Origin of the sequence: Hymenobacter aranciens (assembly GCF_030580865.1) — a bacterium.
In the GTDB taxonomy this organism is placed as follows: domain Bacteria; phylum Bacteroidota; class Bacteroidia; order Cytophagales; family Hymenobacteraceae; genus Hymenobacter; species Hymenobacter aranciens.
Genome location: NZ_JAUQSY010000001.1, coordinates 1 through 57,671 on the forward strand (window position 1 = coordinate 1; position 57,671 = coordinate 57,671).

At 61.1% G+C, this 57,671-nt stretch carries 38 protein-coding genes and 1 pseudogene (1 of these 39 running past the window's edge); 29 read left to right on the top strand and 10 right to left on the bottom strand.

Going from position 1 to position 57,671, the window contains the following annotated elements:
- The 4 genes from Q5H93_RS00005 to Q5H93_RS00020 form a co-directional block, all read right to left on the bottom strand.
- A partial coding sequence (locus Q5H93_RS00005; protein WP_305004411.1) for a helix-turn-helix domain-containing protein occupies positions 1 to 238 on the bottom strand: 238 nt, incomplete at its 3' end.
- Positions 239 to 348: 110 nt separating this feature from the next.
- Positions 349 to 2,103 carry an ABC-three component system protein gene (locus Q5H93_RS00010; protein WP_305004412.1) on the bottom strand — a complete coding sequence of 585 codons (1,755 nt, stop codon included), beginning with the start codon at positions 2,101 to 2,103 and terminating at the stop codon, positions 349 to 351.
- Positions 2,100 to 2,336 carry an ABC-three component system middle component 6 gene (locus Q5H93_RS00015; protein ID WP_305004413.1) on the bottom strand — a complete coding sequence of 79 codons (237 nt, stop codon included), beginning with the start codon at positions 2,334 to 2,336 and terminating at the stop codon, positions 2,100 to 2,102. Before Q5H93_RS00015 ends, Q5H93_RS00010 begins: the two co-directional genes overlap by 4 nt.
- A gap of 2 nt (positions 2,337 to 2,338) precedes the next feature.
- On the bottom strand, positions 2,339 to 3,241 hold the full coding sequence (locus Q5H93_RS00020; protein ID WP_305004414.1) for an ABC-three component system protein: 903 nt from the start codon (positions 3,239 to 3,241) through the stop codon (positions 2,339 to 2,341).
- 344 nt (positions 3,242 to 3,585) lie between these two features.
- On the opposite strand from Q5H93_RS00020, the gene Q5H93_RS00025 reads away from it, so the two are divergent.
- Together Q5H93_RS00025 and Q5H93_RS00030 are read left to right on the top strand one after the other, a co-directional pair.
- A complete protein-coding gene (locus tag Q5H93_RS00025; protein ID WP_305004415.1) occupies positions 3,586 to 6,108 on the top strand; it encodes a hypothetical protein in 2,523 nt (840 codons plus the stop codon).
- 97 nt (positions 6,109 to 6,205) lie between these two features.
- Positions 6,206 to 7,069 carry a 1-aminocyclopropane-1-carboxylate deaminase/D-cysteine desulfhydrase gene (locus tag Q5H93_RS00030; RefSeq protein WP_305004416.1) on the top strand — a complete coding sequence of 288 codons (864 nt, stop codon included), beginning with the start codon at positions 6,206 to 6,208 and terminating at the stop codon, positions 7,067 to 7,069.
- Positions 7,070 to 7,186: 117 nt separating this feature from the next.
- Here Q5H93_RS00030 and Q5H93_RS00035 read toward each other — a convergent pair whose 3' ends face one another.
- From Q5H93_RS00035 to Q5H93_RS00045, 3 genes are all read right to left on the bottom strand, one after another.
- Positions 7,187 to 8,971, bottom strand: a complete 1,785-nt coding sequence (locus tag Q5H93_RS00035) for a T9SS type A sorting domain-containing protein (RefSeq protein ID WP_305004417.1) — start codon at positions 8,969 to 8,971, stop codon at positions 7,187 to 7,189.
- Positions 8,972 to 9,048: 77 nt separating this feature from the next.
- Positions 9,049 to 11,001, bottom strand: coding sequence for a carboxypeptidase-like regulatory domain-containing protein (locus Q5H93_RS00040; RefSeq protein WP_305004418.1), 1,953 nt, complete (start codon positions 10,999 to 11,001; stop codon positions 9,049 to 9,051).
- 60 nt (positions 11,002 to 11,061) lie between these two features.
- On the bottom strand, positions 11,062 to 12,054 hold the full coding sequence (locus tag Q5H93_RS00045) for an aspartate-semialdehyde dehydrogenase (RefSeq protein ID WP_305004419.1): 993 nt from the start codon (positions 12,052 to 12,054) through the stop codon (positions 11,062 to 11,064).
- 254 nt (positions 12,055 to 12,308) lie between these two features.
- Between Q5H93_RS00045 and Q5H93_RS00050 the strand changes: the two genes are divergently transcribed.
- From Q5H93_RS00050 to Q5H93_RS00095, 10 genes and pseudogenes are all read left to right on the top strand, one after another.
- Complete coding sequence (locus Q5H93_RS00050; protein WP_305004420.1) at positions 12,309 to 15,728, top strand: lamin tail domain-containing protein; 3,420 nt, start codon at positions 12,309 to 12,311, stop codon at positions 15,726 to 15,728.
- A 212-nt stretch (positions 15,729 to 15,940) separates the two neighbouring features.
- Positions 15,941 to 17,365 (top strand): DUF1800 domain-containing protein, encoded by a 1,425-nt coding sequence (locus Q5H93_RS00055; RefSeq protein ID WP_305004421.1) that lies wholly within the window; start codon positions 15,941 to 15,943, stop codon positions 17,363 to 17,365.
- A 392-nt stretch (positions 17,366 to 17,757) separates the two neighbouring features.
- Complete coding sequence (locus tag Q5H93_RS00060; protein WP_305004422.1) at positions 17,758 to 18,972, top strand: DUF1501 domain-containing protein; 1,215 nt, start codon at positions 17,758 to 17,760, stop codon at positions 18,970 to 18,972.
- 253 nt (positions 18,973 to 19,225) lie between these two features.
- A pseudogene (locus tag Q5H93_RS24095) lies at positions 19,226 to 19,453 on the top strand (energy transducer TonB); the annotation flags it as partial.
- Between the two features lie 317 nt (positions 19,454 to 19,770).
- Positions 19,771 to 20,160, top strand: coding sequence for a hypothetical protein (locus tag Q5H93_RS00070; RefSeq protein WP_305004424.1), 390 nt, complete (start codon positions 19,771 to 19,773; stop codon positions 20,158 to 20,160).
- A gap of 1,505 nt (positions 20,161 to 21,665) precedes the next feature.
- Complete coding sequence (locus tag Q5H93_RS00075) at positions 21,666 to 23,885, top strand: T9SS type A sorting domain-containing protein (RefSeq protein ID WP_305004425.1); 2,220 nt, start codon at positions 21,666 to 21,668, stop codon at positions 23,883 to 23,885.
- A 112-nt stretch (positions 23,886 to 23,997) separates the two neighbouring features.
- Entirely contained in the window at positions 23,998 to 24,165 is a 168-nt protein-coding gene (locus Q5H93_RS00080; protein ID WP_305004426.1) for a hypothetical protein, read from the top strand.
- A gap of 15 nt (positions 24,166 to 24,180) precedes the next feature.
- Positions 24,181 to 24,477 carry a hypothetical protein gene (locus tag Q5H93_RS00085; protein WP_305004427.1) on the top strand — a complete coding sequence of 99 codons (297 nt, stop codon included), beginning with the start codon at positions 24,181 to 24,183 and terminating at the stop codon, positions 24,475 to 24,477.
- A 314-nt stretch (positions 24,478 to 24,791) separates the two neighbouring features.
- Positions 24,792 to 27,467, top strand: coding sequence for an alanine racemase (gene alr, locus Q5H93_RS00090; protein WP_305004428.1), 2,676 nt, complete (start codon positions 24,792 to 24,794; stop codon positions 27,465 to 27,467).
- A 135-nt stretch (positions 27,468 to 27,602) separates the two neighbouring features.
- Positions 27,603 to 29,027: an alpha/beta hydrolase family protein gene (locus Q5H93_RS00095; protein WP_305004429.1), complete on the top strand. Its 1,425-nt coding sequence runs from the start codon at positions 27,603 to 27,605 to the stop codon at positions 29,025 to 29,027.
- A gap of 165 nt (positions 29,028 to 29,192) precedes the next feature.
- On the opposite strand, the gene Q5H93_RS00100 is transcribed toward Q5H93_RS00095, so the two are convergent.
- The gene (locus tag Q5H93_RS00100; RefSeq protein WP_305004430.1) at positions 29,193 to 29,894 is read right to left on the bottom strand and encodes a ComF family protein; all 702 of its coding nucleotides are present in this window, start codon (positions 29,892 to 29,894) and stop codon (positions 29,193 to 29,195) included.
- A gap of 155 nt (positions 29,895 to 30,049) precedes the next feature.
- Here Q5H93_RS00100 and Q5H93_RS00105 point away from each other — a divergent pair, with 155 nt between their 5' ends.
- From Q5H93_RS00105 to Q5H93_RS00150, 10 genes are all read left to right on the top strand, one after another.
- Positions 30,050 to 30,400, top strand: a complete 351-nt coding sequence (locus Q5H93_RS00105; RefSeq protein ID WP_305004431.1) for a carboxymuconolactone decarboxylase family protein — start codon at positions 30,050 to 30,052, stop codon at positions 30,398 to 30,400.
- The gene (locus tag Q5H93_RS00110; protein ID WP_305004432.1) at positions 30,397 to 30,777 is read left to right on the top strand and encodes a hypothetical protein; all 381 of its coding nucleotides are present in this window, start codon (positions 30,397 to 30,399) and stop codon (positions 30,775 to 30,777) included. Before Q5H93_RS00105 ends, Q5H93_RS00110 begins: the two co-directional genes overlap by 4 nt.
- The gene (locus Q5H93_RS00115; RefSeq protein WP_305004433.1) at positions 30,774 to 31,538 is read left to right on the top strand and encodes an exodeoxyribonuclease III; all 765 of its coding nucleotides are present in this window, start codon (positions 30,774 to 30,776) and stop codon (positions 31,536 to 31,538) included. Before Q5H93_RS00110 ends, Q5H93_RS00115 begins: the two co-directional genes overlap by 4 nt.
- Before the next feature lie 118 nt (positions 31,539 to 31,656).
- Positions 31,657 to 35,181 carry a DUF4175 family protein gene (locus tag Q5H93_RS00120; RefSeq protein ID WP_305004434.1) on the top strand — a complete coding sequence of 1,175 codons (3,525 nt, stop codon included), beginning with the start codon at positions 31,657 to 31,659 and terminating at the stop codon, positions 35,179 to 35,181.
- 134 nt (positions 35,182 to 35,315) lie between these two features.
- The gene (locus tag Q5H93_RS00125) at positions 35,316 to 35,762 is read left to right on the top strand and encodes an ATP-binding protein (protein WP_305004435.1); all 447 of its coding nucleotides are present in this window, start codon (positions 35,316 to 35,318) and stop codon (positions 35,760 to 35,762) included.
- 4 nt (positions 35,763 to 35,766) lie between these two features.
- Positions 35,767 to 36,249, top strand: coding sequence for an rRNA maturation RNase YbeY (gene ybeY, locus Q5H93_RS00130; RefSeq protein ID WP_305004436.1), 483 nt, complete (start codon positions 35,767 to 35,769; stop codon positions 36,247 to 36,249).
- Between the two features lie 117 nt (positions 36,250 to 36,366).
- Positions 36,367 to 36,825, top strand: a complete 459-nt coding sequence (locus tag Q5H93_RS00135) for a GNAT family N-acetyltransferase (RefSeq protein ID WP_305004437.1) — start codon at positions 36,367 to 36,369, stop codon at positions 36,823 to 36,825.
- 9 nt (positions 36,826 to 36,834) lie between these two features.
- Positions 36,835 to 37,554 (top strand): GNAT family N-acetyltransferase, encoded by a 720-nt coding sequence (locus Q5H93_RS00140; RefSeq protein WP_305004438.1) that lies wholly within the window; start codon positions 36,835 to 36,837, stop codon positions 37,552 to 37,554.
- Between the two features lie 191 nt (positions 37,555 to 37,745).
- The gene (gene mnmG / locus Q5H93_RS00145) at positions 37,746 to 39,614 is read left to right on the top strand and encodes a tRNA uridine-5-carboxymethylaminomethyl(34) synthesis enzyme MnmG (protein ID WP_305004439.1); all 1,869 of its coding nucleotides are present in this window, start codon (positions 37,746 to 37,748) and stop codon (positions 39,612 to 39,614) included.
- A 95-nt stretch (positions 39,615 to 39,709) separates the two neighbouring features.
- Positions 39,710 to 40,624 (top strand): class I SAM-dependent methyltransferase, encoded by a 915-nt coding sequence (locus Q5H93_RS00150; RefSeq protein ID WP_305004440.1) that lies wholly within the window; start codon positions 39,710 to 39,712, stop codon positions 40,622 to 40,624.
- Here Q5H93_RS00150 and Q5H93_RS00155 read toward each other — a convergent pair.
- Positions 40,608 to 40,862 (bottom strand): hypothetical protein, encoded by a 255-nt coding sequence (locus Q5H93_RS00155; protein ID WP_305004441.1) that lies wholly within the window; start codon positions 40,860 to 40,862, stop codon positions 40,608 to 40,610. The two genes, Q5H93_RS00150 and Q5H93_RS00155, sit on opposite strands and share 17 nt — an antisense overlap.
- Positions 40,863 to 40,909: 47 nt before the next feature.
- Between Q5H93_RS00155 and Q5H93_RS00160 the strand changes: the two genes are divergently transcribed.
- From Q5H93_RS00160 to Q5H93_RS00170, 3 genes are all read left to right on the top strand, one after another.
- Positions 40,910 to 42,547, top strand: a complete 1,638-nt coding sequence (locus tag Q5H93_RS00160; protein ID WP_305004442.1) for an Ig-like domain-containing domain — start codon at positions 40,910 to 40,912, stop codon at positions 42,545 to 42,547.
- A gap of 1,035 nt (positions 42,548 to 43,582) precedes the next feature.
- Entirely contained in the window at positions 43,583 to 44,077 is a 495-nt protein-coding gene (locus Q5H93_RS00165; protein WP_305004443.1) for a DUF4385 domain-containing protein, read from the top strand.
- Positions 44,078 to 44,230: 153 nt separating this feature from the next.
- Complete coding sequence (locus tag Q5H93_RS00170; RefSeq protein WP_305004444.1) at positions 44,231 to 44,716, top strand: hypothetical protein; 486 nt, start codon at positions 44,231 to 44,233, stop codon at positions 44,714 to 44,716.
- A gap of 174 nt (positions 44,717 to 44,890) precedes the next feature.
- Here Q5H93_RS00170 and Q5H93_RS00175 read toward each other — a convergent pair whose 3' ends face one another.
- Entirely contained in the window at positions 44,891 to 46,294 is a 1,404-nt protein-coding gene (locus Q5H93_RS00175) for an inorganic phosphate transporter (protein ID WP_305004445.1), read from the bottom strand.
- A 228-nt stretch (positions 46,295 to 46,522) separates the two neighbouring features.
- On the opposite strand from Q5H93_RS00175, the gene Q5H93_RS00180 reads away from it, so the two are divergent.
- From Q5H93_RS00180 to Q5H93_RS00195, 4 genes are all read left to right on the top strand, one after another.
- Positions 46,523 to 48,025: a glycine--tRNA ligase gene (locus tag Q5H93_RS00180; RefSeq protein WP_305004446.1), complete on the top strand. Its 1,503-nt coding sequence runs from the start codon at positions 46,523 to 46,525 to the stop codon at positions 48,023 to 48,025.
- A 154-nt stretch (positions 48,026 to 48,179) separates the two neighbouring features.
- Positions 48,180 to 52,160 (top strand): DUF7948 domain-containing protein, encoded by a 3,981-nt coding sequence (locus tag Q5H93_RS00185; protein ID WP_305004447.1) that lies wholly within the window; start codon positions 48,180 to 48,182, stop codon positions 52,158 to 52,160.
- Positions 52,161 to 52,524: 364 nt separating this feature from the next.
- Complete coding sequence (locus tag Q5H93_RS00190) at positions 52,525 to 55,983, top strand: DUF7948 domain-containing protein (RefSeq protein WP_305004448.1); 3,459 nt, start codon at positions 52,525 to 52,527, stop codon at positions 55,981 to 55,983.
- A gap of 161 nt (positions 55,984 to 56,144) precedes the next feature.
- Positions 56,145 to 57,671: the 5' portion of an efflux RND transporter permease subunit gene (locus Q5H93_RS00195; RefSeq protein ID WP_305004449.1), read on the top strand. The gene runs 912 nt beyond the window's last position; the window shows 1,527 of its 2,439 coding nt (coding positions 1-1,527); its start codon is at positions 56,145 to 56,147; its stop codon lies off the right edge, out of view.

Genomic DNA, 57,671 nt, shown 5'->3' on the forward strand with positions numbered 1-57,671 from the left:
GCGCGGCGCTGGCCAGCCGTAGCGCGGGGCCGGCGGCCGGGCCGGGCGCGGGCAGTTGCCGCAGCAGCGGAGCCAGGACCTCGGCGGTGGCGGGGCTGAGGCCGCGCCGCCCGGTTTCGAGGTGGCCGGCGCTGGCTTCGCTCAGGCCCAGCCAGGCGGCCAGCTCCTGCTGGCTCAGGCCGAAGTGCTGGCGCACGGCGGCAGCGGCGGTGTCGGAAGGGAGGGCCGGGCGGGGCATGGGTGTAGGGTATTTGGCGCAAGATACAGCAATAGCCTACAGATGGTGTAGTTTATCACTCCCTTTTGCACCAAATACCCTACAACGTTTTCTGCAGAAAGTTGAGTTTATCAATAGAAGTCAAACCCAAACAGACCGCCGCCGTCATCGTCCGTTAGTTTTGGCTCAACAATGTATTGCTCCAATGGTAGTTCAGTTGAGCGGTTTTGAGGAACTGGTATTTGGTCGGAATTCAGGGTAATAATGTATTGAAAACCGATTTTTTTAGCAAGCCCAGCCCCATAGGCCCATGCTTTCTCATTCTGTCGCTCATCAACCGGGTCAAATAGGTGACTGTCGTGTACCAAAAAGCCTGGAGTCATTCCACGCTTCCCGGCCACGCGCATCAGCATCATATCGAAGCAGAACACCTGCATGCTATTTACGCCGCGGCTGTTTTGTCCCTGAATGGTAATGTCGAACTTCGGCCCAGATTCTGTCGCATAAATGGATAGATTACCGAAATCATTGTATAGGGCCTCCGACGCCTCTTCAAAAGCTAGTACGGCTTCTGCGATTACTGATTGATTTTCCCTTAAATCCCTTTGCAGACGTAAAAACAACTGTCCCTGCTTGATTTTGAGTTCAGCTACCTGCTGGGCCGCATTTTCAAGCAGTTTCTGGTTTTGTTTCAGGCTTTCTACGACGGCGACAGCCTTCCCTAACTGAATTTGGAGTTGAGTGTGATGCTCCAAAGCACCGTGAGTATGCAGCAGTTGCATAATCTGGCTCCGCTGACCATCAAGCGTGCTAATTTCCTGTTTGTTCTTTTCAACCTTAGTTTCCGCCTCCGATAGCTCATCCTCCAGGTAGAGCCGGCGGTTACGCACAATGGATTCATGAAAGCGCCGTACTTCGTCGTAACGCGTTCTGACGATGGTGGGCAATACTAACCCTACTTCTGCATACAGGCGTTCAAGGTCCGAAACTTCCGGTGGGGTCTCGGACTGTAGCGACTGCCGCAACTCATCGGCATAGTAACGGCTTTGGGCGGCCTCGTCGGCGAGTTCATTGATACGGCGAGTTAGGTTGTTGGCTTCCCGCTCCCGCTCTGCGTAATCCTGCAGAACGCGAAACTCCGCAATGGCCTTACTTAGCCGGTCTACTTCTTTTTGGGCAAGCGTGAGTTGGGTAAAAATCTGCTTGGGGTCGCCGACCACGTTTTTCAAGCCTCCATCCCGGGCTACCTTTTGTAGTTTCTGAGCTGCCGCTATTTCCTGCCGCAGTTGCTCGCGCTCCTGACTTATTTTCCAGTCCAGTCCCAACAAGTAGGAAAGTCCTACCCGCACGTCGGCTGGCTGCTGTTGGTAAGCCTGCTTGGTAGGCTCGGCTAATCCTCCGTTCTCAGCCCGCCGCACAAAATAGCTAAACAGTTGGCCGAATGTTGGTCCATAAACTCCCAGATTTTCCTCAAGCCCAAACATTGCCAGACCAAGTATGCCGCGCCATTTATCATGGGCCAGCTTAGCAGTGCCTTTGCCTTGTAGCGGGTCGATTGGCCAAGCAGCCGTTGAGCCAGTTAGCAACTCAATATCCAGCCACCGGAAGGATGCACCACTTCTGCTTACGCGCAATAAGGCTCCTTTAAGGTCGAACTCTATCGAAAAGGTATAAGCTTCTAGTGCTGGTTTGCGAAAAAGAGAGTTTGTTTCACCTTCTTTGCCAAAGAGAAAATGAATGAGCTGAAGCAGGCTGGACTTGCCGGACTTGTTGCGAGTTTGCCCATCATTGGATTGGGCCAGCTTATCAGAGACAATAATATTCAGCCCCGGCCGTAGTTCGACTGGTTTAAAGGTGGGCAGGTCGCTGGTAATGCGGTGAATCACGAGGCTTTTCTGACAATCCGATTGCCATCTAAGGTTATGGTTCCGATACTGGCCAGCAGGTCGAGGGACAGTACAAACCAATCGAATGAAACGGGAGAGGTGTTGGTAGGGCGGGCCCTGAACTCTTCCCACAACACGGAAATCGTTTTGGGCCGCGCCAGCAAGCCGAGCAGTTGGCCACCGATGGTAAGCAACGCCCGGTCTTCTGGTAGATGTTTGGAGGGAAGAATCATGGCTACTCGTTGAACGTGTGGGCTGCCTCGAAGATGTCACAAGTTTGAAAGAAGTGCGCTAGTACGGCGATAGACACGTCGGGCGAATGCTTGCGGTGGGCTGATACGAACTCCAATAATGCAGCAAAAATTTCGTCCGGGTCCATCCGCGAAGCTTTCAGCCAGAGGTATTCCGCCCGTAAAGTTGCGGCTACTTTCTGGCCAAGCTCCGGGTCAAAAGCATAGTTTGCCAAGAACCTTGCAATTCGTTCGGTCGCGCTATAGCCCCATAGAATAAGCCGGCGGTTGCCCTTGCTTAGGCCATTTGCGTCGAGCTTTCCATAGTCTACTTCGCTAATCGGCTCAGTTACCTCTGGTAAGATGCGTGCTACCTGCTCTAATGTAACTCGAATTTCGTCAATATTAATCTGAGAAGGCGCGGGTGCCACAAAGGCTGGCCCTAGCACTAGCGCAATGTCCTCGTCACGCAACGAGAAGACAATTTCTCGCAAATCGTACGGCGTGAACTGGACAAGTTGCTTTCCAGCATGACTTTGTTCCAACTCTAGGAATACATCTAACACATGAGGTGGAACCCCTTTCCAAGCGTTATGCACAAACGTCCATTTGGTAAAGTGCTCGTTCCAATGGTGAACAGCCCCCGCAAAATCTTCTCTGATTTTACGGACAGTTTCTGCAGCCTGCATCTCTGCAGGAGCATATACTTGGAATAATTCTTTAGTCGAGATGATGTAACCGTCATTCTTTCGGTCACCTGTTCTTCCCCACGGCCGCACCCGCACGAAATCACCACCGTGCGCCAACTGCATAATATCCGAGAAAAAGTCCTGGAATTCATCACCTCGTTTTTCGTGAATCAGATTCCTAAACATTAGCTCATAATAGGCACGGGTAGAAGAGTGCATAACAGATAGAGAGTAGTGATGAGGGCTTTCAGGCTTGAGTAGCTAGGTTGGGCTAATTAGCTCAAAAGTACAGACATTTGGCAGATGCTACTGGCACTTTCGTACCAATGATGAGTTTTGAATCTATGCGGCAGGCTGAATCCTTATTAAAGGCGACGCCTGTGTAGGCTATTCTGAGAGTTTATAAAAAATACCCTACATCCTGTGTAGGGTATTTTCATTTTATCTTGTTCAAACCCTACCCCCCACCCCGTCCCGCCCACTCCCCCGCGCGCGTCATTCCCGCCCTCCCCGCTCCCTGCCGTAACTTCGGGGCCGTTTTGACTTTCTCCTAACTCCGCCCGATGGCTGCTGTTACCTCTGCTTCTCTCTCCAAGCCTGCGCCGCTGTGGCAGCGGGCCCTGCCGCACGTGCTGGCGGTGCTGTTTTTCGTGGTGCTGGCCTGCGCCTACTTCGCGCCCATCGTGTGGGAAGGCAAGAGCCTGGCTCAGCACGACATCAGCCAGTTTCAGGGCGGCGCCCACGAGGCCCAGGAATACGCCAAGGCCACCGGCAAGGAGGCGCTGTGGAACAACTCCATGTTCAGCGGCATGCCGGCCTACCTCATCAGCCTGCACTTCTCGGGCGACCTCACGCCCTACCTCCAGAAAATCATGACGGTGGGTTTGCCACCAGTAGTGGCCAATCTGTTTTTGGCCTTACTGTGCGGCTACGTGCTGCTGGTGGCGCTGGGCGTGCGCCCGCTGGTGGCCACGGTGGGCGCGGTGGCGCTGGGCTTTTCCAGCTACAACCTCGCCATTCTGCTGGCCGGGCACAACACCAAGAGCTACGCCCTGGCCTACGCCCCGCTGGTGCTGGGCGGCCTGCTGGTCACGTTCCGCCGCAATAAGTGGCTGGGCGCCGCGCTGTTCACCTTCGGCCTAGCCATGAACCTGCGGGCCAACCACATCCAAATTACCTACTACCTCCTGCTGCTGGTGGCCATTTTTGGCGTAGTAGAACTGGTAGCCGCCGTGCGCGCCGGTCAGCTGCCGGCCTTTGCCCAGCGCGTAGCGCTGCTGGCCGTGGGCGGCGCCCTGGCCCTGGGCGTGAGCTTCGGCCGCCTCTACACCACCTACGAATACAGCAAGTACAGCAACCGCTCGCCCTCGGAACTGAAGGCCCTGCCCGCCGCCCCCGGCCAGGCCGCCGCGCCCAGCCAGGCCCAGCAGGACCGCGACTACGCCTTTGCCTACAGCTACGGCATCGGCGAAAGCATGACCTTGCTGGTGCCCAACTTCTACGGCGGTAGCAGCTCGATGCCGCTGGGCACCGATTCGAACCTCGCCAAGGCCGGCCTGCCCACCGAATACCTCGCCCAGATGCCCACCTACTGGGGCGACCAAAGCTACGTGGCCGGCCCGGTGTACCTGGGGGTGGTCATGGGCTTTCTGTTCATCCTGGGCTTGTTCGTGGTGGATAAGCGCACGCGCTACTGGCTGCTGGCCGGCACCATTTTGTCGCTGCTGCTGGCCTGGGGCAAGAACTTCGAAACCTTCAACAACTTGATTTTCGATTACCTGCCCGGCTACCGCAGCTTCCGCGCCGTGAGCATGGGCCTGGTGATTGCGCAGCTGGCCGTGCCGCTGCTGGGCGCCCTGGCTTTGAGCAAGGTGCTGCAAGGCGGAGTTAAAAGTGAAAAGTTAAAAGTACCTGGTTTGCCGGGCAGCACTACAGAAGAAACTTTTAACTCTCAACTTTTAACTAACAAAGTGCTCTACGCCGGGGCGGTAACGACCGGTATTCTCATTCTGGCCTGGGTGCTGAGCTTCGGCTTCGACTTCGCCTCGCCCGTCGATGCCTCGCTGACCAAGAGCGGCTTCACGCCGCAGCTGCTGGGGGCTCTGCGCGCCGACCGCGCCGACTTGCTGCGCAACGACATCTGGCGCGGGCTGTTCTTCGTGGGCGCCGCGCTGGGCGTGCTCTATTTCCACCGCAAGGGCAAGCTGGGCGCCGCCCCGGCCGCTGCCGTCATGGTGGCGCTGGTGCTCATCGACCTCTGGGGCGCCGACAAGCGCTACCTCAACGCCGACAGCTTCCAGCGCGGCACTATCGCCGAGAGCTTCGAGCCCACGCCCGCCGACCAGCAGATTTTGCAGGACAAGGACCTGAGCTACCGCGTGCTCAATACCGGCAACCCCTTCAACGAAGCCCAGACCTCGTACTTCCACAAGAGCATCGGCGGCTACCACGGCGCCAAGCTGCGCCGTTACCAGGACCTTATTGAGCGCCAGATTGCGCAGAACAACCAGCAGGTGCTCAACATGCTCAACACCCGCTACATCGTGTTTGCCAGCCAGCAGCAGGGCCAGCCCGCCCAGGTGCAGCGCAACCCCGAGGCCCTGGGCAACGCCTGGTTTGTGAGCGAAGTGAAAACCGTGCAGAACCCCGACGAGGAAATGGCGGCGCTCGATAAGTTCACCCCCGCCATCACGGCCGTGGTGGATGCCAGCAAGTTCCCCGAGGTGAAGCCCGCCACCTACGACCCGCAGGGCTCCACCATCGCCCTCACCAACTACTCGCCCGACGCCCTCACCTACCGCTGCAACGCGCTGCGCCCCGGCTTCGTGGTGTTCTCCGAAGTGTATTACGCCGCCGGCTGGCAGGCCTTCCTCGACGGTAAGCCGGTGCCCCACGTGCGGGCCAACTTCGTGCTGCGGGCCATGCCCATGCCGGCCGGCGCCCACACGGTGGAGTTTAAGTTTGAGCCCAAGGCATACACCATTGGCAATGGCGTGTCGCTGGCTTCCAGCATCGGGCTGCTGCTGGTAGTGGCGGGCGCAGTGGTATATGGGGTGAGGCGGAAGGAGGCGCTAGCCACCGCTTAAAACCCCGGTCAGTTAAAAGTTAAAAGTGAAGAGTTAGAAGGCAGGACGACCTTTTAAACTCTTCACTTTTAACTTTTAACTTATTTCAGTCGCTGCCGTGTCCCAGTTCCAGGAAATCCTAACCCCTTACCCCAGCCGCCTGCTGCTCTGGCACGACGACAACAAGGCGCGCAAGCTGAAATACAATCTTCAGGCGGCCAGACAGCAGCGCCACGATACGCTACTCACCTTCGGCGGCGCCTACTCCAACCACATTGCCGCCGTGGCCGCCGCCGGCCGCCAGCACGGCCTGCGCACCATCGGCCTCATTCGGGGCGAGGCAACCCAGCCCCTCAACCCCACCCTGGCCCAGGCCGTGGCCGACGGCATGCAGCTGCATTACCTTGACCGCGCCAGCTACCGCCGCCGCGCCGAACCGGATTTTCAAGCCGAATTACTTCAGCAACACGGCCCCGCCTACCTGCTGCCCGAAGGCGGCACCAACGCCCTGGCCCTCCCCGGCTGCGCCGAGCTGGTAGCCGACATCCGCCAGCAAATTCCTGATTTCGATGTGCTGGCGGTGCCCGCAGGCACCGGCGGCACCCTGGCCGGCCTGCTCTGTGGCCTGGGCGAGCAGCAGCAGGCCCTGGGCGTAGCCGCGCTGAAAAATGGCGGCTTCCTGCGCGGTGAAGTGGATGCGCTGACGCAGCAGGCCGTGGGGCAGAAGTTGGAGAATTACACCATCGAAACCGGCTACCACTTCGGCGGCTACGCCCGCCACTCGGCCGATTTGCTGGCGTTTATCCGCGAGTTTCAGGCGCAGCACAGCGTGCTGCTTGACCCGGTTTATACCAGCAAAATGCTGTTTGGGGTGCTGGATTTAATTCGGCAAGGGCGCTGGGCGGCGGGTAGCACGGTGGTGGCCATTCACACCGGCGGCCTGCAGGGCTGGGCAGGCTGGCGCGAGCGGTTTGACCAGTAACGCGAAACTCCGTTTCCGCGACGAGCGCAGCGAGTTCAATCGTCTTCTGACGTCTGATACTCGCTGCGCTCGTCGCGGAAACGGAGTTTCGCGTTACTCACAGCACTGGTGCAGCACCTACAGCACGGTGAGGCGCTTGGTGAGCACCTGCGCCCCGGCCTGCACCTGCACGGTATAGATGCCGGCTGACAGCTGCGCCAGCGACAGCGTAGTCTGGCGCGCCTGCGGGGCCACCGCGCCCCGGCGCACTTCCTGGCCCAGCCCGTTCAGCAGCACGACTTCGGCCCCGTGGGCGGCCAGCGCGGCGGGGAGCGTGAGCGTCGCCGTTTGCTGGGCCGGGTTGGGGTATAGCTCCAGGGCGGCGCTGGCGGTGGTGGAGCGCACGGCCGTGGGCAAGCTGCGGCCGTTGGTGCCTAATATCCCGGCAAAGCCAAAGGTACGGGTAGCGGTACTAGCAATGGGGCTGGTAAGGACGAAAGGACCAAAGCGAGCCGAGTTGCCTTGAAAGCCCGCAAACAAACCGCCGACATACAATGTGGAGTCATGTCGGGCCATGGTATATACGCCATCACCACCACTGCCACCTCCTTGTTGAGTCCAGACAAATGCTGCACCGCTACCCGTGTCGGTCAGGCGAGAAATGAATACATCGCTCCGGCCCGCGCTGGTATAAGTTTGGCTGCCAAAAGACACCGTGTTATTAAAGTCCCCAGACAGGTAAAGTGTCGACCCATCTACTAAGAGTTCACCCGAAGAGTCCTGGCCGCTACCGCCAATGGGCAGGACCCAGGTAACGGCGGCACTACCACCCGTGTCCGTTAATTTTGTCAGGAAAATATCCTGCTGCTGGCTGGGTACTGCTCCCGGCGTGTTGGTCAGCGTCAACCCACCCACCCCGATGGTGCTGTTTGTAAAGGCGCCCGCCGTATACACGGCATTGCCGGCGGTGCACACGCTCCGTAGGTAGGTATTCCCGTTGCTGCCGCCCGCACCCTGCCCCCAGACCCATTGGCTGCTTGTACCTTGGTCTACTAGCTTGGCCACGAAGCCATAAGAGTCATCCGGCCCACCTGGCTTAGTAAGTGTCTGAGTTCCGAAGACGAGCGATGTACTCGTTGTGCTACCGGCCACGTAGAGGATTCCACCCGGTGCCGCCGCCATCGAGTAGATAGACGCCGACCGGTTGCCACTCACTTGCTGCAGCCATACCACCCGGGCACTGGAGCCCTCGTCCACCAGTTTGATGATGGCAGTGCCATAAAAGGAATTGTTAAAGAAAATGTTGAGGGGATTGAAATAAACATGGCCGTTAGATGAGAAGCCGGCCACGTACACGGCATCGGCCGTAGCAATAATACTGTAACCGTAGTCGCCGCTGCCGGAGCCGGCACGGTAGGCCCAAGCGAAACTGCTGCTGGTGCCCGCATCCACCAGTTTAATGACAATGATGTCAGACTGCGAGCAGTTCACCACGGGCAGGGTGCCTACTTGCACTCCAAACCCATTGGCGGTACCCGTCAGATACACGTTGGGGCCGCGAACGGCGATGGCCGATACCTCATCCTGATTGGCACCTCCCCAGCGTTGGGCCCACACAAACGTATTGGTTGAAGGAGACCATTTCACGATGAAGCCGTCGCTATTGCCTGAAGTATTCAGCGTTAGAGAGCCAAATCGGGCGGTACCCGAAAAATACCCTGCCAAATACATGTTGCCTACACTATCCGTTGCTACAGCTGTGACATACGAGTTCGGAGAGCTACCAATAGCAAAGGCCGCCTGCCAGGGCGGCGGGGCCTGCTGCTGGGCCATGGCGCGCCCCGCCAGCAGCGGCAGCAGGAGCAGCAGGAAAAAACCCAGCCAGTTCGACTGCCGGGAGGGGGTAGAGCGTTGCTTCGACACGGTAAGGAGGTTAGTTAGAACTAATAACCCCGAAGATACGAAAAACCCCGCGAACGAGCTGTTTCGTTGCCTATTAGCTACCGCAGCCGGTACAGCAGGCCCACCGTGAGCAGCGGCCGCCCCAGCCGCCAGGGCACGCCGGCCGCTTCGCCGTTCACGCGCACGGTGGCACCGGCGGCAGCCAGCGGTACGTCGGCATCGTCGCGGGAAAGGAAGAAGCCGCTTTTCTCGTCCAGGTGCAGCTCCTCGCGGGTGCTTTGGGCGAATAGCCAGCCCAGGTCGGCCACGGCCTCGATGCGGTGCGACAGCTCGACGCCCAGGCCCAGGCGGGGCATCCAAGCGTCGGTGCGCTGCTGCAAGCCCAGGCGCAGGTTGTCGGCGTCCAGTTTCGTGCCATCCAAGCGCAGGCCGCGGTCGGGGTTGTCGAAGTTGCCGAGCTCGTAGCGCAGGCGCTGGCGGGTGTAGTCGAGGCCCGCGCGCAGCAGGATGGGACGGTGCCGGGGGCGCAGGTTCACCTCGTAGGTAGCGCCGGCGCTCCAGCCGTTGCCCCGGAAGTTCCAGGAGGCGATGCGGTTGTCGTAGTGCACAGTGAGGCCCTTTACCACATCCAGCTGATAGGAGATGCCACGCCAGAAGACCACCCGCTGCTGCGGCGCCCGCACCTGCCCCAGCGCCCGAAACGCCGAGCCGGCTGGCGCCACCTCCACCCGCAGGTCGGCGCCCGGCGAGTCGACCCACAGCAGGCCGCCGATATAGCCGAGGCGCAGGCGGTCGAGCACGTTAAACAATGCTTTTTTCGAGCTGGAAGCCTGCTCCGCAGGTTTGGGCGTAAACAGCTGTTCGGCGGCCAATTGCCGCTCCCGGTCGCGCAGGGTCAGGCGCAGCTGCTCGGGTGGCAGCAGCGTGGGGTGGTTTTGCCAGAAGGCCGAGTCGTAGCGCACTTGGTTGTCCAGAAACACATCCATGAACTGCGCCCGGGCGGTGTAGCCCGGCTGGGTGGCCTGCGCGGTATCGATGGCCGTGGTCAGGTACTCGGCCAGGTGGCGCATGGGCTTGCCGGTCACTGATTTGGCGAGGGTATTGTACCACACGCTTTTCACATGCCAACGCCCGGCGTAGGACTGGTATTCGACGCGGTAAGCGCGCTCCTCGGCATCCAGGCCACCCAGTTCGTTGCGGATGCCAGCCGGGGTGCGTTTCCACTCGGCCGCCAGAAACACGTAGCTCTGCTGGTCGATATACATTTTCCCCTCGAAGTTGGCCCGTTTGTTCCCCGCCTTCGGCCCGAAGTGGATGACATACACTGGCCGGTCAAGGTAAGTCGTCAAGTCCGTCAGCCTGTAGTCGTAGTCCTTGAAGTCGCGCTCATTAATGAAATCCAGCCGGTTGTGTACGAAGTCCATCCGGTGCGGAATGAACGGCCCGGCATACCACTTGTAGCGGATAAAGTTGGTCGGTTCCTCCAAATCGACCTTGCGCGACTGCCGGATAACGATGTCGCCGTTGTCCTTCGGCTCGGTATAGGGCGCCTTGAGCACCGTCAGCACCGCCTCGGCCAGGTAGCGATACTTGTTGTCCTGCTGGTCGTTGTCCGACTCCCGAAAAAAGCCCTCCAGCCGCGTGGGCCGCACCGGGTAGTTCTGCGGAATGCGCACCACGGCCTCGCGCACAATGCCCAGCACCGAGCCGCTCACCTGCACCTCCCCCAGCTTGGATGGTTTCAATTTCAGCAAAATGCGCAGCTCCGGGCCGGGCAGCGCCGGCAGCAGCTGGCGGTAAGGCTCGTAGCCCAGCAGGGCCACTTCCAAAGTCTCCTGCCGGTAAGCAGCCGGGATGGGCAGCGCAAAGCGGCCGTCGAGGTTGGTACTGGTGCCGATGCGGTTGCGGGCCACGCCCACCTGGGCGTTGGGAATGGGCTGCCGGGTTTCGGCATCGAGCACGAGGCCGCGCAGGGTGGGGGTCTGGGCCTGGGAGGCTGGAGTTAGCAGGCTTAGAAGCAACAGGCTGGCAAGCAGGCGGAGCAGTAGCATTGGGGGTAGCGAAGGCGTTTCGCAAATAACGAAACTGGCCGCCGTTTAGCGCCCTTTTACCTACACCAAGCCCATTGCCACCAGATACTCGGCAATCTGCACGGCATTGGTGGCCGCGCCTTTGCGCAGGTTGTCTGCCACTACCCACATATTGAGGGTGCGGGGCTGGGTGGCATCGCGGCGCACCCGGCCCACCAGCACGGCGTCGCGGCCGCGGCTGTCTTTGGGCATGGGGTAGCGGTTCTGGGCTACGTCGTCCACCAGCTCCACGCCGGGGGTGCGGCGCAGGATTTCCAGCACCTCGGCCTCGTCAAATTCTTCGGCAAACTCCACGTTGATAGCCTCCGAGTGGCCACCCATCACGGGGATGCGCACGCAGGTGGCGGTGACGCGGATGCTGTCGTCGCCCATGATTTTGCGGGTTTCGTTCACCATCTTCATTTCCTCCTTGGTGTAGCCGTTGGGCTCGAACACGTCGATGTGCGGCAGCACGTTGAGGTCGATAGGGTGCGGGTAGGCGGGGGCGCTGGCCGGCTGGCCGGCGCGCTCCTGCATGAGCTGGTCGACGGCTTTTTTGCCGGTGCCGGTCACGCTCTGGTAGGTGCTCACCACGATGCGGCGCACTTTGTAGCGCTGGTGGAGCTCGTTGAGGGCCACCACCATCTGAATGGTCGAGCAGTTGGGGTTGGCAATGATTTTATCCTGGGCCGTTAGTTCCTGGGCGTTGAGCTCGGGCACCACCAGCTTCTTGCTGGGGTCCATGCGCCAAGCCGAGGAATTATCAATAACCGTGGTGCCTATGGCGGCAAACTGCGGGGCAAACTCCTTACTCACCGAGCCCCCAGCGGAGAAAATGGCAATGTCGGGCGCGGCGGCCAAAGCATCTTCCATGCTCACCACCGGAAACTGGCGCCCCTGGTACTCCACCAGCTGGCCCACCGACCGGGCCGAGGCCACGGGCAGCAGCTCATCCAGCTGGAAGTGACGCTCAGCCAGCACTTTCAACATCTCAGTGCCTACCAGCCCGGTGGCGCCCACTACAGCAAGTTTCATATCAAACGAAGCAAGGATAGAAAAGAAATGCAGCCTCTGCGGCGCACGTAGCTGCAAATGTCGCTAGAAATGGGTTACTTGGAGGCTGGAAAAGCTCCTTGTGGTTTAGCAAACAACCAAAAGAACGTCATGCTAAACGCAGTGAAGCATCCACTCACGCCTCAACGACGCAGTAACTCAATCGTTCCGGTGCGAAAGGATACTTCACTGCGTTCAGCATGATAGACTTTTACCACCAGCCCCTATCTTGCTGTATGAAACACCTTTTACTGCTTCTTTTACTTCTACCCTTCTTCAGCCAGGCCCAGCTGCGCGACGACTTCACCGACGGCAACTTCACCGCCAACCCTACCTGGACCGGCGACGCTGCCAGCTTCCAGGTAACTAGCCAGCAGCTGCAAAGCAACGGCCCGGCCACTACCGGCACCTACCTGCAGCTGGTAGCGCCCTGCCAGGCCAGTATCGGCACCACCTGGGAGTTCTGGGCCAACCTGCGCCTGGCCACCAGCTCCGGCAACCTGGCCGACGTGTGGCTCATGGCTTCGCAAACCGACCTGCGCAACACCACTACCAAGGGCTACTTCGTGCGCCTCGGCGGCACCGCCGACGAGGTCAGCCTGTTCCGCAAAGACTCGGCCCGCTCGGCCACTATCATCATTGACGGCCAGGACGGCACCCTGGCCAGCGCCACCAATAACCTGGTGCGGGTGCGCGTAACCCGCTCACCGCAAAACGTGTGGACCCTGGAGCGCGACCTCACCGGCGGCCGCAGCTTCGTGGCCGAGGCCAGCACGCCCACCGATGCCACCCACCAGCGTAGCGTGGCCGCCGGCGTGCTGCTGCTCTACTCCTCGGCCAACAACCGCAGCTTCTACTTCGATGATTTTGTGGTGACGGATGCCGAAGAGCCCACGCTGGTCAGCACGGCGGCCCTCTCGGCCCGGCAGGTCGATGTGGTGTTCAACGAAGCCGTGGCCCCGGCCAGCGCCGCCCTGCCGACGAACTACCGCCTGCAAAGCGGGGCCGTGCCCACTGCCGCCCAGGTGCTGCCCCAGAATCCGGCCGTGGTGCGCCTTACCTTCGGGGCCGATTTTGCGGCCACCAACACCCTGGAAGTGCTCACCGTGGCCGACCTTTTTGGCAACGTGGCAGTGGGGCCGCAGCTGAGCAGCTTTGGCGGGCCGGCCAGCACGCCGCAGGCGGGAGAGCTGGTTATCAGCGAGATTTTTGCCGATGAGACGCCGCAAGTAGGGCTGCCGCTGTCAGAATATATCGAGCTATTCAACCGCTCGACCAAGGCACTGAGCTTGCGCGGGGTGCGGCTGGGCAAAACCGGCAGCACCACCAGCGCCGTGTTTGCCGATACCGCCAAATTGCTGCCGGGCCAGTATGCCATCGTGTGCGGTAGCACGCGGGTGGCGCAGTTCGCGGCGTTCAATGCCAAGACCTATGGCGTCAGCAACTTCCCCACGCTCAACAACGCCGGCGACCAGCTGGTGCTGCGCGGGCGCGACGGCCACGTGCTTTTCGAGGTGCATTACTTCGACACCTGGTACCGCGACGCGGTGAAGAAGAACGGCGGCTGGAGCCTGGAAATGATTGACGCTGATAATATTTGCGCCGGGGCCGACAACTGGACCGCCAGCACCGATGCCAGCGGTGGCACCCCCGGCCGCCAGAACTCCGTGCGCGCCAACAACCCCGACCAGGCCCCACCCACCCTGCTCCGCGCCGAGCTGCCCGACCCGTTCACGCTGCGCCTCACGTTCTCGGAGAAGCTGGACAGCACGGCGGCCGCTAACCCCAGCCGCTACACCCTGGCGGCCCCGGCCCCGGGCATCGTGCGCGTGGCCCCGGTGGGGCCTGCTTTCCGGCAGCTTGATTTAATATTGGACGCCCCGCTGAGCAGCAGCCAGCGCACCGTGGTGCAGGTGCAAACCGCCACCGACTGCGCCGGCAACGCCAGCGGGCCCTTGCAAACGGTGAGCTTCGTGGAGCCAGCCTCGGCGCCGCTGGCGGGCGAGCTGGTTATCACTGAGATTTTCCCGGATGAGTCACCGGTAGTGGGCTTGCCGGAGTCGGAATACCTGGAAATCTACAACCGCTCGACTACCAAGGTGCTCGACCTGGGGGGCGTGCGGCTGGGCAAAACTTCCACCACCAGTCAGGCCGTATTTCCGGACACGGCGCGGCTGCGGCCGGGGCAGTACGCGGTGGTGTGCGGCAGCACCCGCGGCGGGCTGTTTGCGGGGCTTAATGTGAAGATATTTGCCCTCACCAGCTTCCCCTCGCTCACCAACGGCGGCGACCAGCTGGTGCTGCGCAACCGCGACGGCCGCACGCTCTTCGAAGTGACGTACTCCGACGGCTGGTACGCCGACCCGCGCAAGCAGGACGGCGGCTGGAGCCTGGAAATGAAGGACTCCGACAACCTCTGCGCCGGGGCCGACAACTGGGCCGCCAGCACCGATGCCAGCGGCGGCACCCCCGGCCGCCAGAACTCCGTGCGCGCCAACAACCCCGACCAGGCCCCGCCCACCCTGCTCCGTGCCGTGGCGGTGGATGGCAGCCTGCTACGCCTCTACTTCTCCGAAAAGCTGGACAGCGCCCGGGCCGCCAACCCCACCCGCTACGCGCTGAGCGTCGGCGGCCCCACGGTGATAAGCGCCCAGCCGCTGGCCCCCGATTTCCGGCAGGTGGAGCTGACTTTGTCGGCCGCGCTGCCCGCCAGCCAGTCGTTTACCCTGAGCGTGCAAACGGCCACCGACTGCGCCGGCAACGCCAGCGGGGCCCTGCAGTCGGCTAGCTTCGCGCTGCCGGAGGCGGCCCAGGCCGGCGACGTGGTGGTGAACGAAATCCTCTTCAACCCCCGCACCAACGCGGTGGATTTTGCCGAAATCATCAACCGCTCTACGAAGTACATCAGCCTGCAGAACTGGCAGCTGGGCAACGAGCGCGCCGACGGCTCGGTGGATGCCGTGCCCCTGAGCCCCGGCCCGATGGTGCTGGCCCCGGGCGAAATCCTGGCCTTCACCACCGACGTAGCCATCATTCAAACCGAGTACCCGACCAGCCACGACGTGGCGCAGCTGCTGGAATTGAGCGACTTTCCCACTTTCGCCGACGATGCGGGCACGGTGCTGCTCTTCACCGGGCAGGGCCTGGAAATCGACCGCTTCGCCTATAATAAGGACATGCACCTGAGCTTGCTTTCGACCCAGGACGGGGTGTCGCTGGAGCGCATCCGCACCAATGGGCCGAGCCTGGGCAGCAACTTCCACTCGGCCGCCGGCGCGGTGGGCTACGCCACCCCCGGCCGCCCCAACTCCCAAGCCCAGGATGCCATCGGCGGCAACCAGGAGCTGAGCATCACCCCCGAAGTCTTCACCCCCGACGACGACGGTCAGCAGGATTTCACCACCCTCAACTACCACCTCGACCAGCCCGGCTACGCCGCCTCCGTGACGGTGTACGACGCCCTGGGCCGCCTCACCCGCCACCTCGTGCGCAACCAGACCCTGCCCGTGGATGGCTTCGTGCAGTGGGATGGGCTGGATGAGCGCGGCCGCAAGGCGGCCGTGGGGTACTATGTGCTGCACATCGAGCTGTTTCGGCCGAGTGGTGGGGAGAAACGGGAGTATAAGAAGACGGTGGTGCTGGGAGCGCGGTTTTAGGGTCGGGCGAGGGGATAAAAGAACGTCATCCTGAGGGGAGCGCAGCGAGGCGAAAGGACCTCGCCCGCTTCTTTGTGGTAGTAATTCCGACTATTCAAGCAGGGGAAATTACTGCTGCAGCCGGCGCGGGCGAGGTCCTTTCGCCTCCCTCCGGTCGGCTCAGGATGACGTTCTGATTAAACCATCGCCCCATTCCTGCCGTCCAACCCGCCATGAAAACCAACTTGCCGCTCCAGCACCTCTACTGGCGCGCCGGTTTCGGCCCGCGCCCGCAGGATGTGGCGGCCGGCCGCAGCCCCCGCCAGGCGCTGCGCCAGCTGCTGAAAGACGCGGCGAAGTACGAGCCGCTTACCATCCTGGCCCCGCTCGCCGAGGAAGGCACCCCGATGGTGACCGCCGACGGCCCCACCGCCGCCCGCCGCGCCGAGCTGACGCCCGAGCAGCGCAAGGCCCGCAACCTCGCCGAACGCACTGCCTACCAGCAGATGACTTCGCGCTGGCTGGCCCGCATGGCCAGCTCCCCGGCCCAGCTGCGCGAGAAGATGACTTTGTTCTGGCACGGGCACTTTGCCTGCCGCGTGCGCCGCCCCGAGGCCGCCCTGCGCCTGCACAACACCACCCGCCGCCTGGCCCTGGGCAAGTTCCCCGACCTGCTGCTGGCCGTGAGCCGCGAGCCGGCCATGCTGCAGTTTCTCAACAACCAGCAGAACAAGAAGCAGCACCCCAACGAGAACTTCGCCCGCGAGGTGATGGAGCTTTTCACCCTGGGCCGGGGCAACTACTCGGAGCAGGACGTGAAGGAAGCCGCCCGCGCCTTCACCGGCTGGGGCGCCGATGCGGCGGGCAACTTTCAGTTTCGCCCCAAACAGCACGACGATGGCCCGAAAACCTTTCTCGGCCGCACCGGCAACTTCACCGGCGAGGACGTGCTGCGCATCATCTTGGAGCAGCCGGCGGCGGCTACCTTTCTCACCACTAAGCTGTATTGTTTTTTCGTGAACGAGGTGCCCAATCCGGCCCACATTGCACCGCTGGCCACCAGCTTCCGCCGAAGCGGCTACGACATCACCGCCCTGCTCGAAGCCCTGTTCGGCGCCGACTGGTTTTATGACCCCGCCAACGTGGGCGCGCACCTCAAGAGCCCGGTGGAGCTGGTGGCCGGCCTACGCCGTACCCTCAACCTGCAGCTCGACGACGACCGCGCCCTGCTGGGCATCCAGAAGGCGCTGGGTCAAACCCTGTTCATGCCGCCCAACGTGGCCGGCTGGCCCGGCGGCCGCAGCTGGATTGACTCTTCTTCCCTACTGCTGCGCCTGCAGTTACCCTCCGTGCTCTTCAAAGACGCCGAGTTTGCCGTGACGCTGAAGCAGGATGAGGACGACCTGGTGCCCAACCTCACCCGTGCCGAGCGCAAGCTCTCCCTCAACCCCCGGGCCCACCTGCCGCTGGCCCCGCTGCAAAAGCTGCTGGGCGCCACGCCCGCCGCCGGGCAGCTGGCCGGCTTCCTGCTGCAGGTGCCGGTGCGGGCCGAGAGCCTGGCGCTGGTGCAGCAGGCCGCCGCGCAAGCCGCCCCGGCCGAGCGGCTGAAGGTGACGCTGGTGGGTCTGCTGAGTCTGCCGGAGTATCAGTTGGCGTGAGAACGGGGATGGTTGAACCGGTGGGATAGAACGACAAGCTCCCCTCCCTGGAAAGGAGGGGATGTGAGCGGCGCTGAGCAGCGAACGGGGGTGGTTGAGCCGGTCGCGCCGGTAGGGCGGAACCTCACCCCCGGCCCCCTTTCCAAAAGAGAGGGGAGCCTGACGATTAAGTTAAAAGTTAAGAATTAAACACCACTACCCTCATCTTTCAATTCTTCGTTTTCTTAACCCGCGCAAGACCGGTGCCCCCTCTTTTTTGGAGAGGGGGTCAGGGGGTGAGGTTCCGCCCCTGACGGCGCGACCGTTTCAACCACCCCCGTTCGCTGCTTAGCGCAGCTCACATCCCCTCCTTTCCAGGGAGGGGAGTTTATCGTTCTACTTTTCCACTTCTTATGCAACGCCGCACCTTTCTCCGTTCCTCCGCCCTGGCCAGCAGCTTGCTGCTCGTTCCCACGCTCCTCCACGCCCTCGATGCCGGGCCCGGCCTGGCCCGGCTGCGCGATGCCCGGGGGCGCCGCCTCATCGTGGTGCAGCTGGGCGGGGGCAATGATGGGCTGAACACTATCATTCCGTATAAGAACGAGCTGTATTACCAGGCCCGGCCTACGCTGGGCATCAAGGAAAGCGCCGGGATTCTGGCCTTGGATAAGGATTTGGGCTTTAACCCGGCCATGCGGGGGCTGAAAGGGCTGTACGACCAGGGCCAGGTGGCGGTGCTGAACAGCGTGGGCTACCCCAACCCCGACCGCTCGCACTTCCGTTCGATGGACATCTGGCAGACGGGCTCGGCGGCCGAGCAGACCTGGAGCACGGGCTGGCTGGGCCGCTACCTCGACTCGGCCTGCGCCGACTGCCCGCACCCCTACAATGCCTTGGAACTGGACGATACCCTCAGCCTGGCCCTCAAAGGGCAAACCCGCAAGGGCCTGGCCCTGAAAGACCCCGCCAAGCTGCACCGCCTGACCCAAAGCCGAGCCGGAGCCGCCGCCCACCTCGCCGACCACGCCCACGAGCACCACGCCGCCCAGGTTGATTACCTCTACCAAACGCTGGCCGAGACCACGTCCTCGGCCCAGTACCTGTATGATAAAACGCGCATCTACCAGTCGGCCACGGCGTACCCGGCCGGCGAGTTTGGCAAGAGTTTGAAGACCACCGCCGAGCTGATAAACTCCGGCGTCGAGTCGCGGGTGTACTACCTGGCCCTGGCGGGCTTCGACACCCACGTGCGGCAGCAGGAGCAGCAGGGCCGCCTGCTGGGCCAGCTTTCCGACGGCCTCGCCGCCCTGGCCGCCGACTTGGCGCAGAGCGGCGAATGGGCCAACACCCTCGTGCTGGTATTCTCGGAGTTTGGCCGCCGGGTGGGGCAGAATGCCAGCCACGGCACCGACCATGGCACCGCCAACAACGTGCTGCTGCTCGGCGGCAGCCTGCGGCGGCAAGGCATCCTCAACGCCGCCCCCGACCTGGCCAACCTCGACCAGGGCGACCTGCGCCATCAGGTCGATTTCCGGGGCATCTACGCCACCATCCTGCAGGACTGGCTGGGGGCTGATGATGCTGGTATTCTGGGCACGGGCTTCGAGCGGGTGCGGGGGCTGGTGTAGCACCCCACCCCCGGCCCCCTCCCCTTCGGGAGAGGGAGAGCCGGTCTTGCGCGATGGTGTTTTTGTCAGAAATCCGTCAGGCTCCCCCCTCTCCCGAAGGGGAGGGGGCCGGGGGGTGGGGTGAGGGCGCGAGGCACTATCTTGCGGCCCTATGCCCCTGCCCTTTCGCCTCGCCCTCACCAGCTTTCTGACGCTGCTGCTACCCCTCGCCACCCGCGCCCAATCGGAAATCACCTACGACTACGTGGAGCAGATGCCCGACTTCCGCGGCGCCGGGCTCGACTCGCTGCCCTACTACCTGCAGCGCAGCCTGCGCTACCCGGCCGAGGCCCTGCACCAGCGCCTGAGCGGGCGGGTGTTCGTGCGCTTCGTGCTCACGCCGCAGGGGCGGGTGACGGAGGCCCAGGTGCTCAAGCGCCTGCATCCCAGCCTCGACGCCGAGGCCCTGCGGGTGGTGACGGCCCTGCCCGCCTGGGAGCAGCCGGGGCGCCAGCAGGGGCGCCCGGTGCGGGTGGCCCTCACGGTGCCGGTGGTGTTTCCGTTGCAGGGCACGGTGCCGGGCGGGCAGCCCTACGAGGGCCCGTTCTTCCCCTTCGGCCCCGACTCGCTGCGGCGCTACCTGGCCTGGGGCACCCGCCACACCGACTACCCCCAACTGCACGGCCGCTTTCTGGTGCGCCTCGGCCTGCACCCCGCCACCGGCCAGCCCCTCTGGGAAACTGCCCCCCCCTACTCTCGCCCCCGGACCTCAAGGCCAACCCCGACGCCGTCAACGCCCTGCACCAAGTGCTGCGCGCCATGCCCCGCTGGCGCCCGGCCCTGGCCCCCGGCGGCCCCCGCAGCGTGGTGCTGCCAGTGTATTTCGGCAGTGTGGCCACCTCCCCGGCCCTGGCCTATGCCGACTTTATGCCGGTGTTTGGGGCCGGGCCGGGCACGGCGGCGGCGCTCAGCCAGCGCCTTACCGATAAGCTGCGCCTGCAGCAGCCCGCCCTGCGGGGCAGCGCCGCAGCCTACGTGGAGCTGGACGAAACCGGCCGCCCCGCCCAGGCCCAGCTGCTGCTGGCCTCGCGCCCGGCCCTGGGCGCGGCCCTGCTGCAAGCGGTGCAGCAGCTGCCCCAGGCCCTGGCTCCGGCGCAGTTTGAGGGGCGGGCGGCGCGGGTGTTTTATGTGGTGGAGGTAGAGCTGTAGAACATCATTCGGGAAGCCCAAGCACGCATATAGTTGTTTTGTTTTTATGCACAATTAATTAAATTTATATTTTTTGGTTATATTATTAATAAAACATGTAAGTTTACTACACGCCTAAACCGGATGTCATAAAATCAACGGTTTTTGGAAAAGCATGAACGACGCCCAAAAATCCTCTTGCAGCCAGTTTATGAGGAGCTTTTGCCAAATACGATGTTAGATAAGCAGGGCGTTTTTTATAATTTATTATAGAATCATCATCCTTTTAACCCGACCATATTAGAAAAGGCAACTGTCTCATTTAGCACAATAGTTTCCTTTTTTGAGTGCATGTATGGCAAGCATCTTTGTGCTATTCAACCCAAGTACTGTGTTGAGTAGGCAAGGTGCCAGATACTGCTTTCACTCCTGAACAACTACTGTATGACCTAAAAAAAACAGGCTTCTCATCTTTCATAAACCTAACCCTATTACCGCAGGTCTAAAATCGTAGGACCATACTTGCTATTCTACTCAGCTTAGGATTGCTAACTGCGATATCCATTACCACTTGCATCATTTATTCTCATCAAATGACCCGATTTTCCTCATCATTACTAGCAGTGCTTCTGCTGCTCACCCTGATGGCAAGAGGCCAAGCGCCTGATGCCGTACGCACACAACTCAACACCGTATTTGCCAACGTTGATAAAACACAGGTGCCTACTAGCTACCTAGAGGAATATGGTGAGCAACTGCTAGGGCTGCGTCATTACAACGGAGTGCTAACCGATAGCAACCGCACCGACTTAGATGTGTTTAGATACCTTAGAGCCACCATTTTTTCGGCCCGTGTGACGGGTACTGACACCCTACCCCTACTGCCCGAGCTTAACCGCCGTCTCAATGCGCTGCGCCAAGGTCCGGCTGGCGCGCCCAATCCCATTACGGTGCAGTACATGACATATAACCGTGTCAGAGTCGATGCCTTGGAAAAAAATCTACTCCGAATGCAGAATAACCAGCTGTTTGACGTAGCTGGGCGTACTCAAAGCCCCTATCAAAGCGCTACGCTGTTTGCTGCTGCCCCACTCTATTCGGTGTCGCGTACGGGAACTGCTTCGTTTATATTCCGACGCAACCTTTACCTTACTAATAGTGGCACAGCTGTATCAGCTCTCTACCTAGACTTTGACGATGGCAGGGGCTATGTACCGGCCGCTTGGAACCAGCCAGTGGGTACTTCTTACACCAGCACTGGCCACAAGCATATTCGCGTGAAGGTGGTATATGGTAATGGAGGGTCAGGATTGCGTCAAGCAGTTCCTAATGGAGCGGCCGCCCCAACGGCAGCACCGCCCGCCGTTGGCTTTAGCCTCGAAAGCCATTTTGACCTGGAAGTACTACAGGTGAACGTAGCAGCCCGCTATGGTCCCCTCGACGATATTACCCTACCTATTAATTCTGCCACTGGGGCGCATGATGGGGTGGTCGTATCGGTCCGTTACGGCCGAGGACACACGGCTATGACTAAACCGTTTATTATTGTTGAGCAGTACAACGTGTTTACCATTCTCAACGAGGATGCCCCTTCCCTGGTAGCTTGCGACAACGGTAATAATACCATCGACAGTTTTCTAGGCCGGGTGAGTAACCAGCCGGTGCCTTACGATTTTAATGATGCGCTGCACAACCTCGGCCAGTACGACCTAGTCTACATTGATTTTAAGCACAACACCGACGACATTCGTCGCAATGCGGTGGCCTTTCAGGAAGTAGTGCGCTGGGTGAATGCTCGTAAGGCCTTAGCCGGCAGCACAGAACAAAATGTGGTGATGGGGCAATCGATGGGCGGGCTGGTTTCGCGCTACGGACTGGCACAGATGGTGCGCAACAACGAAAACCCGCAGGTGCGACTGCTGGTGTTGCACGACAGCCCGCAACGCGGTGCTTATAGCCCGGTAGGTACGCAGTCACTGTCGCGGGCACTTGATGTGCCGGGCATCTTCGGACAGGCCCTCACCGATTTCAGTGGCACTGCCAAGGCCGCTGTGCGAATTTTGAATGAGCCGGCATCACAGCAGCTTTCTATCCTGAACGCCTATAATCCCCGGGGCGACATTCGGCCCGACCCCTTCCTGAATGGCCAATACCGGCAGATAATTGACTTTGCCTCTACTGACCCCCTCCGGCCAGCTTATGAAATCGTGGCTACCAGCGACGGGTCGCAGTGTGGCCAGCCACAGAACACGCCGGTCGGCGTGACCCTGACAACAACCCGGGCCGAGTTTTTCATGCGCCCCCTGTCGGTATTGCCACCTCCGCTTAATATCCTGGCCAATTTTAACGTGTTTGCGAATGGGGCAGCTTACGGCCTGCCCGCCTACGGCTCACGGGCAATAGTTAGCCGGCTACAGGTGTATCTGCGTTACGACCTGTGCTTTGGGCGCGGCATTTTCAAGGTGTGTATCCCTCTTTATGCAGACCTTATTAATGAGTCGGCCTTGTCGCCAGCTAACACCTTGCCTTACGAGACCCTGCCCGGCGGTACCACCAATCCGGCAGAACTGGCACCCTGTACCCAAAACATTAATTTAGGGCTGTCAAGTATTTACAAAGTCTTCTTCAACACGAACCTGTATAATGGCGATGTGTGCTTTGTGCCCAGCTATAGTGCCCTTGACGTGGCCGTCGTTAGCCCCGCAACGGCCTACGCCAACTACATCAATAGCGCGACTAATAATCCGAGCCCCCCGCGTGTGGCCCGCTATATCGCGCAGGAGAGAGTGAGCAGCACCAGCAACCGCTACAACCTGCTTCATCTACAATTCTCGGCCCGCAACAGCCAATGGATTTTCAACGAAATGCAGCGGCCTTTTAATGGCAATACCAATCCACAGGCTTGTGGTCAGACGGAGTGTACGCCCTATACCGGGTATACTGTTATTGGCCCACGCGCTATTTGCGTGAACGGTGGCATCGGCACCTTCACCCTCACGGGCGCTCCGCCCACGGCGGTTGTCGACTGGACGGTTACAGCCGCGTCGGGCGTCATCACTACGGCCTCCATTGTTGGGGGTACGCGCACCTTTTCGCTAACGGCAGGCTCGGTCGCAGGAAGTTATGTACTGACGGCCTCGCTGCATACTCCCTGTGGCCTGGTTCCATTCTCAATCGGGAACCGGCCAGGCTCGCAACTGGAGGTCAGCGCTCGCTCGACCGTTGCAATCACCAGTGTGACAGGCGCTGTTGCTAGCCTGCAAACCACTGTGCTGGCGTCGCAAACCGGCCCAGTCAGCGACTACACCTGGCTGCTCAATGGCGTAGTGCAGCTGGAAACTACCAACCGCTTCAAGTTTAATAACCCGGCGGCGCCAGGCTGCAACGATGTAGTGATGAACGTAGAAGTGCGAGTCAATAACTCCTGCGAAGGTGATGGTATGTATGCCTCGGCCACCCGGCAGGTAATTATTCCACATCAAGGCACCGGCTGCCGCACAGCGGGCGGAGCTTACCCTAATCCCAGCACTGGCACACTCACCGTGGAACGCCCCACCGTTGCCAACCGCAGCAGCGCTCTCACAGTGCGTCTCTTCGATGCCACTAGCCGCGAGCGGACCGGTGGCAAGCTCACGACCCAGGCGCTACAGCTCGACACGAGCACGTTGCCAATCGGCATCTATTACCTCCATATCATGGATGGCACGAAAGTGCTGAGCCGCGAGCAAATCGAGGTGAAGCGCTAAGCTGCACGAGAAAATTGGGGGCGCGGGGCCCGCAGATCAAACCAACAGTCGGCGTAGCCAAAGCCCCCGATTTTTTTCTTTTTTCCCACTCCCAATTCCCACCTCATTACCAATGAAAAACGGTAACCGTATTTCCGAAGAATTCTCCGACGAGGACCTGCAGGCTGTGCTGGCGGCCATCACCCTTATCGAAAGCAAGATGCCCTGGCTGCTCACCCTCACGCCCGAGGAAAGCCGGGGCCTGCGCAACCTGGGCTTCGATGGGCTGCCCTTTGCCTAAGCCGCCCTGGATGCCGTGCGGGCCGATATCAACTTCACCCGCCGGGGCTTCGACCTGGCGGAGTTTGAAAAGGACGTCGTTTTGTATGGCCAGCTGAGCCAGGTGCGGGCCCGCCTGGCCCCGCTGGCGCAGAAGGTGACCCAGACGGCCCAGATAGCCGGCTCCGACATGATGGTGACGGCCGATGACGTGTACGAGGACATCAACCGCGACAACGGCGAAACGGCCGCCGTGCAGGCTGCCCGCCAGCAAATGAAAAAGCGCTACCCCCAACGCAAAACCGCCGAGAAGAAAGCCAAACCCAGCGCCTAACGGCTGCGGATAGGTCCCCGACCGGTCGGGACCGATGCCGGACCTATTTGGACCGGTTCGGGACCGGTCGGGACCGGTCGGGACCGGTCCCGGACCTATTTGGACCGGTCTGGGACCGGTCCCGACCGATGCCGGACCTATCCGGACCGGTCCCCGACCGGTCCCGACCGATATAAAACCGGTTCGGACCGATGGCAGACCGGTCCGGTGTGATTTCGCATCGGTTCGACCCGCTGGCCTGCTGCTCCTCTTTCGCGCCCGCCCGGCCCTGCGCCGGGCGGGCGCTTGCGCATCCGCCCCCGACCTTTGCCCCCATGTTCCGCTTTCCCGACCTCCCCGCCCTGCTGGGCGGCACCCTGCTGCAAGCCCCTGCCGACCCTGCTGCCGAAGTGCGCCACCTGCTGCTCGACAGCCGCCGGGTGGGCGCCCCGGCCGGCGCGGCCTTTGTGGCCCTGCGCGGCCCCCGGCACGACGGCCACCGCTACCTGCCGGCCGCCTACGCCCAGGGCTTGCGGCTGTTTATTATAGAAGCCGGCGTGGAGCTGCCCGGCGGGCTGGCCGCCTACCCGGGGGCCGGGGTGCTGGCAGTGGCCAGCCCATTGGCGGCGCTGCAGGGGCTGGCGGCGGCCCGGCGGGCGCAGTTTGGGGGGCCGGTGCTGGCCATCACGGGCTCCAATGGCAAGACCATTGTGAAGGAGTGGCTGGCCCAGCTGCTGGCCCCCGACGAGGCCATCTGCCGCTCGCCGCGCTCCTACAACTCGCAGGTGGGCGTGCCCCTGAGCGTATGGGAGCTCACGCCAGGCCGGCACACGCTGGGCATCTTCGAGGCCGGCATTTCGGAAGTGGGCGAGATGGCGCGGCTGGCGGCCGTCATTCAGCCCACCGAGGGGCTGTTCACGAACATCGGCCCGGCCCACGACGCCGGCTTTGCCTCCGAAGACGAGAAGCTGCACGAGAAGCTGCGGCTGTTTCAGGGCCCGGGCTTCGAGCGGCTGTTCTACTGCCACGACCAGCTGGCCGTGCGCCACGCCGTGGCCAGGCTGGCCCTGCCCGGCTTTAGCTGGACGCGCCTGCAGCACCCCGAGGCCGACGTGCAGTTTGAGCTGCTCGATACCGCGCCCGGCGTGGCCAACAGCATCGGGGCCAGCTACGACGGGCGCCGCTACACCTTCAGCGTGCTGCTGCCCGACGCCCCCACCCGCCAGAACGTGCTGCACTGCCTGGCCGTGCTGCTGCAGCGCCGGGTAGAGCCCGCCGAAATCCAGCGCCGCCTGAGCCGCCTGCACCCGGTGGCCATGCGCCTCGAAATGAAGCAGGGCCGCCACAGCAGCTACCTGCTCGACGATGCCTACAACAACGACCTCGCCGGGTTGGCCCTGGCGCTGGCCGCCCTGGCCCGGCAGGCAAGGCCGGGTGGCCACACCGTGATTCTGAGCGACGTGCTGGAATCGGGCCTGCCCCCGGCGGTGCTGTATGGGCAGGTGCTGGCCCTGTTGCAGCAGCACGGCGTGACGCGGCTGGTGGGCATCGGGCCGGAGCTGGTTAAGTTGAATAAGTTAAAAGTTAAAAGTGAAGAATTAAAAGAAGCGGTGGAAGCCAGCCAGCAAGCTTTGGCAGCTGACACGGAGCCTATCGCTCCGTCTTCCATTGAACCATCGGAAGCAGCCCTTTTAACTTTTAACTTAAAACTTTTAACTGAAACCTACCCCGGTACCGAGGCCTTTCTGGCGCAGCTCGACCCGCTTGATTTCGCCAATCAAACCATTCTCATCAAGGGCGCCCGCGCCTTCGGCTTCGAGCGCATCGTGGCGGCCCTGCAGGCCCAGCAGCACGGCACGGTGCTGGAAGTGAACCTCGATGCCCTGGCCCACAACTTCCACTACTACCGCCAGGGCCTGCGCCCGGGCACCAAAATCATGGTGATGGTGAAAGCCTTCGCCTACGGCAGCGGCTCCTACGAGGTAGCCAGCCTGCTGGAGTTTCAGCGCGCCGACTACCTCGCCGTGGCCTATCCCGACGAAGGCGTGGCCCTGCGCGAGGCCGGCATCAGCCTGCCCATCATGGTGATGAACCCGGCGCCCGACTCCTTCGAGCTGCTCCACCGCTACCGCCTGGAGCCCGAAATCTACTCCTTCGAGCGCCTGCAGGACTACCTGGCCACCTTCACCCCCACACCCAATACCCAATACCCAATACCCAACCCCGAAAACCCCACCCTCCCACCCTCCCACCCTCCCACCCTCCCACCCTTACACTTAAAGCTCGACACTGGCATGCGCCGCCTGGGCTTCGAGGAAGCCGATATTCCCGCCCTGGCCGCGTTGGTGCAAGAGCACCAGCTCCCCGTGGCCAGCCTGATGACCCACCTGGCCGCCGCCGACGACCCCGCCCACGATGACTTCACCCGCCAGCAGCTGGCCGCCTTCGCGCGCATGGCTGCCCCGTTACAGGCTGCCCTCGGCCGCCCCGTGCTACGCCACGCCCTCAACTCGGCCGGCATTCTGCGCTTCCCCGAGGCCCAGCTCGACATGGTGCGCCTCGGCATCGGCCTCTACGGCGTAGATGCCAGCGACACCGCCGCCCCCGACGCCCTGCGCCCCGTGAGCGAGCTGCGCACCACCATCTCCCAAATCAAAACCCTGCCTGCCGGCCACACCGTGGGCTACGGCCGCCGCGGCCTCGCCACCGCCCACGACCGCCGCATCGCCACCCTGGCCATCGGCTACGCCGATGGCTACGACCGCCGCTTCAGCAGCGGGGCGGGCACGGTGCTGGTGCGCGGCCAGCGGGCGCCCATCGTGGGCTCCGTGGCGATGGACATGTGCATGGTGGACGTGACGGCCATCCCCGAAGCCCGCGCCGGGGATATAGCCGTGCTCTTCGGCGCCGGATTGGACTTAAAGGAGCTGGCTGGCCGCATCGGCACCATTCCCTACGAGTTGCTCACGAACGTGAGCGAGCGGGTGAAGCGGATTTTTGTGACCGAATAGCGCTGGCTGCGGGGATTTTTTACTTTTTGGGGCGCCAGTCGCAATGTTGGCAAGGTATTTATTTTGCTACTTTACGAATTACGCCGCTGGCTGCTCCCCTAGCTTTGCAGTATCTTTCGGCGTATTACGTTCGCTATGACTACTACTGCTTTCCGCAACTTCGGCCTCTTGGGCTGCTTATTGTTTTGCTTAACCCTGGCGGCCCCGGCCAACGCGGCCACGCCCCCCCCCACTAAAACCCAGGCCCCGGCTGAGTTGCCGCCCCTCGATGGCCTCTGGAAAGGCCAGCTGAAAGTGCCCGGCGGCCAGCTCGAAGTGATTTTCCGCTTCGTGAAGCTCACCGGCGGCGAATACTTTGCCACCCTCGACGTGCCGCTCCAGAAAGTGAGCCGCATGGCCGTGAAGGTGAACATCAAAGCCGACACCGTCAACCTCATTGCCGAGGAAGCCAACAGCCGCTTCACCGGCAAAGTAGCCGCCGATGGCAAGCAGATGGTGGGCGTGTGGCAGCAGCCCGGCTACAAAGTGCCGCTCACGCTGGTCTTTGCCCCCCTGCCGGCCATGACGGCCAAAAACGTGCGCCTCACCCCGCCCTACCGCGAGGAAGAAGTGACCTTCAGCAACATGGTGGCTAATGTGCGCCTCGGCGGGCAGCTCACCATCCCGGCCGGCGCCGGCCCCTTCCCGGCCGTGGTACTAATCAGTGACGCCGGCTCACAGGACCGCGACGGCACCGTGGGCGACTTCGCCCCGATGGGCCAGCTGGCCGACTACCTCACCCGCCGCGGCATCGCTGTGCTGCGCTTCGACGACCGCGGCGTGGGCAAATCGACCGGCACCGCCGCCAACACTAACCTGGAGCTGGTGAGCGACGCCCAGGCCGGCCTCAACTTCCTGCGCACCCGCCCCGAAATCGACCTCGCTCACCTCGGCCTCATCGGCCACGGCGAGGGCGGCAACGTGGCCCTGCTCACCGCCACCCAGCCCCTGCCCCCCGCCTTTGTGGTGACGCTGGCCGCCTACGGCCTCACCGGGCAGGACCTGGCTATTCAGCAGCAGGCCACCGCTCTCAAGGCCGTGGGCACCGCCGCCGCCCAGGTGGAGGCCGCTACCAAGCGCCAGCAGGCCATGTTTGAAATCATCCGCCAGACGCCGGATAATTCCCAGGCCCAGGCCATCGTGGCCAACATGCTGAAGCAGAACAACGCCTCCATGGACAATGCCTCGGCCCAGACCAGCGCCGCCGAAATGACCTCGGCCCGCTACCGCTACTACCTGGCCTTCAACCCTGCCGAGAAGCTCACTGCCGTGCGCTGCCCCGTGCTGCTGCTCAACGGCACCGCCGACCTCAGCGTGGCCGCCGAGCCCAACCTCGACGCCCTGGAGCGCGGCCTCAAGCTCAACAAAGCCGTGACGGTAAAGAAAATGCCCGGCGTCAACCATCTCTTCCAGCCCGACCCTACCAAGTGGCCCATCGTCAACGGCCAGCCCCAGGCCAACTTCTCGCCGGAGACGGAAGAAGCCATCCGCGAGTGGGTGATGGCGCAGTCGAAGAAGTAGCAAGTGCTAAAGTATAAGGGGGAGAGGTGCAGGATTCAGCGCCTCTCCCCCGTGCTTTTTAACGAGCATTCCAAAGCACTCTAAGGCTCCGCCAATGCCCGGCAGGCGGTGATAGAAGAGTTTATCTACCAGCTGGCCTAGCCGTTCGCCATCCGCTGTTCCTGGCTACCTATCGGCGCAGGCAATGGTGGCAAAGCTGATTTCGGCCGCGCCGCCGGCCAGCAGCACCGCGCCGCAGGCTTCGAGGGTGGCGCCGGTGGTGAGCACGTCATCGACCACCAGAATGCGGCGGCCGGCTATTTCCTGCGGCTGGTGCACTTCGAAAACTTCGGCCACGTTCAGCCAGCGCTGCAGGCGGTTTTTCTTGGTCTGGGTGGCGGTGTTGGCCACGCGGCGCAGGGCGGTGACATTCCAGGGAACCTGCAGGCCCAGCGACAGGCCTTCGGCAAACACGGCAGCCTGATTATAGCCGCGCTTGGCCAGCTTATAGCGGTGCAACGGCACGGGGATGATAAGGTCGAAATCGGCCGCCAGTCCGGCGGCGTACAGCTCGGCGCCGTAGAGCTGGCCCAGGGCGGTGCCCACCTCGCGCTGGCCCTGGTACTTAAGCTGGTGCAGCAGGTGCTGCACCCGGCCGTGGCGCAGAAAGCGCAGGTAGCTCAGGGCGTGCTTGATGGGCAGCTTGCCCCAGAAGCGGCGGCCCAACGGGCTTTCGGCGGACGGCAGCAGGTGGTAGTCGGTGTAGGGCAGCTCGACCCGGCAGCTGGTGCAAAGGTGCTGCTCGCCCCGCGCCAGCGGCTCACGGCAGGCCAAGCACATGCTGGGAAATAGCAAACCCCAGAAATCGGTAAGTAGAGAGCGAAGCATGGGCAGACGGAGGCAGCAGTGAAACGGTAGGAGAGGAGCAGGCCGAAACTTTTGCCCCGGCAAACCTGCTTTCTTTGCAAGAGCCAGCCACTGGCAGTGGCTAAGGCGTCAGTTTAGTCAACTTTTATTCGGCAAGCTAAGGCTTGTCGCTGATAATGTCGCAAGTAACAGAATTTAATGATTACCGGCAACGCATGAATGAGAAAATCATGGCGGCCGACAATAAGGTTATCAAGCGGTTTTTCAACCTCGATACCAACGCCTACCAGGAGGGCGCGGTGGACGTGAAAACCAAGGAAATGCTGGGCCTCGCCTGCTCGCTGGTACTGCGCTGCGACGACTGCGTGAAGTATCACCTGGGCAAGTGTTTCGAGGAAAAGCTCACGGATGAGGAAGTGTACGAGGTATTTGCCATTGCCAATCTCATCGGTGGCAGCATCGTCATTCCGCACTTTCGTCGGGCGGTGGAATACTGGGAAATCCTTAAAACGGAGGCCGCCGCATGAGCGAAAATCACTTCCCGGACAGTGCTGAAGAGCACACCGAAGTAGAATTTGAGGCCCGCTGGTGGCAGTTCATGAACGAGATGAAGGCCCGCTTCGGCAAAAAGCCCGACATGAACGCGCTGCTGCTGCTCATCGGCGTGCAGGAATTGGGGCAGGGCGTGGCTGACTTTACCAAAGAGCAGAAGCAGGATTTGATGCATATTGCTACCTGCAAGCTATTTAGCCTTAGCGGCTACTACGAGCTGGAGCATACCGACGAAGACGGCTGGCCGCACTACAAACTGCTGAAGCCGGTGCCCTTCGCGGGCATCAAGGAGCAGGAACGAATGCTGAAGTGGCAGATTCTGGAATATTTCGCGCAGGACGAATGGCAATGAAAATCATCTCTTACAACCTCAACGGCCTGCGCTCGGCCGTGAGTAAAGGCCTGCTCGACTGGCTGGCCGTGGAGCAGCCGGACGTGCTGTGCGTGCAGGAAATCAAGGCCGGCAACACGCCGCTCGACGTGTCGGGCTTCGAGGCGCTGGGCTACCGCGCCTACCTCTACCCGGCCCAAAAGCCGGGTTACAGCGGCGTAGCTACATTTACCAAGATTGAGCCCACCAACGTGGCCTACGGCTGCGGCGAAAGCTGCTACGACGACGAAGGCCGCGTGCTACGGCTGGATTTTAACGACGTATCGGTGCTGAATACCTACATGCCTTCCGGCACCAGCAGCCCCGAGCGGCAGGCTTTCAAGCTAAAGTGGCTGCAATTTTTCCGCAAGTACGTGGCGGAGTTGCGGCAGCAGGGCCACCAGTTGCTCATCGGTGGCGATTTCAACTGCTGCCCGACGGCCATCGACCTGCACAATCCCAAGGCTAACCAGAACACGCCCGGCTTCACGCCCGAGGAGCGACAATGGTTTGCCGATATCATGACCGATGGCTTTCTGGACACCTTCCGCCACCAGCACGGCGACGCGCCGGGACATTACTCGTGGTGGAGCTACCGCGCTGGTTCGCGTGGCCGCAACGTGGGCTGGCGCCTCGACCACTGGCTGGCGGATAAGGCATTGCAACCTCTTTTGACGGGGGCGGGTCTTTTGCCCGATGCAGTGCATTCGGACCACTGCCCGGCCTGGGTGGAAATGCAGTAGCGCGGACTTTGTAGTCCGCGAGTCTGAACGACCTCCTGACTCGCGGACTACAAAGTCCGCGCTACTGCCGAACCAAGCCCGCCGGGCTGATGTATCTTGCTTGATTAAGACTCAACTTATGGCTGTTGTGATGGAGCGGATGGCTCCGGCAAGCGAGTATCCGGCCCTGAGCCGGGTGCGGACGGAGCTGGAAGCCTTCAAGCGTAAATTTTACCTGAACCTGCTCGTGCGGGGTGGGCTGGTGGCGGGTGGGTTGCTGCTCAGCCTGTTCCTGGTTTTTAACCTGCTCGAATATTTCCTGTACCTGCCCACGGCGGTGCGGGCCGTACTGCTGTTCGGCTTCCTGGGCGTGCTGGCGTACAGCTTCGTGCGCTGGATTTGGCAGCCGCTGGCGGCGCTGACGAATCTACGCCGGCTGCTGGACGACGAGCAGGCCGCCCGCCGGGTAGGGGAGCTGTTTCCGGAAGTGCAGGACCGGCTGCTGAATGCCCTGCAGCTGCAAGGGCAGGCGCGGGATAATGCGCTCATCGCGGCTAGTCTGGAGCAGCGGGCAGCGCAGCTGGGCAAGTTTTCGTTTGCCGAGGGCATTGATATTCAACAGCAGAGCAAGCCGCTGTGGAAATATGCCGCCGTGCCGCTGGTGCTGCTGCTGGGACTGCTGGCCATTTTCCCGAGTTTTTTGCGGCAGGGCACCGAGCGCATCTGGCACTACCAGCGCACCTACTCGCCACCCGCGCCGTTCCAGTTTTTGATTAAAAATCCGAAGCTGACGGCGTTTCGCGGCGAGGATTTTACCTTGGATGTGGGCGTGGCGGGTAATGCGCTGCCAGCCGAGATGAGCATTGCCTTCGATGGCGGCACGCGGCGGCTGAGCAAGGTAGCCGGGCGCGGCGATGAGTTTCGCTACGTGTTCGAGCAGCCGCAGGGGGATGTGAAATTTCAGCTGCAAGGCGCGGGCTTTAGCTCGCCCGAATACCGCCTTACGGTGCTGGAACGGCCTAATCTGCGCGACTTTAAGGTGCAGATTACCTATCCGAATTACACCGGTAAGCCTACCGAAACCATCGAAAACGGCGGCAACCTGACCGTGCCGGAAGGCAGCACGGTGCGCTGGGAATTTGCCACCGCCGCCACCGACGAGCTGGCGCTGGTATTCCAAAACCCCGACGAAACGCTGGCTGCTACTGGCGATGATGATGCTTTCGTGGCCGAGCGCCGGGTGCTGCGCTCGCAGCCTTATCTGCTGCGTCTGAAAAACCCGGCTAGCCTTAACCGCGACCCGATTACTTACCAGTTGACTGCCGTGCCCGATTTGGCCCCGGCGCTGACGCTGGAAACCTTCTCCGACACGGCTAGCCTGCGGTATCTGGGCCTCGGCGGCACCGTGCGTGATGATTATGGACTAACGCGACTGGCGCTACGCTACACCGTGAAGCGCGGCCGCAACCAGCAGGTTGGAGCCAGTGGCCAGCGGGCACTGGCACTGCCCACCGGCTCGGATGGCACTTATTCTTACACTTGGAACCTCGCTGCGCTGAACTTGCGGCCCGGCGACCGCGTGGAATACTACGTGGAGGCCTGGGACAACGACGGCATTCACGGGCCGAAGAGCAGCCGCACGCGCCCGGCCGAGTTCCGCTTGCCTAGTCGCAATGAGCTACGGCAGGAAATGAATGCGCAGGCGCAGTCGGTAGCCAGCCAGATGAGCCAGGCCGCTAAGCAAAGCGAGAAGCTGGAGCGTGAGCTGGCCAAGGCGCAGGAGAAGATGAAGACCAAGCGGGAAATGAGCTTTCAGGACCGCAAGCAGCTGGAAAACATGCTGGAACAAAAGGCGCAGCTTGACCAGCAGGTGCAGCAGATGCAAAAGATGTTTGAGCAGCTGCAGGACAAGCAGAACCAGCTCGACCCCAAAAGCGAGGAGTTGGCGAAGAAGGCCGAGGAGCTGAAAAAGCTCATGAACGACATTCTGGACCCCGAAACCAAGAAGCTCTACGAGAAGCTGAAAAAGCTGATGGAAGAGCAGAAGCAGCCCGACGCCGAGATGCAGAAGCTGCTGCAACAGCTCGAAAACAAGGAGAATACCTTGCAAAAGGAGTTGGACCGGGCCCTCGAAATGTTCAAGCAGATGCAGCTGGAGCAAAAGGCCGAAGCCACCGCCAACAAGCTCGATGAGCTAGCCCAGAAGGAAGAAAAGCTGGCCGAGCAAACCGAGAAGAACGATAAGGACAATCCCGACAACAAAGCCTCGAACCAGGACCAGAAGGCCAAGAATGAGGAGCTCAAAAAAGAGCAGGCCGAGCTGCAAAAGGAATTCGAGGACCTGAAAAAGGAGCTGGCCGACCTCAAGCAGATGGATAAGGAACTCGACAACCAGAACGGCATGGACGAGCAGAAGCCCGAGCAGGAGCAGACCGACCAGGACATGCAGGAAAGCCAGCAGAGCTTAAGCAAAAACCAGAACAAAAAGGCCGGCAGCAAGCAGCAAAGCGCCGCCTCGCGCATGAAAAAGATGGCGCAGAAAATGCGCGACCAGATGAGCGACCAGGAAAGCGACCAGGCTCAGCAGAACATCGACGACCTGCGCGACATCCTGGACAACCTCCTGACGCTAAGCTTCGACCAGGAGAAGCTGATGAAGGACTTCCGCCAGGTAGACCAGGCCGACCCGCGCTTCGTGCAATTGGGCCAAACGCAGCGCAAGCTGCGCGACGACGCCCAGATTATCCAGGACTCCTTATACGCGCTGGCTAAGCGGGAGCCGAAAATTCAGAGCTTCGTGACCCGCGAGGTAGGCGAGATGAACGGCCGCATGGAGCAATCCATGACCGACATCAAGCAGCGCGACGTGCCCCGCGCCACCGCCTCGCAGCAGCAGGCCATGACCAGTATCAACAACCTGGCGCTGATGCTGCAAAGCTCCTTGCAGCAGATGCAGCAGGACGCTCAGGAAGGCAAGGGCCAGCCAAAGGACGGCAACGGCAAGCCCGGCAAGAAAAAGGGCAAAGGCAAGGGCAAAGGCCCCGGCAACAGCCCCGGCCCCGGCAACATGAGCCAGCTGCAAAAGCAGCTCAACGACCAGATTCAGCAGCTCTCCAAGAGCGGCAAAACGGGCCGGGCGATGTCGCAGGAGCTAGCTAAGATGGCCGCCCAGCAGCAGATGCTGCGCCAGGCCATGCAGCAGATGGACAAGATGCAGCCGGGCGGCAGCAAGCCCGGCGGCGGTAAGCCCGGTGGCGAGGGCCAGAGCAGCGGCGGCCGCAACGGCAACGAGGGCAAGGAAGGCCAGCCGGGCAACAAAGACGGTAAGGGCGAGCAGGGTGGTGGCGGCACCGGCGAGCTTAAAAAATTGATGGAACAAACCGAAACCGACCTCGTAAACAAGCGGCTGACGGAGGAAACCATCCTGCGCCAGCAGCAGATTCTGACGCGCATGCTGGAAGTTGAGAAATCGGCCCGCGAGCGCGACCAGGATACCAAGCGCGAGGCGCAGGCGGCCCAGAATAAGCCGCCGGTTTTTCCGCCCGCATTCGATAAATACAAGGCCTCGAAAGAACGCCAGACCGAACTGTTGCGTACCACTCCTCCGACGCTCACGCCCTACTACCAGCGCGAGGTCGGCGAATACTTTCAGAAGATGAAATAGCGTTGTAGTGGCGAGCGAAGTATGAAATCCGGGGCCGTTTCTCTCAGCCGATTTTCATGTTTCGCCCACATTGCCCCGCAAATTCCTACTTTTGCCGCCCGAACTGTAGCTGCCCTTCCTCACCCAAACACCTTATGAAGCAGGTAAAAATTCAGATTCCGTCGCTCGTTGAGAATATCCGCGTCGTCGAAAGCTTTATCGACAACTCCAAGGATACCTTTCAGATTGAGGACGATATCTACGGCAACATCATGGTGGCCGTGACCGAAGCGGTGAACAACGCCATTCGCCACGGCAACAAGTTCGACAAGGACAAGAACGTGTATCTGTCGCTCTACGTGGAGCCCCAAGTGCTCAAATTTGAGATTGAAGACGAGGGCGCAGGCTTCAACTTTGATAACCTGGACGACCCCACGGCTCCCGAAAACCTCGAAAATCCCGGTGGCCGCGGCATTTTTCTCATTCGCCATCTGGCCGATGAGGTAGAATTCAGCAAGGAAGGCCGCAAGGTGGAGCTGACGTTCCAGCTCGCGCCCGCCCCGGCCGACGAAGAAACCACCACCGACCAGCTTGCCGCTTAAGTCAATGAGCAACCCTCCCCACCACGACGCTTTTCCGCCCGAGGGCCTGCACCACGAGGCCCCCGGCATCGAGTTCATGGTGGAGGACGTGCCCGAGTTTGCCCTCGGCGACGCCGAAGACCTCATTGCCTGGATTGAGCGCATCGCGGCCGTCCACGAGCATAAGATTGTGCAGCTCACGTACATCTTCTGCTCCGATGAATACCTGCACAAGCTCAACGTGGAGTACCTCGACCACGACACGCTCACCGACGTCATCACCTTCGACAACGCCGACGACTCGGACATTCTCGAAGGCGACATCTTCATCAGCGTGGAGCGCGTCGCCGAGAATGCCAAGGAGTTAGGCCATTCGTTCCGCGATGAGCTGCACCGCGTGATGATTCACGGCGTGCTGCACCTGTTGGGCTACCACGACAAAGATTTGCTGGCCCAGACGGCCATGCGCAAGAAGGAGGATTACTGCCTCTCGCTTAGAACTTTCTAAGCTATTTCTCTACTGAAAGCCGCCGCCGGACGCATGTTCGGCGGCGGCTTTTATTTTTGCACCGGGCGGTGCTGAAGGAATTGAAGCGACGGCCGATTTTGTAAAACGTTCTGCCTTATGCTCCAACTCCTTCGTACTTCCTCCGAAAACGTTGATTTTCGCGCCTTGGTCGTCTTGCTCGACCAGTACCTACGGGTGCTCGATGGCGATGACCACGCCTTTTACGCTCAGTTCAATCAGATTACCAACATCAAACACGCCGTAGTGGCCTACGCAGACGGTCAGCCCGTGGGCTGCGGCGCCTTCAAGGAATACGAGCCGGGCACGGTGGAAATCAAGCGCATGTTCGTGCGGCCGGAGCGGCGCGGGCAGGGCATCGCTCAAGCCGTATTGCGGGAACTGGAGCAGTGGGCGCAGCAGGAGGGCTACAACAGCTGCGTGCTCGAAACGGGTAAGCGTCAGCCGGAAGCCATTCGGCTGTATGAGAAAAGCGGCTACGCTCACATCTCTAACTTCGGGCAATACGCGGGCGACGACAACAGTGTATGCCTGCAGAAATCCATTGCCGTGAGCTGATTTTGTAGCATGGCCGCTGTTCCGAATCCCGCTTTCATCGGCGGCGAAATGCTGGATTTTTACCTGGGGCGGGGTTACTACCGCATGCAGCAGGATTTATTTACCTGCCAGTTTCTGCCCATCGAAGGGCGGCTGCACACGGTGCATTGGCTGCGCCTGCGTCTGGCCGAGGTGCAGTACGGTCCCGAGCAGCGCCGGCTGTTGCGCTCGGTGCAGCGGTTTCAACTGATTTACCGCACGTTTCAACTCACGGAGGAATACGAGGCGCTTTACGCCGACTACCGCCGTAGCATGGATTTCGACGCGCCGCCTACTGTGGCGGCGTTCCTGCTGGAAGTTGATAGCACGCATAATGTATTTGACACCAAAGTTATTGAAGTACGCGATGCGGGCAAGCTAATTGCCGTGGGCATTTTTGACTGCGGGGCGCGCACGCTGGCCGGCATCATGAATTTTTACGACCCGGCTTACCGCAAGTACAGTCTGGGCAAGTGTTTGATGCTGCTGAAAATCGACTATGCACGGCAGCAGGAGCTGGCGTTTTATTATCCCGGTTATCTGGTGCAGGGCGTGCCGAAGTTTGACTATAAGCTGTTTGCCTGCCCGGTGGCCACGGAGATGTTTGACTGCGTGCGCCAGTATTGGCTGCCGTTTTCGTGGAAGGCGGTGGCGGAGCAGTCGGCGGAGCTGCTGCGGGATTATGCGCCGCCGGGGTTTCGGGTGGAGTAGGGGCGGGGCTCGCCCCCGCCCGGCTATCAGAACGCTTGGTAATAAGCAGATAATCGACACAGCCCCGGCGGGCGGAGGCAAGCCCCACTCCTACACGTTGTATCGGCTCGGGCTTTCGTATTTTTGTGAATTATACTCAGTTGCTTGACGGGCCAGCGAACTTTTTACGGCCTGCCACAGCTTACCACACTATGTTTCAACAGGAAGAATACGACGTTATTGTAGTAGGAGCGGGGCACGCGGGCTGCGAAGCCGCCGCCGCCGCCGCCAACCTGGGCTCGAAGGTGCTGCTGGTGACGATGAACATGAACACCATCGCCCAGATGTCGTGCAACCCCGCCATGGGCGGCGTGGCTAAAGGCCAGATTGTGCGCGAGATTGACGCGTTGGGCGGGCAGTCGGGCCTCATCACCGACCGCACCATGATTCAATTTCGGATGCTGAACCGCTCGAAGGGCCCCGCCATGTGGAGCCCGCGCGCCCAAAGCGACCGCATGCGCTTCGCCGAAGACTGGCGGCTGACCCTAGAAGGCATTGCCAACGTAGACTTCTGGCAGGAAGCCGTGACCGGTCTGCTGGTGGAAAACGGTGTTTGTGTGGGCGTGAAAACGCAGCTCGGCATCGAGTTTCGGGGCAAATCGGTGGTGCTGACGAATGGTACTTTCCTCAATGGTTTGATTCACATCGGCGAGAAGAACTTTGGCGGTGGCCGGGCGGCCGAGAAGGGCAGCACCGGCCTCACGGAGCAGCTGAAAGAGTTGGGCTTCGAAGCCGGGCGCATGAAAACCGGCACCCCGCCCCGCGTGGACGGCCGCAGCCTCGATTATTCCAAAATGGAGGAGCAGAGCGGCGACGCCGAGCCGAGCAAATTCTCGTACCTCGACACGCCGCGGCTGGTGCAACAGCGGCCGTGCTACATCACCTACACCAACGAGCGGGTGCACGATATCCTGCGCGAGGGCTTCGAGAAGTCGCCCATGTTCCAGGGCCGCATCAAGGGGCTGGGGCCGCGCTACTGCCCGAGCGTGGAGGACAAAATCAACCGCTTCGCTGATAAGGACCGGCACCAGATTTTCGTGGAGCCGGAGGGCTGGAGCACGGTGGAAGTGTACGTGAACGGCTTTTCGAGCTCGCTGCCCGAGGACGTGCAGTACCGCGCCCTGCGCGAAATCGCGGGCTTCGAGCGGGCCAAGATGTTCCGGCCCGGCTATGCCATCGAGTACGACTTTTTCCCGCCCACGCAGCTGGCCCTGACGCTGGAAACCAAGCCGGTGCAGAACCTCTACTTTGCCGGGCAGATAAATGGCACGACCGGCTACGAAGAGGCCGCCTGCCAGGGCCTCATGGCCGGCATCAACGCCCACAACAAGGTGCACGGCAAGGAGCCCTTCGTGCTGAAACGCAGCGAGGCCTACATCGGCGTGCTCATTGATGACCTAGTAAACAAAGGGACCGACGAGCCCTACCGCATGTTCACGAGCCGGGCCGAGCACCGCCTGCTGCTGCGCCAGGACAACGCCGACCTGCGCCTGACGCCCTTGGCCCATGCCCTGGGCCTGGCCTCCGACGAGCGGCTGGCCCGCGTGCAAGAGAAGGAACAGCAAGCCGCCGCCGCCACCGAGCTGCTGAAGAATTTCCCCGTCGAAATCGCCGACATCAACCCGCTGCTGACGGAGCTGGGCTCGGCCGAAATCCACGAGAAAACCCGCGCCGTGAACCTGCTGCGCCGCCCCAACGTGGAGCTGGCCGACCTGCGCCGCGCCCTACCCGCACTGGCCGAGGCCCTGGCCGACTTCCACCCCGAGGCGCTGGAGCAGGCCGTCATCAACATCAAATACGAAACCTACCTGGTGAAGGAGCAGCAGCAGGCCGCCCGCATGCAGGAACTGGAAGGATTCACCATCCGCGGCCGGCTCGACTATGGCGCAATGCCGGCGCTCAGCCACGAGGCGCGGGAGAAATTGCTCAAAATTCAGCCCGAAACGCTGGGGCAGGCCAGCCGCATCAGCGGCATCTCGCCGGCCGACGTGTCGGTGCTGATGGTATACCTGGGAAGGTGAGTTAGGGGTTTTGAATTATGCGTTGAGAGTTGGCGAACTTGCCGCCTCGTAGCCTGATTCGAAACTCATAATTCAAAACTCATAATTCAAAACGAGTGTCTTACGAACGATTGGACCACTGCCCGGTTTGCGGCAAAACGGAGTTTAAAAACAAGCTGGTAGTGCAGGATTACACGGTGAGCCAAGAGAGCTTTGCCATCGTGCAGTGCGCGGCGTGCAGCTTCCAGTTTACCAACCCGCGGCCGGCGGCGGCCGACATTGGGCGCTACTACGAGTCGGACGCCTACGTGTCGCACAACAGTGCGGCGCAGGGCTTTATCAATCAGGCCTACAAGGTGGCGCGGTTTTTCACGATGCGCCGTAAGGTGGCGCTGCTGAATAAATTGGCGCCGCGTCGGGGTAAAATGCTTGATTACGGCTGCGGCACGGGGCACTTTCTGGTGGCGGCAAAGAACAACGGCTGGCAGGTGGCAGGGCTGGAGCCCAATGCCCGCGCCCGCGAAGAAGCTTCGCAGCGCCTGGGGCAGCCGGTAGGGCAGGAGAGCCTGGCCTCGTTTGAGGCCGGCTCGTTCGATGCCATTACGCTGTGGCACGTGCTGGAGCATGTGCACACGCTCAATGAAACGCTGACGCAGTTGGTGACTCTACTGAAGCCGGACGGCGTGCTCCTCATCGCGGTGCCCAATGCGGAGAGCCTTGATGCGCAGCACTACCGCGAGCACTGGGCAGCCTACGACGTGCCCCGGCATCTCTACCATTTCGTGCCGAAAACCATGACCCAGTTGCTCAAAAAGCACAAGATGGTAGTCGAAAAAACCCTGCCGATGGCGCTGGACGCTTACTATGTGAGCATGCTCAGCGAGAAGCAGCGGGGCGAGCGGGCGGGCGGGCCGCTGGCAGTTTTCAAAGCTGGCTACAAGTCGAACCAGTACGCGGCGCAGCACGAGGGGCAGTATTCGAGCTTGATTTACGTGGCCCGGCGGCGGCCGGCCGCTACCCCGGCGGCCTGATGCGGCGGGCGCGGATGCGGTGCGGGCTGGTGCTGGGCCTGGGGCTGCTGATGCTCCCCGCCCGGGCCCAGCTCACGCCCGTGTCGCCGCCCATGCCGATTGAAGTGCCCGTACCGGCGACGGTGGCGGATACCTTGAAGAAGACCGTGACCGGGCTGGTGCCGGATACGGCGCGGGTAATACTAGCCTCGCCAACGGAACCGACGGAGAAACTCACCCGGCCGCTGACGATTCGCATTGCCGCGGTTATCGTAGTGCTTACGCTTACAACTTTTTTGCTTTATAATGTCCGTTCGCGCTGACCTGCTGGTGTTTCTTGCTTCCGTTGCTCTGCTGGAGGGCTGCGCCGCCGTGGCCCCGCCCACCGGCGGCCCGCGTGACACCACGCCGCCGCGCCGCATCAGCAGCTCGCCCGATAGTGCGGCCCGCAACGTGAGCCAGCGCTTCGTGCGCATGGTGTTTTCGGAGTACATCCAAACCAAGGACCTGCAGAAAAACCTGCTCATCACCCCGCAGCTGCCGGCCGATAATCCTTACAAGCTGCGCGAAGACCGCAACTCCGTGACGCTGCTTTTCGACAAGCCGCTGGACGCGAACACCACTTATTCCTTCAATTTCCGGGAAGGCATCGTGGACGTGACTGAGAGCCTGCCCGCCAAAAATGCTTCTGTGAGCTTCAGCACCGGTGCCGTGCTCGACTCGGGCGCGGTGAAGGGCACCGTGACCAACCCACTGCTGGGCCAGCCCGCGGAGGATGCGACCATCGGCCTCTACCGCGAGACCGACACGGCCGGCGTGCGCAAGGCCAAGCCCTACTACCTAACGCGCACCGACAAAAAGGGCCAGTACCAGCTCAACTTCCTGCGCACCGGCCGCTACAAGCTCTACGCCTGGACCGACAAAAACCAGAATGGCCGCTACGACGACGGCGAGCAAATTGCCTACCTGCCCGAACCCGTCAGCATCCGTGGCGACTCGGTGGTACCTACCGTGCCGCTGCTGCTCACCCGCCCCGACCGCCGGCCGCCCCAGGCCACCGGCCAGCAGCCCGGCCCCAACGTGCTGCGCATTAGCGTGAACGAAGGCGTGCAGCGCGCCAGCCTGAACCGCCTGCCGCCGGCGGCCGACAGCGCCGCCGTGAACGAAGCCGTGGCCATCACCGACAAAGGCAAGACGGTTCTGATTTTCAAAACGCCGACCGTGACCGATGGGCGCTACCTCTTCACGGCTGCCGACAGCACCGGCAACGTAGTGCGCGACACCCTCAACCTGCGCTTCCCGGTGCCGGCGGCCACGGCCAAGAAAGTGGCCGCCGGGGCGCTCTACGCGGTAGAGGGCAGCCCCAAAACCGTGTACCGCCAGGGCCAGGTCAAATTCAAGTTCGCGGTGCCGGTGCGGCTGGCGGCGGGCCAGCCTTTCGGCACGCTGGTGGAAGACTCGGTGAAGCGCCGCCTGCTTCGCTTGCCCGCCGACGGCACTTTCAGCGCCGACCGCACCTTGCTGACGGTGCAGCTCAACACGCTGGCCAAGGACCGGATTGACCTCATGCTCGACAGTACGGCCGTCGTGGCCATTACCGGGCAGTCGCTGGGGCTGAAGCCGCTGCGGCTGACGCTGTCGGAGGAAGCGCCCACGGGCACCTTGTCGGGCCCCATCGTCACGCAGGAAAAAAACTTCGAGCTCCAACTGCTTGACGATAAGCTTAACCCAGTGCAAAGCCTGCGCTCGCCCAAGGGCCGCTACAAGTTCGAAAACGTGACGCCCGGCGCCTACCGCCTGCGCGTGCTCATCGACCGCAACGGCGACGGCCGCTGGAACGGCGGCGACCCCAACCTGCTCGTGCCCGCCGAGCCGGTGTACCTCGCCCCCAAGCCCCTGCAGCTGCGCGCCAACTGGGAAGTGGAGGAGAAGCTGAGCTTTTAATTTCCCTGAATTAGCTAAAAAGCCCCGCTGGCAGCCGCTAGCGGGGCTTTTTCGTTGGCGACGGCCAACGGAGTTCCTGACGCGAGTCGGGGTGGACGCGACGGGTATCGGGAAGCCCGGCGCGCGGGTCGGGACGGCCGCGACGGGAGTCGGGATGTCGGCGACGTGACTCGGGAAGCCCGCGACGGGTATCGGGACGCCTGCGACGGGCATCGGGACGCCCGCGACGGGCATCGGGACGTCGGCGACGCGTATCGGGACGGTAGCGACGAGCGTCGGGGCCCATCCGGCGCGACCGCTGCTGCGGGCGACGCGATGCCTGGGCTGTCGGCGGGCAGGCAGACGCCTTGGGGCCAGGCGAGTGGATAACTTTTCGGCGTTTCCAGTTACTGAGGGCCTTTTTTGCCCGTAATCCACCGGTAATTCACGCGTTTTCCACCGGCTTTTCCACAGGGATTTCGGCTTGGGGAGAAATGCGGGGATAACCTGGGGGAAACATGTGGGCAGCGCGGGGATAAGTCGGGGGAAAGTTTTTTTGGCCCGGCGGCAGCCAGCACAGGGTAATTGGCCGGGGGATAAGCGTGGATAAGTTTCTCCTCGCAGAACGGGTGTTCACAATGGGGGAAACGTGTGAATTGTGGATTTGTGGAAAGCGTGGGGACATGTTGAAAAACGATTTTAAACTCTGTTTTTCAGCACACTATTTTCCACAATGCCTGTGGATAGGGGGTGCATAACCCCGATGTTTCCCCCAGGTTATCCCCGCTGTGGATAAGCTGCAAGGGTTGTCCACTTATCAACCGACCTAATGGGTGGAAAACAAAAAGAGATTTTAAAAAAAGATTTCAACAAAAAATTAAGTTGGGGGAAAACCCGATTCAAGGGTTTTTCTCGGGGGAAATTCAAAAAAGGATTTCCCGGCCGAAAAGCTTTCTGAATCTGCCAAACCAGAATTGATGGGCCGGCCGAAATTTTCAAGCCGCCTTCCGGGGCGCCGCGTATAAAATCCGCTGCGCCGAAAAAAAGCCCCTCGCCATGCCGTTCGATTACACCCTCGATTTCCACACCGTCAATTTCCGGGAGCACCCCGAGCTGTACCGCGTGGGCATCGGCGAGCAGGGCGTGCTGCTGGTGCAGCCCTACAAGGGCGAAATTTTGCCGCACTGGCGCTTCAAGGACGCCGCGGCGGCCCGGGAGTCCTCGGCGACGATTTACGGCCTGTTTGAGGCGTATTTGAAGGACCACGATTTCGTGGGGGCCGACATGGCCCGCAAATTCCTGCAAATGGGCTTCACCCGGGCCCGGCGCTACGCCAACCACAAGGGCGGCAAAAAATACGCCGGCCCCGTGCCCGCCGACAAAAAAGGCCAGAGCGGCGCCCACGGCCGCGCCGAGCTCCCCCGCACCACCCACCCCGATGTGGATAAGGTGGAAGCCGCCGCCATTTTCAAAAAAAAGTGGGACGAAGCCAAGGTGCACCCGGAATATGTGAAGCAGAAAGCCGCCTTCCAGGAGAAATACGGAAAGTAATGGTTAATGATTAATGGTGAATGGTTAATGAGTGGGGAGGCCGCTGGTTTTCCCCACGCCGGCTCGACTTATCCCCACTTATCAACCATTCACCATTAATCATTAACCATTAAGCAACTACTTTTGCCCATTACCCTTCAATAGCTCAATAAAATGAACCCAACCCAACCCTCCAGCATCGAGGAAAACGACATCATCCTGGGCATCGGCATGGGGCCGCTGCGGTTCGGCGCCACTATGGACGAGGTGCGAACCCTCGTGGGCGAGCCCGAGGAAATCGAGGAATCGGAAGACGACGACGAGTTCGAGCACCAGGCCTGGAACTACCACGAAGACGAATACCTGCTCTCGCTCTACTTCGACCGCGAGGACGATTTCCGCCTCTCGTGCATCGAAACCGACAACCCCGGCATGCGCCTCTTCGGCGAGCCCATCTACGGTGTGGGCCTCGAAGAAATCAAGTCTCTCATGGCCCGCCACGGCCAGAAGGAAGCCGAAATCGAGACGATGGAAGAGGGCGCCGTGCGCCTCTCCTACGAGAAGGGCATGATTGATTTGTACTTCGAAGAAGGCGAGCTGCAGTTCGTCAATTTCGGCGTTTTCATCGACGATAACCTCGAAGTGCAGTGGCCTAAGTAAGCCGGAGTTATCCACAAAATCCGCCGTTTTCCGTGTGGATAAGTGGATAAGCCGGGCTAAAAGGCCGTTTAAACCGCTTTTTAGCCGTTTAAGCCCCATTGCTAACCATTGCTTAGCAAAACGAAAAAGGCCGCCCATCGGGGCGGCCTTTTTTAGTTTTCAGCGGGGCTGCGCTTAGTCGAGAATAGTGCGGAAAAGCAGAAATAAGCCGCCCGACAGCACCATCGTCACGGGCAGCGTGAGCACCCAGGCCAGGGCGATGTTGCGCACCATTTGGGGGTTCAGGTTTTTCACGCCGCGGTTGGCCACCATCGAGCCGGCGATGGCCGACGACAGCACGTGCGTAGTAGAGGACGGCAGGCCGAAGCCAGTGCTCACGCCAATCATGGCCGCCGCCACCAGCTCGGAGGAGGCGCCCTGTGCGTAGGTCAGGTGTTCCTTGCCGATGCGCTCGCCGATGGTTTTCACGATGCGCTGCCAGCCAATCATGGTGCCGCAGGCCAGCGACAGGCTCACGATGAGCAGCACCCACCAGGGCGCGTAGTCGGTGAATTTCTTCATGTCCTTCATCGACGCCTCGTAGGTGGCGCGGTCGGCGGTGCTGAGGCTGAGCTTTTCGCTCGCCATGAGCTTCTTGGCGCGGTTGCCGAGCAGCAGGATGTCGCGGCGAATATCGAAGCGCGCCTGCTGCGGCAGCTGGTTCACCGAGGTTTTGCCGGCGAAGATGCGGTCGAGGTCGTTGGTCTGGGTTTTGATGTCCGTCAGCATCTGCTGGTCGTTCGGGCTCAGCTCGTTGACGTTCACGCGGCTCATCACGTACTCCACCTTGCCCAGCGACTCGCGCAGGTCGAGCGGGTTGAGCTTGTTGTCGAGCGCAAAATGCACCGGCACGATGCCGATGAGGATGAGCATGATGAGGCCCACGCCCTTCTGCCCGTCATTCGAGCCGTGGAAGAAGCTCACCAGCGTGCAGGTGGCAATGAGGATGAGGCGAATCCAGAGGGGTGGCGGCTTGCGCTTGTGCGGCTCCTTGAAGATGGATTTGTTCTTCACGAAGCGCTTGAGCATGAACATCATCAGGATGGTGAACGAGAAGCCCAGCAGCGGTCCCACCAGCAGCGCAATGCCGGTTTCGCCGGCCTTGCTCCAGTTCACAGCCGCCGCGTTGGTGCCCGGCAGCAGCGAGAAGGCAATGCCCACGCCCAGAATCGAGCCGATAAGCGCGTGCGAGCTGGACGACGGCAGGCCATAGTACCAGGTGCCTACATTCCAGATGATGGCGCCCACGATGAGCGCGCCCACCATAGCAATGCCGTGGTACACGTTCTGGTCCACCAGGCTTTCCACCGGCAGCAGGTACACGATGCCCATGGCCACCGCGATGCCACCAGCGAAGACGCCGATGAAGTTCCAGAAAGCCGACCAGACCACGGCGGCCCAGGGCCGCAGCGTGTTGGTGTAAATAACGGTCGCCACGGCGTTGGCCGTGTCGTGAAAGCCGTTGACGAATTCAAACGCACAGGCTGCAAGCAGGCAGATGCCCAGTAGCAGTAAAACGTGCGGCTCCAAGCCAAACATATAGAGCGGGTTTTGGGGGAAATTTAGATGTAATGCAGCCTCAAAGGTAGGACTATTGCCGGGCTAGGCCGTGTTAAGGAATTGTGACCACGGGGGGTAGGGGTTTTATTTTCAGTAAACTAACGACTGGCAATCGATAATCCGAAATTGTGCCTGCGTACGGTAAAGCGGCTGAACTGGTGGAAAAGATGTGGAAAACCCGTTCGGCGCGGGTCTATCTTTGTGCCTATGAACCCCGGAATCGAAACAACCCAGCTTAAAGACATCGTCGCCCACGCCAAGGAATACGGCTTCGTGTTCCAGTCCTCGGAGATTTACGACGGCCTGGCCGCCGTGTACGACTACGGCCCCAACGGCGTGGAGCTCAAGAACAACCTCAAGCGCCTGTGGTGGGAAGCCATGACCCAGCTGCACGGCAACGTGGTGGGCCTCGACGCCGCCATCTTCATGGAGCCGCGCACCTGGGTGGCCTCGGGCCACGTCGCGGGTTTCAACGACCCCATGATTGACAATCTCGACAGCAAGAAGCGCTACCGCGCCGACGTGCTGCTCGAAGAAAAGGCCGCCGAGTACGAAAACGCCGGCGACCCCGCCCGCGGCGCTGCCCTGACGGCCGAAATGGGCCGCCTGCTGACCGAGAATGACCTCGCCGGCGTGAAAGAGCTCATCATCCGCGAAAACATCAAGTGCGCCGTGTCGGGCACCTGCAAGTGGACCGACGTGCGGCAGTTCAACCTCATGTTCAGCACCCAGGGCTCGGCCGTGGACTCCGACGCGCCGCCCGTGTACCTGCGCCCCGAAACCGCCCAGGGCATTTTCGTGAACTTCCTGAACGTGCAGAAGTCGGCGCGGATGAAAATCCCGTTCGGCATCGCCCAGATTGGCAAAGCTTTCCGCAATGAAATCGTGGCCCGGCAGTTCATCTTCCGGATGCGCGAGTTCGAGCAGATGGAGATGCAGTTCTTCGTGCGCCCTGGCACCGAAGGCGAGTGGTACGACACCTGGAAAGCCGCCCGCCGCCGCTTCCACGAGGCCATTGGCCTGCCCGCCAGCAAGCTGCGCTTCCACGACCACGACAAGCTGGCCCACTACGCCAAAGCCGCCGTCGATATCGAGTTTGAGTTCCCCTTCGGCTTCAAGGAAATCGAGGGCATTCACTCGCGCTCCGACTTCGACCTGACCCAGCATCAGGAGCTTAGCCGTAAGAAGCAGCAGTACTTCGACAACGACGTGGACCCCGCCACCGGCAAGCCCTACGGCAACTACGTGCCCTACGTGGTCGAAACCTCAGTGGGCGCCGACCGCCTGTTCCTGGCCACGCTCTGCGAGGCTTTCCAGGAAGAAACCATCACGGAAGGGGAGGGCGAAGCTCAGCAAACCAAAACCCGCACTTTCCTGAAGCTGCACCCGGCCGTGGCGCCCATTAAGGCCGCCATTTTCCCGCTGGTGCGCAAGGACGGCATGCCCGAGAAGGCCCAGGAAATCTTCGACGCGCTACGCTTCGACTTCCGGGTGGTGACGGAGGAGCGCGACGCCATCGGCAAGCGCTACACCCGGCAGGACCTCATCGGTACCCCGTTTTGCATCGTGGTAGATGGTCAGACGCTGGAAGATGACACCGTGACCGTCCGTCACCGCGACTCGCGCGAGCAGACGCGGATGCCCATCAGCGAGTTGCGGACTTACATCGGTGAGGCGGTGAGCTTCCGTCGCGTGTTTGAAAAACTATAGGTCTTTCGGCCTGATTTTGCCGGAATAGTAAGAAAAGGAACCTTTTCGACGAAAACCAGCTGTGGTGGTGAGCTTTTTGCTTATCCTTGCAGCTGGTTTTCTTTTTTTAAGTTAAAATTTTAAAAATTAACATCATTTCCTAACGCTTATGCGAATGAATACCCTTTTGCAGCTAGGTTTCGGCCTGGTAGCAATTCCGGCCTTGGCAAACACGCCCACGGTGGTGGGGCCGGCCCCAAGCCCGACCGTCGAATTTGTGGCTAACCAACGGCAGTGGGAAAAGCCCGTGCTATTTGCGGCCGATGTGCCGGGCGGGCGGCTGTACCTGGAGCGTGGCCGCCTGCTGCAGTCGCTCTACGATGCCAGACAAATCGACGAGCTGCACCACCATAAGGGGGAGGTTTCGACCCGGCAGTCCATCAAGGCCCACGCCTACGCTACTACGTTTGTGGGTGCCAATCCGCAGGCGCGGGTGGGAGGGGAAAGCCAGCTGCCCGGCTACAGCAACTACTTTCTGGGGAATGATAAAAACCGTTGGGCCAGCAACGTGCCCGGCTACGGCGAAGTGCGCTATGCCGCACTGTACCCGGGCATTGACCTGCATTTTTACAGCAAGGAGCTGGCTTTGGAGTACGACTTCGAAGTGAAGGCCGGCGCCGATGCCGGCCGCATCGCCCTGCGCTACGATGGCCAAACCAGCCTGCGCCTGGTAGATGGCGCGCTGCACATCGGCACGAGCGTAGGTACGGTGGTAGAGCAGCGGCCTTACGCTTACCAGCTGGTTGATGGAAAGCGGATTAAAATTGCGTGTGAGTATGCTATCGGCAGTGGGAACACGGTGCGCTTCAGCCTGCCCAAGGGGTATAATAAAGCCCTGCCGCTAGTCATTGACCCCGTATTGTCGTATGCTACCTACACGGGCTCAAGCGCTAACAACTACGGCTATACCGCTACCTACGATGCCGCCGGCAACCTGTACTCGGGCGGCACGGTGTTCAGCGCTGGTTACCCCACTACGGTAGGAGCTTACAGCACTACGTTTGCCGGGGTGCAGGATATTGGCATCATGAAGTTTAACCCCAACGCGGCTACCGGGCCCGCCAGCCGGGTGTACGCGACATACCTGGGCGGGGGCTCCGATGACCACCCGCACAGCCTAGTGGTAGATGGCAACAACAACCTCATCATTCTGGGTACCACCAGCTCGGCGAATTTCCCGACCACCACCGGCGCCATTGCCACTACCCGCTCAGGGGCGTCAGATATCACCATAACCAAGCTGAACCCTGCCGGCGCGGCGCTGGTGGGTTCCACCTATTTCGGCGGTACTGCGGCTGATGGCCAGGTATCCGGGACGCTAAACCAGAACTATGGTGATGCCTACCGGGGCGATATTACCATCGACCGGAACAACAACATCTACCTCGCCGCTATCACGCAGTCGACCAACTATCCTACTACCGTAGGGGCCTTCCAGCGCACCTCGGGCGGGGGCGGTGCCGACGGCGTGGTGTCGAAATTCAATGCCACGCTGACCAGCGTGGTCTGGAGCTCATACCTCGGCGGTTCGGGCCTCGATGCCGTTTACTCGGTGCAGCTCGACAGCATCAACAACGTGTTTGTGAGCGGCGGCACCACCAGTACCAACCTGCCCGGCACTACGGGTGCCTACCATGCTACCAGCCAGGGCGGAACTGATGGCTTCGTGGCGCGTATTGCTCCCGATGGCTCGGCCCTGGTACGCACTACCTACCTGGGTACTTCGGCTTACGACCAGGCGTATCTGCTGCAGCTGAACAAGCGCGGCGAAGTGTATGCCTACGGCCAGACCCTGGGGGCCTATCCCGTTTCGGCGGGCATTTATACCAACGCCAACAGCCGTCAGTTTATCCACAAGCTGAATCCGACGTTGACGACCAGTGTTTTCTCTACCGTGGTAGGCAACGGCGGGCGCGCTTCGGGTAGCCATTGTTTGTCGCCCACGGCCTTTTTGGTGGATAACTGCGGGCAGATTATCATCGCGGGCTGGGGTGGTACTTCGCTGGGCGAAAGCACGATTGCGGGCCTGCCCGTAACGGCCGGGGCTATCCAGGCAACGGGCCCCTCGGGCGACAACCACTACATCATGCAGCTGTCGGCCAACGCCCAGACGCTGGTGTACGGCACGTATTTCGGCAACGGCAGCTGCCACGCCGATGGCGGAACCTCGCGCTTCGACAAGTCGGGCGTTATCTACCAAGCCATGTGCGTGGGGACGGGCAGCGGGGCTATCCAGACTACTCCCAATGCCTGGTCGCGCACCAAAGGCACTGGCTCTTACAATAATGGGGCTTTCAAAATTGACGTACTGCAGCTGAATGCCAATTTTATACCGGCCATTACTGCCACCAGCACCACGCGCCAGGCCGACCTATGCTCTCCGGCCCAGTTCTACTTCAACCGTCCCTCAACGACGGGCACCAGCGTGCTGTGGAACTTTGGTAATGGGCAGACCTCCACGCAAACCAATAATGCCACGACTACCTACACGAGCCCGGGACGCTACGCGGTAAGCCTGACGGTGTTTGACACCAATGGCTGCCTGCCAAGCGTAACTACTATCGATACCGTGGTGGTGTACCCGGTGCCCGCCCCCCGGGTAGCGGTCAGCTCGCGCCAAACCATCTGTATTGGCAATCCCGCTACGCTGTCTGCCAGCAATATAGCTGCCGGTACTCCCAACGTATCCTACACCTGGACTGCCCCCGGCCAGCCCACCCAAACGGGCGCTACCATCACAGTGCAGCCCACCGCAACCACCAAATACACCGTGACGCTCGCCACCCCGGGTGGCGCGGGCGGCTGCTCGGCCACCGATACGGTGACGGTACGCGTATTGAATGAGCCGCTGGATGCCAGCTTCGTGCCCGCGCTGACGGCCACTGCCAGCACGCGCCAGGCTTCGCAGTGCGCGCCGGCCCAGTTCTTCTTCAACCGGCCCGCCGTAGTGGGCACGGGCGTGCTGTGGGACTTTGGCAACGGCCAGACTTCGACGCTGGCCAATAACGCCACGGCTACCTACTCCGCGCCTGGCCGCTACCCCGTGCGCCTCACCGTGACCAATAGCAACGGCTGCGGCCAGAGCCGCACAACTGTCGACACGGTAGTGGTGTACGCCGTGCCGCGGCCGCAGGTAACGCCGGCCTCGCGGGCGCTGGTGTGCTTCGGCTCGGCTACTACGCTTACGGCCAACAATCTGAATGCGGCAGCTCCAAACGTAATTTACACCTGGACGGCGCCCGGCCTGCCTACTCTGACGGGCCCTGCCATTACGATTACGCCCGCTGCTACCGTGCAATATACCGTGACGGCCAGCACCCCCGCCAACGCCGGCAGCTGCTCCGAGACCGATACCGTGACCGTGCATGTGCTTGACCGCGTGGTGGTAGCCGCCGGTCCCGCCCGCGACATCTGCCCGGGCTCGTCCGTGACGCTCAGCGTGCCCAGCGCTGGCCCCAACGCCCGCTACATCTGGACGGCCCCCGGCCAGCCCACGCTCAGCGGCCAAAGCGTGAGCGTGCAGCCGTCGGCCAGCATCCGCTACCGCGTAGTGGTGGAAAACCAGTACGGCTGCCAGGGCCGCGACTCGGTGCAGGTGAACGTGGCCACCCGGCCCACGCTGGCGGCTACCGTCAGCGCGGCTAACATTATCAACGAGCCGGTTACTTTCACCAACACCTCGACCGGCGCTACCAGTTACCGCTGGGACTTTGGGGATAACAGTGCCCCCAGTACCGACATTAACCCTACCCATACCTACACCACGGTGTCGCCGGTGCCCTTCCAGGCCCGCTTGACGGCCATTTATGGCGCGGCTAACTGCGAAGAAACCATTGTGGTACCGGTAACGGTGCGCGGCTTCGCGCTGCCCAACATCATCACGCCCAACAACGATGGCAAGAACGATACGTTCCGCCCTTTTGTGACTACGGAATCAGTTAAAATTCAGGTTTTCAACCGCTGGGGGCGTCTGGTATATGAAAACGCCAACTACGTGGACGGCTGGGGCGCCGATGCCGCCGCCGGAACCTACTACTACTACATTGTGAACACGAGCGGCGACAGCTGGAAAGGCTGGGTGGAAGTGGTTCGCTAGCCCTCGCTCGTTCGGCAAGCCGCAGAAAGTGCCCCCGACCAACTGGTCGGGGGCACTTTATGGTTTTAGGGTGGAGCTATTTTTCGGAACATCGCTACGCTGAGGCAATCGAACCTAAGCGCCCTACTGAACGGGAGCCTGCTTGGCTAGATTAAGTGAAAATCGTTGATTACTACCTGAATTTAATGATTTTTCGCCTAGTGGAATTTGAGTCAACTAAATATTTTAAAAGAGTGGACGGCCGATTGACTGCGCGTGAAAACTCATTTAAATTTCATCTCAAACCAGAAAAGTGTTTGCAACGGTAAGCTTTTTGCTTATTGTTGTGCACGTTTTAAACTTTTGCTCATCTCTTTTACAACCTATGAAGAAAATTACCTTATTAGGAAGTCTGTGTATGACTTCCGTAGCCGCAGTGGCGGGCACGCCCCCCAAAGTGGTGCAGCCAGCCGAGGCATCCGCGCTCGAATTTGTGGCCAACCAGAAGCAGTGGGAAAAGCCGGTGCTTTTTGCCGCCGATGTGCCCAGCGGCCGCTTGTTTCTGGAACAGGGCCGGCTGGTGCACGCCCTCTACGATGGCAAACAAGTAGAAGAACTGCACCATCACGCAGCCGAAGTGCCAGCCAAGCAAATGGTTAAGGCGCACGCCTACTCCACTACTTTCGTGGGGGCCAACCAGCAGGCCAGTGTGCGCGGCGAAAACAAATTGGCCGGCTACAGCAACTTCTTTCTGGGCAACGACCAGAGCCGTTGGGCCAGCGAAGTGCCCGGCTTCGCCGATGTGCGCTACCAGGCGCTGTACCCCGGTATCGACCTGCATTTCTACAGCAAGGAGCGCGTGCTGGAGTACGATTTTGAAGTGGCGCCCGGCGCCGATGCCAAGCTCATCAAGCTGCGCTACAATGGCCAGACCAAGCTGCAGGTAGTGAACGGCGCGCTGCACATCGGCACGAGCGTGGGCACGGTGGTGGAGCAGCGCCCCTATGCGTATCAGCTGATTGGCGGGCGGCGCCAGCGCGTGAGCTGCGAATACGCTCTGGGCGCGGGCAACACCATCACGTTCAGCCTGGCCAAGGGCTACAACAAAGCGCTGCCGCTGGTAATTGACCCGGTGCTGGTGTATTCTTCCTACACCAACTCGTCGAACAACTACGGCTACACAGCTACTTACGACTCGCTGGGCAACCTCTACGCTGGGGGTACCGTGTTTGGTACCGGTTACCCTACCACGATGGGGGCCTTCCAGATGAACCACAACAGTGGTACCGACATGGGTATCATCAAGTACGACCCCCGGCAGGTTATCGGGGCAGCCAGCCGGGTGTATGCCACTTACGTAGGCGGCAACGAGGACGACCATCCCCACAGCCTGGTGGTAGACCGGAACAACAACCTGATTATTCTGGGGTCGACCGGTTCTAATGACTATCCGGTATCGGCCACCGGCTATCGTCGCACCTTTGGCGGCGGCGACTCTGACATCGTCATCACCAAACTGAATACTGCCGGCTCGGCCCTGGTAGGCTCGACCTACCTGGGAGGCACCGGCACCGATGGCCGCGTGATTACCTCGACGCCGCTGTGGGAAAACTACGGCGATGCTTACCGCGGCGACGTCACGGTGGACCGCAGCAACAATATCTACGTGGCCTCGGCCACCGCTTCGAACAACTTCCCCACCAGCAACTCCTTCCAGCTCACCAGCGGGGGCGGCGCTTCCGATGGGGTGATTGTGAAGCTGAACCCGGGCCTGACTGGCCTGGTGTGGAGCAGCTACCTGGGCGGCAACGGGGCCGACGTGGCATACTCCGTGCAGATTGACAGCGTGGGCACTGTGTTTGTGAGTGGCGGCACTACGAGCCGCAATTTCCCCGGCACCGGCACCAGCAGCGGTGGTTTTCACACCAGTTACCAGGGCGGCGATGCTGACGGCTTCGTATCGCGCATCACGCCGGCTGGCAACGACTTGGTGCGTAGCACCTACATCGGCACCGGCAGCTATGACCAGGCGCATTTCGTACAGCTCAACGCCCGCGGCGAAGTGTATACCTACGGCCAGACGTATGGTGCCTACCCGGTATCCCCGGGGGCGTATTCCAACGCTGGCAGCCGCCAGTTTATTCAGAAGCTCAACTCGCAACTGACTACCAGTCTGATGTCCACTGTCATTGGCAACGGACCGGGTACGGGGCCAAGTCCAGGGGCCAACATGTCGCCCACGGCGTTTCTGGTAGATAACTGCGGGCAGATTATGGTCTCGGGCTGGACGTCGCAGGGCAACATGCCCGTAACGCCGGATGCGCTGCAGGCTACCGGTGGCTCCGGCAACTCTTCCAACAGCATCAGCGCTTACTTCTACATCGGGCAGCTGTCGGGCGATGGCAGCCGCTTGGTGTATGGCACGTATTTCGGCAACGGCAACTGCCACGTGGACGGTGGCACCTCGCGCTTCGACAAAAAAGGCATTATTTACCAGTCGATGTGCACGGGCTCCGGCAATGGGCCAATTACCACCACGCCCAACGCCTGGTCGCGCACCAATGGCGGTGGCTACAACAACGCAGCCTTCAAAATGGACGTGTTGCAGCTGGATGCCAGCTTCTTCCCTTCGTCGGTACAAACCACGTTCCCGCAGCTCGCCGTCCGTGAGCAGTGTGCTCCCGCCCGCTTCTACTTCAACCGCCAGTCGCAGGCCGGCACGGGCTTCATCTGGGATTTTGGCAATGGCCAGACTTCTACCTCGGCCGGCACCTCGACGGTCACCTACACCAGCGCTGGCAAGTACACCGTGCGCCTGACAGTGTACGACTCGACCAGCTGCGTGCAGAGCGTCACGTTCACCGATACGGTGCGCGTCTCGGGCCTGCCGCGTGCGGCCGCCGGCCCCGATAAGTCGGTGTGCCCCGGTTACAGCACCACGATTACTGTGGCCGATGCCGGCAACCGTGCCACTTACACTTGGTCGCCCGCTGCGGGCCTGAACACTACCACTGGCCGCACAGTAGTGGCTACTCCCACGGTAACCACGCGTTACGTAGTGCAGGTGAATATCCCTTCGGCTCTCAACTGCATTGGTTACGACACGGTAGTGGTGAACGTGCGTGCCCCGCTGGTGGTAACGGCCGGCCCCGACCGTGAGGTATGCCCCGGTGCCAGCACTACCCTCACAGCCCCGGATTTTGGTCCGGGTTCGACATATGTGTGGAGCCCGTCCACCGGTCTCAGCGGCACCAGCGGTGCTAGCGTTACGGCCACGCCCACGGCCACTACGCGCTACACCGTGGTGGCTACCGATGCTAACGGCTGCTCAGGCCAAGCTACTGTGGAACTGCGGGTGCCCAGCCGCCCCGTGATTGGCGCCACCGTCAGCGCGCCCAATCTGGTCAATCAGCCCATTAGCTTCGTGAACACCACTACCGGCGCCACCGGCTACCGGTGGGATTTCGGCGACGGCACGCCCGTTAGCACCGATATTAACCCGACGCACGTGTACACCACCGCCCGCCCACAGCCCTACCAAGCTACCCTGACGGCCCTGTACGGCACCGGCTGCGAAGAAACGCTGACGCTGCCCGTGCGTACCCTCGGCTTGCCCAACGTGTTAACTCCCAACGGTGACGGCCTGAACGACACGTTCCGGCCATACGTCTCGACCGACCCGGTTACCCTGCAGGTATTCAACCGCTGGGGCCGCAAAGTATATGAGCAAACCAACTATGTGGACGGCTGGGGTGGCGCCGATGTGCCCGCCGGCACCTACTACTACCACATGACCAGCCCCAACGGTGAAAGCTGGAAAGGTTGGTTTGACGTAGTAAAATAATAAGCGTCGTTCGCGCGCTTAAGAATGCTCAACCGCCCCCGGCCAGCGCCGGGGGCGGTTTTGTTTTACCGGCCCGCAAATGGAGCCAAAAATGGCCCGTAACCGCTCATATTCCGCCCTCCGCCCGTCGCTTACGTAACTTTGCCTTTTTGCAGGGTTTTATGTGGGAGAATCTCGCCTTATTCATTATCCGGTTCCGCAGCACGCTGGTGGCGCTGCTGGCCGTCATCACCGTGTTCATGGCCTGGAAAGCCAAGGACGTAGAAATGACCTACGACTTCGCCCAGGTGGTGAGTCCGAAAGACCCGGAAATGGTTTATTTCCAGCAGTTCAAAAAGCAGTTTGGCGAGGATGGCAACGTGCTGGTACTCGGCATGCAGGACAGCGCCGTGTACAAGCTCCAGAACTTCAACCAGCTCCGGCAATTGGCCGATGACCTCGGTAAAGTGCAGGGCGTAAGCGGAGTTTTGAGTATCAGCAAGCTGCCGCAGCTCATGCGCGACACGGCTACCAACAAGTTCGTCGCCAAGCCCATATTCACCACCGCACCCCGCACCCAGGCCGAGCTGGATTCGCTGATGCGCATCGTCAACAGCCAGGAATTCTACAAAGGCCAGCTGATTTCGACTACCACCGGCGCCACCCTCGTGGCCGTCACCATGGACCCGCAATTTCTCAATTCCTCGCGCCGTCAGGCGGTGATGGGCAACATCCTGGGTCATGCCCAGCAGTTTGAGAAAAAAACTGGCATCAATCTGCACTACGCGGGCCTGCCCTACGTGCGCTCCACGATGACCAGCAAGGTGGCGGGCGAAATGAAGCTCTTCACCTTCCTGGCCATGCTCGTGACCGGCATCACGCTGCTAGTGTTTTTCCGCACTTGGTCGGCCATCGTGTTTCCGCTTTTGGTGGTGGGCGTCACCGTCATCTGGTGCGTGGGCTCGATTGTCTTGCTCGGGTTTAAAATCAACCTGCTCACGGGCTTGATACCGAGTATTATCGTGGTTATCGGCATTCCCAACTGCACGTACCTGCTCAGCCGCTACCACTACGATTTCCGCAAATCGGGCAACCAGATGCTGGCCATGACCCGCGTGATGCGCAAAATCGGCCTCGTGACGCTGATGAATAACACGACCACCGCCGTGGGCTTTATCGTCTTCGCGTTCACCGATATTGCCATTCTCTTCCAGTTTGGCCTGGTGGCTACGGTCAACATCTTTGCGGCTTTCGTTATCAGCTTCATTCTCATTCCGGCGGCCTTCACCTTCCTGCCGCCGCCCACGCCCAAGCAACTCGAACACCTTGATGCCGCGCCGCTTACCAAGCTACTCGAATTCTTCGACCACCTGGTGCTGCACCGTCGCGCCACGGTGTATATCCTCGGATTAGTGATGGTGGCCATTGCTGGTTTCGGCATCTCGCGCATCGAAGCCGTGTCGTACATGGTGGACGACCTGCCCAAAAAGAGCTCCGTAAATTCCGACTTGTCCTTCTTCGAGAAGCACTTCCACGGTGTCATGCCGCTGGAGTTTGAGGTCGTCACGAAGAAGCCCAAGGGCTTGCTCAACCTCAAGAACCTGCAGAAAATCGACCAGTTCGAGCGGTTCCTGCGCACCCAGCCGGAGCTGAGCCCGCCTATCAGCCTCGTCACCTTCATCAAAGCCGCCACCCAGGCCTTCTACAAC

Coding starts and splice junctions, on each gene's coding strand:
- Q5H93_RS00015 (WP_305004413.1), bottom strand. CDS start 2,336: ATGATTCTTCCCTCCAAACATCTACCAGAAGACCGGGCGTTGCTTACC.
- Q5H93_RS00020 (WP_305004414.1), bottom strand. CDS start 3,241: ATGCACTCTTCTACCCGTGCCTATTATGAGCTAATGTTTAGGAATCTG.
- Q5H93_RS00025 (WP_305004415.1), top strand. CDS start 3,586: ATGGCTGCTGTTACCTCTGCTTCTCTCTCCAAGCCTGCGCCGCTGTGG.
- Q5H93_RS00040 (WP_305004418.1), bottom strand. CDS start 11,001: ATGCTACTGCTCCGCCTGCTTGCCAGCCTGTTGCTTCTAAGCCTGCTA.
- Q5H93_RS00045 (WP_305004419.1), bottom strand. CDS start 12,054: ATGAAACTTGCTGTAGTGGGCGCCACCGGGCTGGTAGGCACTGAGATG.
- Q5H93_RS00050 (WP_305004420.1), top strand. CDS start 12,309: ATGAAACACCTTTTACTGCTTCTTTTACTTCTACCCTTCTTCAGCCAG.
- Q5H93_RS00055 (WP_305004421.1), top strand. CDS start 15,941: ATGAAAACCAACTTGCCGCTCCAGCACCTCTACTGGCGCGCCGGTTTC.
- Q5H93_RS00060 (WP_305004422.1), top strand. CDS start 17,758: ATGCAACGCCGCACCTTTCTCCGTTCCTCCGCCCTGGCCAGCAGCTTG.
- Q5H93_RS00070 (WP_305004424.1), top strand. CDS start 19,771: ATGCCCCGCTGGCGCCCGGCCCTGGCCCCCGGCGGCCCCCGCAGCGTG.
- Q5H93_RS00075 (WP_305004425.1), top strand. CDS start 21,666: ATGACTAAACCGTTTATTATTGTTGAGCAGTACAACGTGTTTACCATT.
- Q5H93_RS00080 (WP_305004426.1), top strand. CDS start 23,998: ATGAAAAACGGTAACCGTATTTCCGAAGAATTCTCCGACGAGGACCTG.
- alr (WP_305004428.1), top strand. CDS start 24,792: ATGTTCCGCTTTCCCGACCTCCCCGCCCTGCTGGGCGGCACCCTGCTG.
- Q5H93_RS00095 (WP_305004429.1), top strand. CDS start 27,603: ATGACTACTACTGCTTTCCGCAACTTCGGCCTCTTGGGCTGCTTATTG.
- Q5H93_RS00100 (WP_305004430.1), bottom strand. CDS start 29,894: ATGCTTCGCTCTCTACTTACCGATTTCTGGGGTTTGCTATTTCCCAGC.
- Q5H93_RS00105 (WP_305004431.1), top strand. CDS start 30,050: ATGTCGCAAGTAACAGAATTTAATGATTACCGGCAACGCATGAATGAG.
- Q5H93_RS00110 (WP_305004432.1), top strand. CDS start 30,397: ATGAGCGAAAATCACTTCCCGGACAGTGCTGAAGAGCACACCGAAGTA.
- Q5H93_RS00115 (WP_305004433.1), top strand. CDS start 30,774: ATGAAAATCATCTCTTACAACCTCAACGGCCTGCGCTCGGCCGTGAGT.
- Q5H93_RS00120 (WP_305004434.1), top strand. CDS start 31,657: ATGGCTGTTGTGATGGAGCGGATGGCTCCGGCAAGCGAGTATCCGGCC.
- Q5H93_RS00125 (WP_305004435.1), top strand. CDS start 35,316: ATGAAGCAGGTAAAAATTCAGATTCCGTCGCTCGTTGAGAATATCCGC.
- ybeY (WP_305004436.1), top strand. CDS start 35,767: ATGAGCAACCCTCCCCACCACGACGCTTTTCCGCCCGAGGGCCTGCAC.
- Q5H93_RS00135 (WP_305004437.1), top strand. CDS start 36,367: ATGCTCCAACTCCTTCGTACTTCCTCCGAAAACGTTGATTTTCGCGCC.
- Q5H93_RS00140 (WP_305004438.1), top strand. CDS start 36,835: ATGGCCGCTGTTCCGAATCCCGCTTTCATCGGCGGCGAAATGCTGGAT.
- mnmG (WP_305004439.1), top strand. CDS start 37,746: ATGTTTCAACAGGAAGAATACGACGTTATTGTAGTAGGAGCGGGGCAC.
- Q5H93_RS00155 (WP_305004441.1), bottom strand. CDS start 40,862: ATGCGAATCGTCAGCGGCCGGGTGAGTTTCTCCGTCGGTTCCGTTGGC.
- Q5H93_RS00160 (WP_305004442.1), top strand. CDS start 40,910: ATGTCCGTTCGCGCTGACCTGCTGGTGTTTCTTGCTTCCGTTGCTCTG.
- Q5H93_RS00165 (WP_305004443.1), top strand. CDS start 43,583: ATGCCGTTCGATTACACCCTCGATTTCCACACCGTCAATTTCCGGGAG.
- Q5H93_RS00170 (WP_305004444.1), top strand. CDS start 44,231: ATGAACCCAACCCAACCCTCCAGCATCGAGGAAAACGACATCATCCTG.
- Q5H93_RS00175 (WP_305004445.1), bottom strand. CDS start 46,294: ATGTTTGGCTTGGAGCCGCACGTTTTACTGCTACTGGGCATCTGCCTG.
- Q5H93_RS00180 (WP_305004446.1), top strand. CDS start 46,523: ATGAACCCCGGAATCGAAACAACCCAGCTTAAAGACATCGTCGCCCAC.
- Q5H93_RS00185 (WP_305004447.1), top strand. CDS start 48,180: ATGAATACCCTTTTGCAGCTAGGTTTCGGCCTGGTAGCAATTCCGGCC.
- Q5H93_RS00190 (WP_305004448.1), top strand. CDS start 52,525: ATGAAGAAAATTACCTTATTAGGAAGTCTGTGTATGACTTCCGTAGCC.